Annotated in this window: 56 protein-coding genes (2 of these 56 only partly in view); 20 read left to right on the forward strand and 36 right to left on the reverse strand. The window is 57.0% G+C overall.

Going from position 1 to position 57671, the window contains the following annotated elements:
- Window positions 1-249 carry the 3' end of a transcriptional repressor LexA gene (lexA, locus tag LB462_RS07640; RefSeq protein WP_224506703.1) on the forward strand. The gene continues 471 nt to the left of window position 1, outside the view, so the window shows 249 of its 720 coding nt (coding positions 472-720); its start codon lies off the left edge, out of view; it ends in the stop codon at window positions 247-249.
- On the opposite strand, the gene LB462_RS07645 is transcribed toward lexA, so the two are convergent.
- Window positions 246-2546, reverse strand: coding sequence for a ComEC/Rec2 family competence protein (locus LB462_RS07645; RefSeq protein ID WP_224506704.1), 2301 nt, complete (start codon window positions 2544-2546; stop codon window positions 246-248). The two genes, lexA and LB462_RS07645, sit on opposite strands and share 4 nt — an antisense overlap.
- A gap of 290 nt (window positions 2547-2836) precedes the next feature.
- Between LB462_RS07645 and gltX the strand changes: the two genes are divergently transcribed.
- Together gltX and gltA are read left to right on the forward strand one after the other, a co-directional pair.
- Window positions 2837-4264, forward strand: a complete 1428-nt coding sequence (gltX, locus tag LB462_RS07650) for a glutamate--tRNA ligase (protein ID WP_224506705.1) — start codon at window positions 2837-2839, stop codon at window positions 4262-4264.
- A gap of 145 nt (window positions 4265-4409) precedes the next feature.
- Window positions 4410-5702, forward strand: coding sequence for a citrate synthase (gene gltA, locus LB462_RS07655; protein WP_112529278.1), 1293 nt, complete (start codon window positions 4410-4412; stop codon window positions 5700-5702).
- A gap of 50 nt (window positions 5703-5752) precedes the next feature.
- On the opposite strand, the gene lpxB is transcribed toward gltA, so the two are convergent.
- The 16 genes from lpxB to LB462_RS07735 all read right to left on the reverse strand — a co-directional run bounded on the left by lpxB (window position 5753) and on the right by LB462_RS07735 (window position 20535).
- Window positions 5753-6931 carry a lipid-A-disaccharide synthase gene (lpxB, locus tag LB462_RS07660; protein WP_224506706.1) on the reverse strand — a complete coding sequence of 393 codons (1179 nt, stop codon included), beginning with the start codon at window positions 6929-6931 and terminating at the stop codon, window positions 5753-5755.
- Entirely contained in the window at window positions 6931-7824 is an 894-nt protein-coding gene (locus tag LB462_RS07665; protein WP_224506707.1) for an LpxI family protein, read from the reverse strand. Before LB462_RS07665 ends, lpxB begins: the two co-directional genes overlap by 1 nt.
- The gene (gene lpxA, locus LB462_RS07670; protein WP_224506708.1) at window positions 7808-8635 is read right to left on the reverse strand and encodes an acyl-ACP--UDP-N-acetylglucosamine O-acyltransferase; all 828 of its coding nucleotides are present in this window, start codon (window positions 8633-8635) and stop codon (window positions 7808-7810) included. Before lpxA ends, LB462_RS07665 begins: the two co-directional genes overlap by 17 nt.
- A gap of 8 nt (window positions 8636-8643) precedes the next feature.
- Window positions 8644-9129, reverse strand: a complete 486-nt coding sequence (fabZ, locus tag LB462_RS07675) for a 3-hydroxyacyl-ACP dehydratase FabZ (RefSeq protein WP_112529286.1) — start codon at window positions 9127-9129, stop codon at window positions 8644-8646.
- On the reverse strand, window positions 9122-10177 hold the full coding sequence (lpxD, locus tag LB462_RS07680; protein WP_224506709.1) for a UDP-3-O-(3-hydroxymyristoyl)glucosamine N-acyltransferase: 1056 nt from the start codon (window positions 10175-10177) through the stop codon (window positions 9122-9124). The genes fabZ and lpxD overlap by 8 nt, the downstream gene beginning before the upstream one ends.
- Window positions 10178-10230: 53 nt before the next feature.
- Entirely contained in the window at window positions 10231-12606 is a 2376-nt protein-coding gene (bamA, locus tag LB462_RS07685) for an outer membrane protein assembly factor BamA (protein ID WP_224506710.1), read from the reverse strand.
- A gap of 229 nt (window positions 12607-12835) precedes the next feature.
- The gene (rseP, locus tag LB462_RS07690) at window positions 12836-13975 is read right to left on the reverse strand and encodes an RIP metalloprotease RseP (protein WP_224506711.1); all 1140 of its coding nucleotides are present in this window, start codon (window positions 13973-13975) and stop codon (window positions 12836-12838) included.
- A 43-nt stretch (window positions 13976-14018) separates the two neighbouring features.
- Window positions 14019-14840 carry a phosphatidate cytidylyltransferase gene (locus tag LB462_RS07695; RefSeq protein WP_224506712.1) on the reverse strand — a complete coding sequence of 274 codons (822 nt, stop codon included), beginning with the start codon at window positions 14838-14840 and terminating at the stop codon, window positions 14019-14021.
- A complete protein-coding gene (locus LB462_RS07700; protein WP_224506713.1) occupies window positions 14837-15556 on the reverse strand; it encodes an isoprenyl transferase in 720 nt (239 codons plus the stop codon). The genes LB462_RS07695 and LB462_RS07700 overlap by 4 nt, the downstream gene beginning before the upstream one ends.
- Before the next feature lie 146 nt (window positions 15557-15702).
- Window positions 15703-16263 carry a ribosome recycling factor gene (gene frr / locus LB462_RS07705; RefSeq protein WP_112529298.1) on the reverse strand — a complete coding sequence of 187 codons (561 nt, stop codon included), beginning with the start codon at window positions 16261-16263 and terminating at the stop codon, window positions 15703-15705.
- A 43-nt stretch (window positions 16264-16306) separates the two neighbouring features.
- The gene (gene pyrH / locus LB462_RS07710) at window positions 16307-17029 is read right to left on the reverse strand and encodes a UMP kinase (protein WP_112529300.1); all 723 of its coding nucleotides are present in this window, start codon (window positions 17027-17029) and stop codon (window positions 16307-16309) included.
- A gap of 88 nt (window positions 17030-17117) precedes the next feature.
- The gene (tsf, locus tag LB462_RS07715) at window positions 17118-18041 is read right to left on the reverse strand and encodes a translation elongation factor Ts (protein ID WP_224506714.1); all 924 of its coding nucleotides are present in this window, start codon (window positions 18039-18041) and stop codon (window positions 17118-17120) included.
- A gap of 118 nt (window positions 18042-18159) precedes the next feature.
- The gene (gene rpsB / locus LB462_RS07720; RefSeq protein ID WP_224506715.1) at window positions 18160-18966 is read right to left on the reverse strand and encodes a 30S ribosomal protein S2; all 807 of its coding nucleotides are present in this window, start codon (window positions 18964-18966) and stop codon (window positions 18160-18162) included.
- Between the two features lie 190 nt (window positions 18967-19156).
- Window positions 19157-19423 (reverse strand): type II toxin-antitoxin system RelE family toxin, encoded by a 267-nt coding sequence (locus tag LB462_RS07725; RefSeq protein ID WP_224506716.1) that lies wholly within the window; start codon window positions 19421-19423, stop codon window positions 19157-19159.
- Window positions 19407-19634 (reverse strand): type II toxin-antitoxin system RelB family antitoxin, encoded by a 228-nt coding sequence (relB, locus tag LB462_RS07730; RefSeq protein WP_224506717.1) that lies wholly within the window; start codon window positions 19632-19634, stop codon window positions 19407-19409. Before relB (LB462_RS07730) ends, LB462_RS07725 begins: the two co-directional genes overlap by 17 nt.
- 79 nt (window positions 19635-19713) lie before the next feature.
- Window positions 19714-20535 carry a cell envelope integrity EipB family protein gene (locus LB462_RS07735; protein WP_112529306.1) on the reverse strand — a complete coding sequence of 274 codons (822 nt, stop codon included), beginning with the start codon at window positions 20533-20535 and terminating at the stop codon, window positions 19714-19716.
- A gap of 119 nt (window positions 20536-20654) precedes the next feature.
- Between LB462_RS07735 and LB462_RS07740 the strand changes: the two genes are divergently transcribed.
- Genes LB462_RS07740 through LB462_RS07765 form a run of 6 tightly spaced genes read left to right on the forward strand, consistent with a single transcriptional unit; the run spans window position 20655 to window position 24030 of the window.
- A complete protein-coding gene (locus LB462_RS07740) occupies window positions 20655-21119 on the forward strand; it encodes a RidA family protein (protein ID WP_224506718.1) in 465 nt (154 codons plus the stop codon).
- 2 nt (window positions 21120-21121) lie between these two features.
- Window positions 21122-21841: a glycerophosphodiester phosphodiesterase family protein gene (locus LB462_RS07745; protein ID WP_224506719.1), complete on the forward strand. Its 720-nt coding sequence runs from the start codon at window positions 21122-21124 to the stop codon at window positions 21839-21841.
- Window positions 21842-21894: 53 nt separating this feature from the next.
- A complete protein-coding gene (relB, locus tag LB462_RS07750) occupies window positions 21895-22122 on the forward strand; it encodes a type II toxin-antitoxin system RelB family antitoxin (RefSeq protein ID WP_224506720.1) in 228 nt (75 codons plus the stop codon).
- Window positions 22106-22375, forward strand: coding sequence for a type II toxin-antitoxin system RelE family toxin (locus tag LB462_RS07755; RefSeq protein ID WP_224506721.1), 270 nt, complete (start codon window positions 22106-22108; stop codon window positions 22373-22375). Before relB (LB462_RS07750) ends, LB462_RS07755 begins: the two co-directional genes overlap by 17 nt.
- A 33-nt stretch (window positions 22376-22408) precedes the next feature.
- Window positions 22409-23593, forward strand: coding sequence for a GNAT family N-acetyltransferase (locus tag LB462_RS07760; protein ID WP_224506722.1), 1185 nt, complete (start codon window positions 22409-22411; stop codon window positions 23591-23593).
- An 11-nt stretch (window positions 23594-23604) separates the two neighbouring features.
- Window positions 23605-24030 (forward strand): HIT family protein, encoded by a 426-nt coding sequence (locus LB462_RS07765; RefSeq protein WP_224506723.1) that lies wholly within the window; start codon window positions 23605-23607, stop codon window positions 24028-24030.
- Here LB462_RS07765 and LB462_RS07770 read toward each other — a convergent pair.
- The 5 genes from LB462_RS07770 to LB462_RS07790 all read right to left on the reverse strand — a co-directional run bounded on the left by LB462_RS07770 (window position 24022) and on the right by LB462_RS07790 (window position 28545).
- A complete protein-coding gene (locus LB462_RS07770; protein WP_224506724.1) occupies window positions 24022-24369 on the reverse strand; it encodes an AzlD domain-containing protein in 348 nt (115 codons plus the stop codon). The two genes, LB462_RS07765 and LB462_RS07770, sit on opposite strands and share 9 nt — an antisense overlap.
- Window positions 24366-25121 carry an AzlC family ABC transporter permease gene (locus LB462_RS07775; protein ID WP_224507100.1) on the reverse strand — a complete coding sequence of 252 codons (756 nt, stop codon included), beginning with the start codon at window positions 25119-25121 and terminating at the stop codon, window positions 24366-24368. The genes LB462_RS07770 and LB462_RS07775 overlap by 4 nt, the downstream gene beginning before the upstream one ends.
- A gap of 67 nt (window positions 25122-25188) precedes the next feature.
- Complete coding sequence (clpA, locus tag LB462_RS07780) at window positions 25189-27657, reverse strand: ATP-dependent Clp protease ATP-binding subunit ClpA (RefSeq protein WP_224506725.1); 2469 nt, start codon at window positions 27655-27657, stop codon at window positions 25189-25191.
- Between the two features lie 6 nt (window positions 27658-27663).
- Window positions 27664-28017, reverse strand: coding sequence for an ATP-dependent Clp protease adapter ClpS (gene clpS / locus LB462_RS07785; RefSeq protein ID WP_112529322.1), 354 nt, complete (start codon window positions 28015-28017; stop codon window positions 27664-27666).
- Window positions 28018-28212: 195 nt separating this feature from the next.
- Window positions 28213-28545 carry a phasin family protein gene (locus LB462_RS07790; protein WP_224506726.1) on the reverse strand — a complete coding sequence of 111 codons (333 nt, stop codon included), beginning with the start codon at window positions 28543-28545 and terminating at the stop codon, window positions 28213-28215.
- Between the two features lie 246 nt (window positions 28546-28791).
- Here LB462_RS07790 and LB462_RS07795 point away from each other — a divergent pair, with 246 nt between their 5' ends.
- Complete coding sequence (locus LB462_RS07795; protein ID WP_224506727.1) at window positions 28792-30165, forward strand: SPOR domain-containing protein; 1374 nt, start codon at window positions 28792-28794, stop codon at window positions 30163-30165.
- 50 nt (window positions 30166-30215) lie between these two features.
- A complete protein-coding gene (locus LB462_RS07800) occupies window positions 30216-30485 on the forward strand; it encodes a hypothetical protein (protein ID WP_114430024.1) in 270 nt (89 codons plus the stop codon).
- On the opposite strand, the gene LB462_RS07805 is transcribed toward LB462_RS07800, so the two are convergent.
- Together LB462_RS07805 and LB462_RS07810 are read right to left on the reverse strand one after the other, a co-directional pair.
- Window positions 30482-30919 (reverse strand): DUF1489 family protein, encoded by a 438-nt coding sequence (locus LB462_RS07805; protein ID WP_224506728.1) that lies wholly within the window; start codon window positions 30917-30919, stop codon window positions 30482-30484. The genes LB462_RS07800 and LB462_RS07805 overlap by 4 nt on opposite strands.
- A gap of 73 nt (window positions 30920-30992) precedes the next feature.
- The gene (locus LB462_RS07810) at window positions 30993-32393 is read right to left on the reverse strand and encodes an L-serine ammonia-lyase (protein WP_224506729.1); all 1401 of its coding nucleotides are present in this window, start codon (window positions 32391-32393) and stop codon (window positions 30993-30995) included.
- 258 nt (window positions 32394-32651) lie between these two features.
- On the opposite strand from LB462_RS07810, the gene LB462_RS07815 reads away from it, so the two are divergent.
- Window positions 32652-33371, forward strand: coding sequence for a DUF599 domain-containing protein (locus LB462_RS07815; protein WP_224506730.1), 720 nt, complete (start codon window positions 32652-32654; stop codon window positions 33369-33371).
- On the opposite strand, the gene LB462_RS07820 is transcribed toward LB462_RS07815, so the two are convergent.
- Window positions 33366-34565, reverse strand: a complete 1200-nt coding sequence (locus LB462_RS07820) for an MFS transporter (protein ID WP_224506731.1) — start codon at window positions 34563-34565, stop codon at window positions 33366-33368. The genes LB462_RS07815 and LB462_RS07820 overlap by 6 nt on opposite strands.
- Window positions 34566-34780: 215 nt before the next feature.
- Between LB462_RS07820 and LB462_RS07825 the strand changes: the two genes are divergently transcribed.
- Entirely contained in the window at window positions 34781-35752 is a 972-nt protein-coding gene (locus tag LB462_RS07825) for an acetyltransferase domain-containing protein (protein ID WP_224506732.1), read from the forward strand.
- A gap of 3 nt (window positions 35753-35755) precedes the next feature.
- On the opposite strand, the gene LB462_RS07830 is transcribed toward LB462_RS07825, so the two are convergent.
- The 6 genes from LB462_RS07830 to LB462_RS07855 form a co-directional block, all read right to left on the reverse strand.
- The gene (locus LB462_RS07830; protein ID WP_224506733.1) at window positions 35756-36142 is read right to left on the reverse strand and encodes a MerR family transcriptional regulator; all 387 of its coding nucleotides are present in this window, start codon (window positions 36140-36142) and stop codon (window positions 35756-35758) included.
- A gap of 115 nt (window positions 36143-36257) precedes the next feature.
- Window positions 36258-37667: a magnesium transporter gene (gene mgtE / locus LB462_RS07835; RefSeq protein ID WP_224506734.1), complete on the reverse strand. Its 1410-nt coding sequence runs from the start codon at window positions 37665-37667 to the stop codon at window positions 36258-36260.
- A 191-nt stretch (window positions 37668-37858) separates the two neighbouring features.
- A complete protein-coding gene (locus LB462_RS07840; protein ID WP_224506735.1) occupies window positions 37859-39301 on the reverse strand; it encodes an aldehyde dehydrogenase family protein in 1443 nt (480 codons plus the stop codon).
- A gap of 262 nt (window positions 39302-39563) precedes the next feature.
- Window positions 39564-40154 (reverse strand): anthranilate synthase component II, encoded by a 591-nt coding sequence (locus LB462_RS07845; RefSeq protein WP_224506736.1) that lies wholly within the window; start codon window positions 40152-40154, stop codon window positions 39564-39566.
- Window positions 40151-41554, reverse strand: coding sequence for an aminodeoxychorismate synthase component I (pabB, locus tag LB462_RS07850; protein WP_224506737.1), 1404 nt, complete (start codon window positions 41552-41554; stop codon window positions 40151-40153). The genes LB462_RS07845 and pabB overlap by 4 nt, the downstream gene beginning before the upstream one ends.
- A 167-nt stretch (window positions 41555-41721) precedes the next feature.
- Window positions 41722-42144: an Lrp/AsnC family transcriptional regulator gene (locus tag LB462_RS07855; RefSeq protein ID WP_210003636.1), complete on the reverse strand. Its 423-nt coding sequence runs from the start codon at window positions 42142-42144 to the stop codon at window positions 41722-41724.
- A gap of 167 nt (window positions 42145-42311) precedes the next feature.
- Between LB462_RS07855 and rocF the strand changes: the two genes are divergently transcribed.
- Both rocF and rocD read left to right on the forward strand, forming a co-directional pair.
- Window positions 42312-43301, forward strand: a complete 990-nt coding sequence (gene rocF, locus LB462_RS07860) for an arginase (protein ID WP_224506738.1) — start codon at window positions 42312-42314, stop codon at window positions 43299-43301.
- A gap of 20 nt (window positions 43302-43321) precedes the next feature.
- Window positions 43322-44530: an ornithine--oxo-acid transaminase gene (gene rocD / locus LB462_RS07865; RefSeq protein WP_224507102.1), complete on the forward strand. Its 1209-nt coding sequence runs from the start codon at window positions 43322-43324 to the stop codon at window positions 44528-44530.
- Window positions 44531-44561: 31 nt separating this feature from the next.
- On the opposite strand, the gene LB462_RS07870 is transcribed toward rocD, so the two are convergent.
- Genes LB462_RS07870 through LB462_RS07880 form a run of 3 tightly spaced genes read right to left on the reverse strand, consistent with a single transcriptional unit; the run spans window position 44562 to window position 50711 of the window.
- Window positions 44562-47006 (reverse strand): GcvT family protein, encoded by a 2445-nt coding sequence (locus LB462_RS07870; protein WP_224506739.1) that lies wholly within the window; start codon window positions 47004-47006, stop codon window positions 44562-44564.
- A complete protein-coding gene (locus tag LB462_RS07875; RefSeq protein WP_224506740.1) occupies window positions 47003-49450 on the reverse strand; it encodes a GcvT family protein in 2448 nt (815 codons plus the stop codon). Before LB462_RS07875 ends, LB462_RS07870 begins: the two co-directional genes overlap by 4 nt.
- Window positions 49451-49478: 28 nt before the next feature.
- Window positions 49479-50711: an aromatic ring-hydroxylating oxygenase subunit alpha gene (locus LB462_RS07880; RefSeq protein ID WP_224506741.1), complete on the reverse strand. Its 1233-nt coding sequence runs from the start codon at window positions 50709-50711 to the stop codon at window positions 49479-49481.
- A 150-nt stretch (window positions 50712-50861) separates the two neighbouring features.
- Here LB462_RS07880 and LB462_RS07885 point away from each other — a divergent pair, with 150 nt between their 5' ends.
- Complete coding sequence (locus LB462_RS07885) at window positions 50862-51770, forward strand: LysR substrate-binding domain-containing protein (protein ID WP_224506742.1); 909 nt, start codon at window positions 50862-50864, stop codon at window positions 51768-51770.
- Here LB462_RS07885 and LB462_RS07890 read toward each other — a convergent pair.
- A complete protein-coding gene (locus LB462_RS07890) occupies window positions 51757-52248 on the reverse strand; it encodes a thioesterase family protein (RefSeq protein WP_224506743.1) in 492 nt (163 codons plus the stop codon). The two genes, LB462_RS07885 and LB462_RS07890, sit on opposite strands and share 14 nt — an antisense overlap.
- Window positions 52249-52332: 84 nt before the next feature.
- Window positions 52333-53316: a GlxA family transcriptional regulator gene (locus tag LB462_RS07895; RefSeq protein WP_370637089.1), complete on the reverse strand. Its 984-nt coding sequence runs from the start codon at window positions 53314-53316 to the stop codon at window positions 52333-52335.
- A 76-nt stretch (window positions 53317-53392) separates the two neighbouring features.
- Between LB462_RS07895 and LB462_RS07900 the strand changes: the two genes are divergently transcribed.
- The 4 genes in view from LB462_RS07900 to LB462_RS07915 are tightly spaced (at most 11 nt apart) and all read left to right on the forward strand, a layout consistent with a single transcriptional unit that may run on beyond the window.
- Window positions 53393-54298 carry a beta-keto acid cleavage family enzyme gene (locus tag LB462_RS07900; RefSeq protein ID WP_224506745.1) on the forward strand — a complete coding sequence of 302 codons (906 nt, stop codon included), beginning with the start codon at window positions 53393-53395 and terminating at the stop codon, window positions 54296-54298.
- A 5-nt stretch (window positions 54299-54303) separates the two neighbouring features.
- Entirely contained in the window at window positions 54304-55368 is a 1065-nt protein-coding gene (locus tag LB462_RS07905; protein ID WP_224506746.1) for a carnitine 3-dehydrogenase, read from the forward strand.
- 4 nt (window positions 55369-55372) lie between these two features.
- On the forward strand, window positions 55373-56536 hold the full coding sequence (locus LB462_RS07910; RefSeq protein ID WP_224506747.1) for an acyl-CoA dehydrogenase family protein: 1164 nt from the start codon (window positions 55373-55375) through the stop codon (window positions 56534-56536).
- Window positions 56537-56547: 11 nt separating this feature from the next.
- Window positions 56548-57671, forward strand: partial view of an acetate--CoA ligase family protein gene (locus tag LB462_RS07915; RefSeq protein ID WP_224506748.1) — the 5' portion only. Its footprint extends 955 nt past the window's final position; 1124 of the gene's 2079 nt are visible here — the first part of the coding sequence; its start codon is at window positions 56548-56550; the stop codon falls past the right edge of the window.

Genomic DNA, 57671 nt, shown 5'->3' on the forward strand with positions numbered 1-57671 from the left:
GGCGATTCGATGATCGAGGCCGGGATTTTCGATGGCGATACGGTCGTCATCAAGCGCGGCGATACCGCCAATCCGGGCGAGATCGTTGTCGCGCTGGTCGATGACGAAGAGGCGACGCTCAAGCGCTTCCGCCGTAAAGGAGCGTCGATCGCCCTCGAGGCGGCGAATCCGGCCTATGAGACGCGGATTTTCGGACCGGATCGCGTTCAGGTTCAAGGAAAGCTTGTCGGTCTTATACGACGATACTAGCAGTCCGGCTTTTCGCAGCCTGATGCCTTACCGCTATCAGCATTCACACGTTTACGGGATTTGTAGTCCTCGATGTTACGCGCGGCACGCGAATACATTCGGTAGGCGTTCCATGGCCGGACCGGTGGTCCTACGGCGTAGTTGATGGTGACGGACTGAAGGCGTCGAGCGCGCGAGGTGTTTGTCTCGGCAAGGATGACCTCTGGTGAACCATTTTCGCTGTTTGTGGAGGGTAGCCGAACAGGTTCGTAAGACTTCAAAGTGATTTCTGCGGTACCATGTAGCGCGAGATCGCGCTTGGTGAATACGAGTATGTTCTTGTCCTCGCACGTCGTGGGTCCGGCCGAGTACGCCAGAACCACGATGTCTCCCTCCTGGCAGGCAGATGACCTCTGTGCAGCTTGGTCCGTATAGGCGATTATCAATCCGCCCGGCTCGCGTGCGGTACAAACGTTTTCAACACATTCAAACTGCATTTCTTTAGAAATTGCGCCAGCCTTGGACCGCTTTATCACCTCGTTTATACCATAGCCCTGCTGCCAATTGTTTAGAGTGAACGCACTGCCGGTTGCTCGATTGACCGCCAGATTGCCGTCATCAGTGCGCAATGCGACCAGTTTTCCATCCTCTGAAACAATAATCTGCGGCTCCTGCGCTCGCATCATCAGCAAGGCCGCGCTTAACAATAACGGTATGCCGCACAGCCGAAGACGCGTCGACAGGAACAGCAACATCACAAGACCAATGCTCATGAGGATCAAGGTGCCTTGCGGCATAAGGCCGAGATTGCCGTTGGGAGAGCGCGAAGCGACCATTTTTGCAAGAGCGATGACGACCTCGATGCCCTGTCCCATGACCGTAAACGGTAGCCAATCCAGATCGAATGGCATGGCCAGCAAGCCGAGCACAGCAAAAGGCATGACAGCAACTGAAATGACCGGCAATGCGAGAGCGTTACCGATAAGGCCGAACGGCGCCGTATTATTGAAATGATAAGCCGCAAAAATTGAGCTCGCAGTCCCGGCTACCACGGATGTCATGGCAATCGCGCCGACATGGTTCACGGCCTTTATCGGCAGCGCCAAAAGCAAATGGCTGGACGCACCTTTCCGGAAGGCCTGCCTTCCCTGACGCCGGGACCACCAGCTATAAAATGCAATCAAGGCGGCAGTCGCCGAATACGACATCTGAAAGCTTGGTCCGAGGATTTCGTGCGGTGAGATCGCCGTGGTGATCAATGCCGCAATAGCAAGATTGCGCATCGATATCGCCGCCCGGTCAACAGTCATGGCCAGGAGCATTACAGCGAGCATGACGAAGCTGCGCTGGGCCGCGACATCGGAGCCTGACAGCAGCAAATAAAATGCGGAACCCACCAAGGCTATCACCGCCGAGAATTTCTTCACGGGGAACCGCGCCGAAAATCCGGGGAACAACGCCATGATCGCGCGTAGTGAGCCGATAATCGTTGCCGCTACCAGTGCCATGTGGAAGCCGGAGATTGACAGGATATGCGAAAGTCCGCTCAAGCGAAAAGCACTGTTGGTGTCATCGCTGATGCCATCGCGCTGGCCGGTGATCAACGACGCAGCGATGTCACCCTGTTCGCCTCTGATGTTATGCAAGATGCGCTGGGTGAGTTGCTGTCTGATATTTGCAATCACCAGCAAGATTGTAGCAACTGGTCCTGTGTCCGAAGCCACAGGCACTATTTCGAGCTTCCCCAGCACAAATCCACTGGCACCGACACCTCTGTAGTAATTATAGAAGGCGAAATCATAATTGCCCGGCCGCATCGGGCCTGACTGCGGCCGCAGATGAACGAGGCCTTTGAGACCATCGCCAACCTTCAGGTTGCGAGGAACTGATCTTGCCGAAACAGCAACGCGGTCCGGGCCGTATTTCAGTGCCGGTCGCTCTGTCGAAATCACATCCATGGTGAGACGCCATCCACCCTTGGCATCTCGCGACATGGCTTTGACACGGCCCGTCATTCGCGTCGTGACTTCCGAGCCAAGCATTCGGGTTCCGGCCCGGATCGTTTCGACTTTGCCAAAAAGCATGCCGGCCACCAGGGCGATCGCGAATAGAAGAACAAGCCGCAACATGGGCCGTGCCTGCGCCAAGGCATGGCAACCGACGAGAAAGGTCATCCCTGAAAGAATGGCGCTGAGTCTCGGTTCGACAGCCGCGTTAAAATAGAAAATCGCACCGATACCCGCAAAGACGGGTAAAAACAGAAACAGCGTACCGCGATCGACTTCGCAGTTGAATGCCTTCGGAATCGCGAGGGGCACGGACTGAAGTTGAGTTCGTGCAGAATTGCCAAGTCCACGTAACCTCGCAGGCCAGTTTCCCTTTTCAACGACTAAATCACTGGTCCGTGTTTGAGTCGCGATTTCATAACCGCCGCTGTCGGGACGGAAAAAAAACAGCTGTTCTCTGGTCTTTGTTTTGGTAGCAGGACCTTCCATTTGCTTTCCGGTTCTGCCAGTGCCCTTGCACAGCAGCGGTGCTATGCTACATGAACGCCAGATCAATTCGATTGGACGTTCGGCTAATACGCTGGGCACCTGCTGGAGAACTTATGTCATCTTCCGTTGTCACCCGTTTCGCACCCTCTCCGACCGGTTATTTGCATATCGGCGGCGCCCGCACTGCCCTGTTCAATTGGCTTTATGCCAAGCATACGGGCGGCAAGATGCTGCTGCGCATTGAAGACACCGATCGGGAACGCTCTTCGGAAGCAGCCGTAACTGCAATTCTCGACGGTTTAAAATGGCTGGGTCTTGATTGGGATGGCGATGCCGTGTCGCAATATGAGCGCGCGCCACGCCATCGCGAAGTTGCGGAAGAGCTCGTCACCAGAGGTAAGGCCTATTATTGCTATGCTTCACAAGCCGAGCTTGAAGAAATGCGCGAGAAAGCCCGCTCCGAAGGCCGTCCACCGCGTTACGACGGGCGCTGGCGGGATCGCGATCCCAAGGAAGCACCCGAAGGTATCAAGCCGGTCATCCGCATCAAGGCGCCTCAGACGGGTGAAACACTCGTTCGCGACCAGGTTCAGGGCGATGTCCGGTTCCCCAACAAGGATCTCGACGATTTCATCATCCTGCGCTCCGATGGCAATCCGACCTATATGCACGCTGTCGTAGTCGATGATCATGACATGGGCGTCACCCACATCATCCGTGGCGACGATCATTTGACCAATGCGGCGCGACAGACGGTTATCTACGACGCGATGGGCTGGGATGTGCCGGTCATGGGTCACATTCCCCTCATTCATGGCGCAGATGGCGCAAAATTGTCAAAGCGGCATGGCGCGCTTGGAGTGGAGGCCTATCGCGCCATGGGTTACCTGCCGGCCGCGCTACGCAATTATCTCGTTCGTCTCGGCTGGAGCCATGGTGATGACGAGATCATGTCCGATGAACAGATGATCCAATGGTTCGAAATCTCGGATATCAACCGCGGCGCATCGCGCTTTGATTTCCAGAAGCTCGAGGCGATCAATGGCCATTATATGCGCATCTCGGACGATGCGGACCTGGCCAAAGCCATGATCGATATATTGCCGGAAATCGAGGGTGGCGCGGAGATGCTGTCGCGATTGGATGGCAACACGAAAAAGCAATTGCTCGCCGCGATGCCCGGCCTGAAGGAGCGCGCGAAGACATTGGTGGAACTCGCAGATAGCGCAAAGTATCTTTTCGCGAAGCGACCGCTTGCACTCGATGAAAAAGCGCACGACTTGCTTAACGAGGAGGGCCGGAGCATTCTTTCCGGCGTACTTCCGGACCTTGCTGCGGTTGATGAGTGGAGCGCTGAGCCGTTGGATGCTGCAGTGCGGGCATATGCGGAAAAAACTGGTCTGAAGCTAGGTAAAATCGCGCAACCTCTGCGTGCCGCTTTGACCGGAAGAGCAACGTCTCCGGGTGTTTTCGATGTATTGGCGGTGTTGGGAAGAGAAGAATCCCTTGGCCGCATACAGGATCAGGCAAAAGGGCGATAGCACGCAAATTTGAGCACATTTTTGCATTGCAACATCGTACCTTTCGAGTACGGTGTCGTGCCTGACAAGATAAGATTGTGGCCTCATTCGAGGTAGATGCTTTTGCGCTGGATCAGCGCAAGTCAAAGCAAGAAAGGAACGGCAAATGTCTGAAAACAGCGTCAACATCGACCTGAATGGTCACGAATTCTCCTTACCCATTAAAAAGGGGACTATTGGACCGGATGTCGTAGACATTGGGACATTATACAAGAACACCGGTGCCTTCACGTATGATCCGGGGTTCACATCCACTGCTGCTTGCGAGTCGCAGATCACCTATATCGATGGCGATGAAGGTATCTTGCTGCATCGCGGTTACCCGATCGAACAACTGGCCGAACACGGCGATTTTCTAGAAGCCTGCTATCTATTGCTCTACGGCGAATTGCCGACAAAGAGCCAGAAGGCAGACTTTGACTTCCGCGTAACCCGGCACACCATGGTGCACGAGCAGATGTCGCGTTTTTTCAGTGGTTTCCGCCGCGATGCGCATCCAATGGCTGTCATGGTCGGCTGCGTCGGCGCCTTGTCCGCGTTTTATCACGACTCGACGGACATTTCCGATCCGCATCAGCGCATGGTCGCTTCGATCCGCATGATTGCGAAAATCCCGACCCTCGCCGCGATGGCCTACAAATATCACATCGGTCAGCCTTTCGTTTACCCGAAGAACAATCTCGATTTCGCGACGAACTTCCTCCACATGTGCTTCGCTGTTCCCTGTGAGGATTACGTGCCAAATCCGGTTCTTGCACGCGCAATGGATCGCATTTTCATCCTGCACGCCGATCACGAGCAGAATGCATCGACGTCCACAGTTCGCCTGGCCGGTTCGTCGGGCGCCAATCCCTTCGCTTGTATCGCTGCGGGCATTGCCTGCCTCTGGGGTCCGGCTCATGGCGGCGCCAACGAAGCAGCACTGCAGATGCTCGGTGAGATTGGCACCATGGATCGCATTCCCGAGTTTATCAATCGCGCCAAGGACAAGAACGATCCGTTCCGCCTGATGGGCTTTGGTCATCGCGTCTACAAGAATTACGATCCGCGCGCAAAGATCATGCAGCAGACGACGCGCGAAGTGCTCGCCGAACTCGGCATCAAGGATGACCCACTGCTTGACGTTGCCATGGAACTTGAGCGGATTGCGCTAACCGATGAATATTTCATCGAAAAGAAGCTTTATCCAAACGTCGACTTTTATTCCGGCATCACATTGAAGGCGCTTGGCTTCCCCACCACCATGTTTACCGTGCTGTTCGCTGTTGCGCGCACCGTCGGCTGGATTGCCCAGTGGAAAGAGATGATCGAAGACCCGCATCAAAAGATTGGCCGCCCGCGCCAGCTCTATACAGGTGCGACGCCGCGCGATTATGTGAGTGTTGAAGATCGCAAATAGTCACCATCATATGGTCAAAAAAGGCGCCCATCCGGCGCCTTTTTTATTGGTCATTTGCGTGAAGCAAATTCCAGCACTTTTTCTGCGGCAATCTCCCCGGCGGGACGCTCAGTCTGCATTAGCTTCGCAACCTTGTCGAAACTTTCAAGCTGTGCGGCGCGCCGATGACCCGGAACTAGCAATTGCTCGATTTGACGGGCAATGGGGCCGGATCGGACAAAAATATTGAAATATTCCGGAACAACCGGCTCGTCTGCGATGATATTTGGAAGCGCCGCACTCCATACCTTGATCCTTGGCGCAATAAATGTCCGCGCCAGCCAGTCGGGCTTGTAGGAAAGGACTGTGGGAATACGCGCCAGCGCCAGTTCCAGCGAAACGGTTCCGGAGGCGGCAAGCGCTGCGTCGGCCTCAGCAAATGCTTTCAATCTCTCCGCCTCACCCACAACGATGCGAGGCTTCACCTTCCAGCTTGCGGTCAATTGCCGGACGAGTGGCTCGACCTTCGGCAGCGTCGGCAGAACGACGTTGATGCGATTGCCACGGTTTGCCAAAAGATCGACGGTCTCGCCAAATGGTTCGACGAGACTGATGATTTCAGAGCGGCGAGAGCCCGGCAGTACAACAAGGTTCTTCTCTACCCGATCACCCAGGCTAGCGTCGCGCACGCGATTTTGTTTTGCGGCTTCCAGCAACGGTACATGCGATACCAGCCTGTGCCCGACATAGGTCGCAGGCGGGCCATCCAGATCCTTCAGGGCCTGCACCTCAAACGGCAGGATCGCCAGCACATGATCGATATAGGCGCGCATTGCCTTGGCGCGTTCCGGTCTCCAGGCCCACACCGAAGGGCTGATGTAGTTGACGATCGGGATCGAAGGATCAGCCGCCCTCACCTTGCGCGCGACGCGATGGGTAAAATCCGGACTGTCGATGATCACCAGACAATCTGGCTTCGCTGCGACGATTGCCGTCGAAAGCTGCGAGATCCGGTGCAGAAGTTGCGGCAGCTTTTGAACAATGGCACTCAGGCCAACGAGCGCGATTTCATGCTGATCGAACAGGCTGTCGAGCCCGAGTGCGGCAAGATGCTCGCCGCCGACACCGGTGAGCGTCACCTCGCCTGCATATTGCCGGCGCAGCGCTTGAACCAGATCGGCGCCCAGCAAATCCCCGGACTCTTCCCCCGTGACAATGGCAAGGCGCAAGGGTTTCGGCGCGGCAGTCATCAGGAGGGTTCCTGCTCAAAGGTCTCGATGAATAGTCCGGCTTTGTCGGCGGCGGCAATAGTTTCGCCGTAACCGAGGATCAATGTGCGACGCGCCTCAATGGCAATGCCCTTGAGCCCCGCCCTGACAGCATTCTCCACGGTGCTTACACCGATGGCCGGCAGGTCAGCGCGCACTTCCTGTTGCGGCTTGGCGCATTTGACCAGAACGCCACCCTTGCGATTGATACGCTTGGCATGCCGCAACTCCGCCACACGTTGCAGCATGGCATCGGTACCTTCGACGCCTTCCAGCGCTACGACACGCCGTCCGATGGCGATTGCGGCTTGACCGATATCAAGTGAGCCGATCATGATTGCAGCCTGCCGCGCCGCATTCATATTGGCGACGCTTTCTTGGTCGGCTCGTTTGCGCGTGAGCGTGCCGGGAGCTGGCGCAAGGATGTCCGGAACGATTTCGTGGGCGCCGAGAACGCGAAAACCATAGGATTCGATTGTCGCGATTACGGCGCGCAACAGACCGTCATCACCCAACCGGAACGCCCGCAGGAAACGATAAAGCGCAACCAGATTGCCGTTTCCCGGTCGAAGTGCCGCGCGGAACTCCGGTCTGTGACGAATGCCGCCCGCGAGGACAACATTGGAAATGCCTTCGGCCTTGAGGATTTTGACCAGGCCGCCGAGTTCGACAATCGAAATCTCGGCATGCTCACCCTCATAGAGCTCAGGTTCCGCCTCGCCTTTGATCGCAACAATCAGGGGATTGCCGCCAAGCTTCCGCAGACTTTCGGCGACCGCGACAGGAAGTTGGCCATTGCCGGCGACAATGGCGGTCCGTCCCGCTATGGGCGGCTGCACAGCAGTCGATGGCGGTGTTTTAGCTGTTGTCGTCACTGTCACTGATCTCGATTGCGGAATCGAGTGGCGGCGTACAATAGGCACGCTTGGTATCAGTGGTGATGAAATCGACCAGATCGGCTACGGCGGGCGAATCCGGGAATGCCACGCGCACATCATCTGCACGGCTCTTGATCGATTTCGTGCGGTCGAACAGCATGCGAACCGCATGCCGCAGATTGTGGATTTCCGGACGCGCCATCCCCGATCGTTTCATCCCGATGATATTCAACCCGCCGAGATAGGCGTGGTTGCCAATAGCCATACCATACGGAACGAGATCGCTTGCCAAGGCAGCAAGACCGCCAATGAAGGCATGATGCCCGACACGTACGAACTGATGAATACCCGCACCGCCGCCAATGATGACATTATTGCCGATGGTGACGTGCCCGCCGATCATCACATTGTTGGAGAAGGTGACATTGTCGCCAATCACGCAATCATGCGCCACATGCGCATAAGCCAGGAACATGCAATTGTCGCCGATCGTGGTAATGCCGCGGCTGCCATCCGTACCGCGATGCATGGTCACGCCTTCGCGGATCACGCAGTTCTTGCCGATGACGAGTGTCGTATAGCCGCCCTTGTGCTTGGTATTTTGCGGGTCGCCGCCAAGAACAGCATTGGGATAGACCTTGGAACCGCTTCCAAGCGTCGTCGGCCCCATGATGGTGACGTGGCTGATGAGTTCGACGTCATCGCCAATAACGGCTTCAGATCCGATGTGGCAAAATGGTCCGACAGATACCCTGTCTCCGATTTTTGCGCCCTGCTCGATAATAGACGACTGATGAATGCGAGACATAAAAGGGTTCAGACTCCAGACTCGTCTTCATCGGGAAAGCCGACCATGGCAGCAACTTCCGCTTCGGCAACCTTCACGCCGTCAACTTCGGCTATACAAGCATATTTGTGGATGCTGCCGCGCTGCTTCAGCTTCGTCACCCGCAGCTTCAGTTGGTCGCCAGGAACGACTGGCTTGCGGAACTTGGCATTATCGATGGTCATGAAGAAGACCTTGCCCGGCTTGCCGCTGCCATTGTGAAAGAGCACGATCGCGCCGGCAGTCTGAGCCATGGCCTCGATGATCAAAACACCCGGCATGATCGGCAGCTCGGGAAAATGACCGGCAAAATGCGGCTCGTTGATGCTGACATTCTTGATGCCGGTAGCCGATACGTCACGGTCGATATCGACGATGCGATCGATCAGCAGAAATGGATAACGATGTGGCAGATTCGCCAGAAGTTTCTGGATGTCCGCAACTCCGAGGCTCTCCACTTTCACATTATCACTCATCTGAACCGCTCTCCTTCTTGGTTCGCGTCATCGCACGCACGCTCGCGATTTCACGGAACCACTGCTTGAACGGCTGAGCAGGCGCGCCAGCCCACCTCTCGCCGTCCGGTATATCGTTCATCACGCCGCTCGCCGCAGCGATCTCGACGCGTGAACCAATGTTGACATGATCCTTGATCCCGACGCTTCCACCGAGCATCGTCATGTCACCAAGGACCACACTGCCCGAAATGCCACACTGCGCAGCAATAACGCAATGCCGCCCTATACGCACATTATGGGCGATTTGCACGAGATTATCGATTTTCGTGCCTTCACCGATAGTCGTGTCAGCCAGAGCACCACGATCGACCGTTGTATTGGCGCCGATCTCGACATTGTCCTGAATAATGACGCGGCCGAGTTGCGGCATCTTGTCGAGCCCAGCTCTGCCAGGCACATACCCAAAGCCATCCTGGCCAATTCTTACACCCGGATGCAACAAGACGCGATTACCCAAAAATGCGTACTGAACCGAGCAACTCGGAGCGATATAGCAATCGCGACCAATCTTGCAGCCATTGCCGATGACGACATTGGCGGCAATAACAGTGCCGGAACCGATGGAAACATTGCTGCCTATAATGGCGCCCGGTTCAATCGTAACGTCAGTTTCGATCTCTGCGGACGGATGGACAATCGCGTGGGTCGATATACCGGTCTGTCCGCTCCACAAATGCGCATTGACGGCATTGGGATAGAGCGCGCGGCCAATGGCAGCAAAATCCTGCTGCGGATGACGGGTTACGATGATGGCGACGTTCTTGGGAACGCTTGCCTTTATTTCGTCGGTACACAATACGCCGGCAGCCTTCAAGTTGCCGAGATCCAGGGCGTGTTTCTTGCTTTCGATAAATACGACTGCATCGGGACCAGAATCCGAAAGCGAAGCCAGCCGCTTGACCGGCCGATTTGCCAATGAACTGTCCACGAGAACGCCATTGGTCAGACCTGCGATCTGACCAATTGTCACGTTCAACAGTGGCTCATAAAAGATAGGATCGGCCATCGGCTACTTTCTCCCCCGGGGAAACTTGCTCCCCCCGGGAGGTCAGCAATCTATCAGAACTTGCTCGACATGCCGAAGTTGAAATTCTGAACCTGATCGCCTTCAACCTTTTTGACCGGCACAGCATAATCGAAGCGCAGCGGACCGAATGGAGACGCCCACATGATACTGGCACCGACCGATGCACGCCATTCCATTTCGGTTGAACCTTGAGCCTCCGGAAGATCATTCCCGTAGAGCGTCGCGGCGTCAGCAAATACAGCACCACGAATACCGATGCTCTCCGGAACAACAGGCATCGGGAACTGCGTCTCCAGCGATCCGCTGAAGTAAGTATTACCACCAAGGAAGCTGCCGTCGGCGTCAAGGCCTGGGGTCAAATCACGAGGACCTATACCAGCATATTTGAAACCGCGGATCATCTCACTGTTGTTCTTGAACAGGTCGAACACCCGCAGATCTTCGTCGCCGAAACCAGCGATATAACCCGCGCCAACACCGACCAGGCCAACAATGTCCATCTCATCGGACAGCGTCTTGTAATACTGACCTTTGAACGTGGTCTTCAGGAAGTTGGCGTCACCGCCGATACCAGCATATTCCTGATTGAACCTCGCGTAGATACCGTCATGTGGGTTCTTTGTATCGTCGATCGTATTATACGTCAGCGACCAGCTTACCGATGACTTGATCCAAGGGCTTTCGTCAGCCGCATCCGCAAACGCTTGCGATATCTCGCTAAGGTCCGGAGTGCCATCAGGATTCAGCGCATCGCCGTCAATCTCATACTTTTCCTCTGTGAGATTGTAGGCAACACCGGCCGTCAAATCATCGGTGATCGGCAGGCCGAAGCGGATGGTACCACCGGTCAGGTCCGTCTCGTACTTGTTGTTCACGCCAGACTGACGCTTGAAGATATCGAAGCCGGCTGCAATGCGCTGACCGAGGAAGTATGGCTCGGTAAACGACAGCGAATAGGAGCGGTTGTTATCAAGACCGCCGCCAGCGGCAATACGGACGTACTGGCCACGACCGAGGAAGTTGCGCTCGGTGATCGAGGCTTCCACCGTTGGCCCCGGGTTTTCACCACCGGTCGTATAACCGCCACCGATGGAGAATTCACCGGTCGATTTCTCGATGACGTCAACGACAAGCACAACCTGATCGGGCTGCGAACCGGGCGCCGTCGAGATGTTGACTGTCTGGAAGAATTGCAAAGCCTCTAGACGGCGCTTGGCACGCTGGATCAAAACCTGGTTGAAGGCATCGCCTTCACTGACATCGAATTCACGGCGGATGACGAAGTCGCGGGTCTTTTCATTGCCGCGGATTTCAATGCGCTCGACATAGGCGCGCGGGCCTTGATCGATGGCATAGGTCACGGAGATCGTGTGATTCTCGAAGTTGCGATCACCGCGTGGTTCAACCTTGGCGAAGGCGTATCCCTGACCGGCAACCTTCTCGGAAACCTTGATGATCGAGTCTTCGACTTCCTTGGCGTTGTAGGTATCGCCTTCCCGCGTCTTGACAAGGCCGTTCAACTGCGAGGTATCAACACCCTCGACCGAGCTTTCGATCTGAACGCCGCCGAACTTGTACTTCTCACCTTCTTCGACTGTGATGGTGATCGTGTAGTCGTTGGTGGCTGGATCGAGGTCAGCCGTGGAGGAGATCACACGGAAATCCGCGTAACCGCGATTGTAATAGAACCGGCGAAGCGCTTCCTCGTCTGCGCGAAGGCGATCTTCGCTGTAAACGTCGTTGCGTGTCAGCCAGGAAAGCGGAGTGGACCTTTTGGTCGAGATAACGTCGCTCAGGCGGCGATTGCCAAAGGCCTGATTGCCGACGAAATTGATCTTGGCAATCTTGGTGCGATCGCCTTCATTGATCTCGAACACAACATTGACGCGTCCTTCGCCCAGATCCATCGTCCGGCCGGAGACCGTGGCATCGCTGCGGCCAACATTGCGGTAGGCGGCACGTACAGCCTCGACATCGGCATCAAGCGTCGCCTGGTCGAAAGCGGCGCGCGGCTTCAACTGCACAGCATTTTGCAGCGCAGGATCCTTGATCTTCTTGTTGCCCTGGAAAATGACCTGGTTGACGACCTGATGCTCATTGACCTGAACGATCAATGTTCCACCCGACTGGCTGATACGCACATCGCTGAACAGGCCGGTGCCGAACAGACGCTTGGTTGCCGCATCGATGTCTGCATTGGAAAAAGGCTTGCCGGGCGTAATCCCCAGATTGTCGCGAACCGTCTGGGCATCCACACGTGTGTTACCGCGCACTTCAATGCGGCTTACTGTTGCCGCCTGTGCTACTGTTACGCCTGCCACCGTGGTTACGATTGCACCCGAACTCACAAGAGCCGCTGATATGGCGAGCGCTGACGCTGCACCAACAAATTTTGAACTTGCCGCCATAGGCCTTATGAACCTTCGTTTCTCGTTGTCCCCGGGCGAGACCCCGGAATAAGCACTTACTCGCACACCGTCATAGCCGGTTTTTACATACACGCAAGGCTTACGGTTAAAATCTGTTTACTTCACAAGAAAGCGTGGCATCCATGCCACGCCAATCGAAGCTTATAGTAAACAGATCATGTCGCTTGACCAGCCAGCGCCTCAAATTTTCATCAATGTTTAACGTTTGCTACCGGCAAGCAAAAAGATCGTTAAACACGACAAACCCCATGAATCCTAAGACTAAAAAGAATCCGGCGCGAAAGAAAATCTCTTGGACAACCGGCCTGACAGGCCTGCCAATGACGGCTTCAGCTGCATAGAAGACCAGATGCCCGCCATCAAGAGGCGGCAAGGGAAACAAATTGAGCAGGCCGATACCGATGGACAGCATCGCCGTTAGCTGGATAAGCCAATCAACGCCCTGGCTCGCCGCTTGCCCTGCCATTGTGGCGATCTTGACAGGCCCTCCCAATTGGCACTTGTCTTCACGACCTGCGAAAAACCTGCTGAAAAACTGACCGGTGCGAGCGATGATAAACCCGCTTTCACGCACAGCCTGAACAACTGATTCGACAGGGCCGTATTCGATCCGCCGGAAGTTCCCCAACTCCTGATTGTTGACCACGCCGATCACTGCAATCTTGACGGTGTTCCCCAGCGGGTCCTTTTGCTCTAGCAGCTCGGGTGTCGCGGTCAGCTGGACTTCCTGGCCCTTGCGTTCCACCACGAAATTCAGGGCATCTCCGGCTCGCGAGGACACATGGCGCTGAACGTCCGAAAAGGTTTCGACTTTGTCGCCGTCTACGCTGATGAAACGGTCGCCGGGCTGGAATCCGGCAATTGCTGCAGGGCCACCGGGGCGGACTTCCGCTACCATAGGGTCCGCGACCATCTTGCCATAAAGAGAGAAGAACACCGAAAAAATGGCAACGGTAAGCAATATGTTGAACGCTGGTCCGGCAAAGACGGTAGCGGCGCGCTTCCAGACCGGCTGGGTATGAAAGGCAACAGCCCGCTCTTCCGGGGTCATCGCAGCAGCCGGCGTTCCTACGGAGCTGGATACGCCCTCGTCGCCGGCAAATTTGACGTACCCGCCGAGCGGAATTGCCGAAAGCTTCCAGCGCGTGCCCTTGCGATCGGTAAACCCGATCAACTCTGGCCCGAAGCCGACGGAGAATGCCTGGACACCAATTCCGCACCACCGACCGACAAGGTAGTGACCCATTTCGTGGACGAAAACCACGACAGTCAGAACAATCAGGAACGGCAGAATCGTCCCGATCAAAACGCTCTGGGTACCAAAGAGAGTATGCAGTGTTTCTATCAATATATCCTCCGGGCCAATCAGATGACCCTGTGGGTTCGCTCGTCTAGAAAAGAATGTCGTACGGCGTTTCCGGTGTCACCAGAATTGCCCCGATGACGTATAGCAATGCTGCGGCAGCTACAAGCCCGTCGACCCGGTCCATCACACCACCGTGACCGGGGATGAGCTGGCCGGAGTCCTTGATGCCAAATCGACGTTTCACCCATGATTCGCCAAGATCGCCGATCTGGGCGATGATCGACAATAAAAGCGCGATCAGCGGAACGGAAACGCTGCCCGCCGGCGTGATAAAGGCAGCAAAACCGACGCCGGCCGCTACCCCTGCGGCTGCACCGCCAATTGCACCTGACCAGGTCTTGTTGGGCGAGAAGCGCGGCGCTAGTTTTGGCCCGCCAAGCGCCCGTCCGTTGAAAAACGCAAAGATATCGGTCGCCCAGACGACGGCAAACAGGAACAGGATTGCCGCAAACCCATCGCCAGTGTCACCGCGCAACAATGTCAGCGCGATGGCTGGAAAGCCGGCGTAGATGAGACCGAATGCCGGCCAATAACCACTGGCCCGCCCGCCTATTGCTGCAACAAGCGCTGCGCCTGCGAACAGCACGCTGATCATCGTCAAGACATCTTGGGTGAAGAGAAGGACCACCATCACACAGATAAGGCACACCCAGGCCAGACCGCGGGTGACGGATGTTGACCGCCGGAATGTGATGAGTTGCCATTCGTAAAACACGCTCAAACCTATCGCGCAGGCCAGAATACCGAAGGCGAATCCGCCGAGCGAGGTAAGAACAACCGCAATGACGATAAGGACAATCGCGCTCAGAATGCGTTTTTGCAGATTGGAAAGACCATTAAAGGTCACAGGGCGATTTCCTGCGCCGCCACACCGCCGAAGCGTCGTTCGCGCATCTGGAACGTTTCTATGGCCTCGGCCAGATGGGAAGGCCGGAAGTCGGGCCAATAGCAGGGCAGGAACATGAATTCGGAATAGGCCGCCTGCCAGAGAAGGAAATTCGACAGGCGCATTTCGCCGCTGGTCCGGATAATCAGATCGGGATCAGGGATATCGGCCGTATCCAGCCGCACTGATATGGCCTCGGGCGTAATGTCTTCGTGGGCGATAACACCCGATGCAACGTCCGCAACCAGGCGCTGAACGGCACGGGTTATTTCATTGCGTGAACCATAGTTAAAGGCAATAACCAGCGTGAGCCCGGTATTTCTGACCGTCAGCGTTTCCGCTTCGTCGAGAAGGCCACGAATATCCTTGGCCAGATCCTGCCGTTCTCCAATGATCCGCACCCGGACATTCTCTCTGTGCAGATCAGCGAGATCGCGTCTGATGAAGAGTTTCAGAAGTCCCATGAGATCGGTGACTTCCGAGCGCGGCCGCGACCAGTTTTCGGACGAGAACGCAAACAGCGTCAGGAAAGGTATATCAATCTTGCCCGCGGCGCGGATAACCTCACGCAGCGAATCGACGCCGGCCTTATGGCCCGCCGTCCGCGGCAGTCCCCTCGCCTTTGCCCAACGGCCATTTCCATCCATGATGATGGCAATGTGGCGCGGATTGGACATTGGCTTCGACCTCCAGTGGACTGATTACGCTATTGTCGGTTCAAACACTTTTGAGAATTTACCCTCATGAGGCGTGTGGGTTGGTATTCGAGAACCGGAGCACTGGAAACGCAACACATATCCATCAAGTGGTGATCAAAAGTTTCTCAAACCTGCATGATTTCCGCTTCTTTGACTGCAACGACTTTATCCATTTCTGTAATGGTGTCATCTGTCAGTTTCTGGACTTTTTCGGACAGGACACGATTGTCGTCCTGACTGATATCACCGTCCTTTTCCAATCTCTTCAATTCGTCCATACCGTCGCGGCGAACATGACGCGCTGCGACCTTGGCATGCTCGACATATTGATGGGCGATCTTGACCAGTTCCTTACGGCGCTGCTCGTTGAGTTCAGGCAACGGAATACGCAAATTGTTGCCGTCGGTAATCGGATTGAGGCCAAGGCCGGACTCCCGGATCGCGCGCTCAACCTTGCCCACCATCGACTTGTCCCAGACGGACACTGCAAGCATTCGCGACTCTGGCACGGTGATGTTGGCAACCTGATTGAGAGGCATCTGCGAACCATAGGCCTCGACAGTAATGGGCTCCAGCAGGCTTGCCGAAGCGCGACCGGTGCGCAGCCCGCCGAGATCGTGTTTCAGCGCCTGTATGGCACCGTCCATCCGGCGCTTCAGGTCGTTCAGATCGAGTGCATCACTCATGCTCAATGCTCCTTATTCTTGGCGGAACTGCCCGGCAGAACAATCAATGGTCCGATACGACCGTTGCTCGTCCTCTACCCTGTAGCACTTCTGCAAAACCACCCTTTTCGTGGATCGAATAGACGATTATTGGGATATTATTTTCACGTGCAAGAGCAACAGCTGTTGTATCCATCACCGCGAGCCCGCGATCCAGCACGTCCTTGTGGGTCAAATGATCAAACCGCACAGCATTTGGGTCTTTTTTAGGATCCGCCGAATAAATTCCGTCGACTTGGGTGCCCTTGAACAGGGCATCGGCCCCAATCTCTGCTGCACGCAGCGCAGCGGCGGAGTCTGTCGTAAAGAACGGATTGCCCGTGCCTCCGGCAAAGATCACAACCTTGCCCATGTCCATATATTCGGTCGCCAGCCGTTGCGAAAATGTCTCGCAGAATTCAGGCATGGTGACCGCTGAAAGGACAACAGTGTCGATGCCGATCTTGACCAGTGAAGTGCGCAGCGCCAGGGAGTTGATCACCGTTGCGAGCATGCCCATGTGGTCGCCGGTCACGCGGTCTCCGCCTTTGGAGGCAACTGCTACGCCGCGAAAGATATTGCCGCCGCCGATGACAACGCCAACCTGCACACCTAGCGCACGAGCTTCCGCAATATCGCTGGCAATTCGATCGGCGACGGCGACATCAATACCGAAGCCCTGATCGCCCATGAGAGCTTCCCCTGAGGCTTTGAGCACAACGCGTTTATAAACTGCCGTACCAGCCATGGAACCTTCCTCAACGTCGTTTCGAATTCCGGATACACGAAGGGCATCGCGTTGTCACGCGATGCCCTTTGATTTCAGTTGTCTAAGATTACTTCTTCACAGCTGCGGCAACTTCCGCTGCAAAATCGGTCTCTTCCTTCTCGATGCCTTCGCCAAGGGCGAAACGGACGAATGCCGTGATCTTGGCCGGTGCACCGATCGTCTTTTCCGCTTCTTTAAGAGCGGCCTCGACGGTCAGATCGGGATTGATGACGAAAGCCTGCGAGAGAAGCACAACTTCCTCGTAGAATTTGCGCAGCCGGCCTTCGACCATCTTCTCGATGATGTTTTCAGGCTTGCCCGACTGGCGGGCCGACTCTGTGAAGACCGCCTTTTCACGCTCGACAGCAGCTGGATCGACCTCAGCGGCAGTCAAGGCGAGCGGGTTGGTCGCCGCGACGTGCATTGCAACCTGGCGGCCGAAAGCCTGTGCGACGTCTGCGTTGCCGGCAGTTTCGATCGCTACCAGAACGCCGAGCTTGCCGAGACCGTCGGAAACTGCATTGTGAATATAGGTTGCAACAACGCCTTCGTTGACTGTCAGCGCTGCCGAACGGCGGAACGACAGGTTCTCACCGATCGTGCCAACGGCGTCCTTGATCGTGTCGACAACCGACTTGCCTGATGAGGGATAGGTCGCAGCGGCAACGGCAGCGGTCGAACCGTCAGTCGTCAATGCCACATTGGCAACGTTGCGGACAATGTCCTGGAACGCGTCGTTGCGGGCTACGAAATCGGTCTCGGAGTTGACCTCGACAACGACAGCCTTCTTGCCATTCGATGCGACGCCGACGAGACCTTCGGCAGCCGTACGCCCTGCCTTCTTGTCCGCCTTTGAAATACCTTTGGCACGCAGCCAATCGACAGCGGCCTCCATATCGCCATTAGTTTCAGTCAGGGCCGTTTTGCAGTCCATCATGCCGGCGCCGCTAATCTCGCGAAGTTCTTTTACTTGTGCAGCAGTAATGCTCATTCTAGTCGCCTCTTCTCAAAGCGAAGGCATACTGGGGAAACCAGCATGCCAACTTTGCGGCGCGCTATGCGCCAATCGAATCATTGTTAATCACCCGATACGACGGGTGTATGAAACCTCAAGCGGAGGCTTCACCTTCCTGAGCCGGAGCTTCTGCCGAAGCTTCGACCGGGGCTTCGAGCGCTGGCTCGACAGGAGCTTCTTCCTGTGCACCGATATCCATGCCCAGCGAACCCTGCTGACGCAGAATGCCATCAAGAGCAGCCTTGGCGACCAGGTCGCAATAAAGCGAAATCGCGCGCGATGCGTCATCATTGCCGGGGATCGGGAAATCGATCTGATCCGGATCGCAATTGCTGTCGATCACGGCGACAACCGGGATACCAAGACGCTTGGCTTCCTGGATGGCAATGGCTTCCTTATTGGTATCGATGATGAAAATGAGGTCCGGAACGGAACCCATGTTCTTGATACCGCCAAGTGCGCGGTTCAGCTTCTCGCGCTCACGGTCGAGGTTCAGGCGCTCCTTCTTGGTGAAGCCCTGCGCTTCGCCGGAAAGAAGTTCGTCAAGCTTGCGCAGACGCTGAATGGAATTCGAAATCGTCTTCCAGTTGGTCATCATGCCGCCGAGCCAGCGAGCATTGACGTAATACTGGGCCGAACGGGTTGCGGCATCGGCAATGATGTCCGAAGCCTGACGCTTGGTGCCAACGAACAGAACGCGGCCGCCACGGGCTACGGTGTCCGAAACCTTCTTCAGCGCTGTATTGAGCAGCGGATAGGTCTGGGCCAGGTCGAGAATGTGAATGTTGTTACGGGAACCATAAATGTATGGTGCCATTTTCGGGTTCCAGCGATGTGTCTGGTGGCCGAAGTGAACGCCAGCTTCTAGGAGCTGACGCATGCTGAAATCAGGCAATGCCATCTCTTGTATTTCCTTTTCCGGTTGAACCTCCACGGGAAGAGGCGGGAAACCCGCCACCGGAGGCCATATCGGATTTCTCCCGATATCAACCCAAATCCCGTGTGTGGAATGAAGCGGCTGTTAATGGAAAATTGCGCAATAAGCAAGTGCGAGGGCGATAAAAGCTGGTTCCGGTCATTTCTGATCACTTTTACCGATAGATATCACTACGATGACCCACCTCAAGGACCAACACTACAAACCGCCGCCCCTGCAAATCGCAGACAATGCGATAATTTCCCACTCTGTAACGCCACAGCCCACCGAGCGGACCGATGAGCACTTTGCCAAGCAGCCGCGGATCGTCGGCAACAGCAACGCGTTCCCGCAAATATGTCGAAATGCGTTTCGCTTCAAAGCGGTCGAGTTTGGAGAGTTGTTTGGTCGCTGTTGCAGATAATTCAATCCGCCAGACCAAGATCGCGTTCCACTTCGTCTAGAGAGTAAACGCGTTCCTCGCCCTTGCGGACTCGCTCTAGGACATCGGCGGCGAGGTAATAATCCTCCATATCATCCAGTCCATGCTCAATGATTTCACGGAGATAGAATGCTTTGCTGCGCCCCGTCTTGGACGCCAAAAGATCCAGTCGCTGTTCAATTTCAGGCGTTAAACGGATGGACGTAGGCATAAATCACCATGGCTGTATTCGATGTATTCAATGTATTCACATTGCCTGCAATAATCAAGTTAGCCCGTGTGCAACCGAACTACTTCGTGCACTTCGGGGCGTCGAATAGCTGCAGATTGACGAGCTTCCCTGTCATCGAGAAGTCGCCATAGTCCATCTTGAGATCGCGCGTCACGCCATTGCGATACATCTTGAAATTGATGCGGTAGCTCGGCAGCCCCTCCGTCTTCTCATTGTCGTCGAAATAAGCGATCGAAACCGGCCACGTCGTTTCTTTTGCCAGTGGGCCCATATTCTTTGTCTCGTCATCATCGGAAACCGCAGACTTGCCGATAACCACCGTCGTCGCCATCACCTTGTCGGCATCTTCCGATCCGTCGAACAGCTTTGTCTGATAGAAAACTTCCCCGGCCAACGCCTTGGAGATCAAATCCTGCATGTGGCGTGTAGGAAACTGTGACAGCTCCAGATCTTCTTTGCTTGCCTCCGGCTTTGTCAGCGAAATTTCCGTCTTGTCTTTGAGCAGGGCAGCGTCGCCGCGCACTTCCTTGGTCAAGCTCTGGTCAACAAATGTCTTGTTGACGAAGCGGAATTTGTCGCCGTTGCCCGACTCGAATGTTGTCGTCTGCTGGTCAGTCACCCGTTGAGGCTGTTCTTCCATGTCGACGCGGGTGACAAAGCGGAAATTCGTCGTATAGCCCTCGCAGTCCGAGCCGTTGAATTCATAAACCATGCGGCCCGTCAAACCCGTGATCCCGCTACTGTCCTGCGCACTATCCAGTTTGAGATCGTAAATGGCACGATGCGGAACAAGGGTCGCGGTTCCAGCCGCAAAAGCCATGGAGGAGCCGGTTAGGCCCAAGGCACCGAGACTGAAAACAACAACAGGTAGAACGCGCATCGACAAGATTCTCCAATATTTGAACGTGCATATTAAAATAACTCTTGGCGGAAGCGAGGCAAAAATCGCAACTTCTTGCACAATCCCTCGCGATTCCGAAAACATAAGGAAATTATCCCATGATCAGCACCATCGAAAAACGCCTGCAGGAGCTTGGCATCACGCTGCCTGTCGCAGCGGCACCGGCTGCGAATTACGTTCCATTCGCCCAGACCGGCTCACTTCTTCTGACGTCAGGGCAATTGCCGCTGGCAGGCGGAAAGCTCATTCACACCGGACTTTTGGGTGCCGAGCTGAACGTCGCACAGGGTCAGGAAGCGGCCAAAGCCTGCGCGATCAATATTCTGGCGCAGGCGAAAGCAGCGCTGGGCGATCTCGAACGGATTATGCGGATCGTGAAAATTACGGTGTTCGTCGCATCGACACCGGATTTCGTCGAACAGCACCTCGTCGCCAACGGCGCCTCGGATCTGCTCGTCGCCGTGTTGGGTGATGCAGGCCGTCACGCACGCTCGGCTGTGGGCACGGCCGCCCTGCCCCTGAACGCACCGGTCGAAATTGAAGCCATTATCGAGGTTCGTTGAACATGCCTTCTTTTGACTGGTTGAAAACCGTGCCGATCGCGCATCGTGGTTTGCACGATCTGAACAACAAGCGCTGGGAGAATACTTTGTCGGCGTTTGACGCCGCTGCAGGCGCCGGCTTTGCCATCGAATGCGATGTCCATCTCTCCGTCGACGGCAAGGCCATTGTTTTCCACGACGGCACGCTCGACCGGGTGACGGGCAGCAAAGGCAATATCGACGAGCTGACAGCCGAGCAAGCCGGCAAACTTCGTGTCGGCGGCACACAGGATCACGTGCCGACGCTAGCCCAAGCCCTGAGGTTGATAGACGGCCGCGTGCCCATTGTCATCGAACTCAAGGGAATTCCCGGGCGAGACGATGGTCTGGTAAGCGCGGTTGCCGATGATCTCGCCGAATATGACGGCCAGGCAGCGATCATGTCCTTCGATCATCACCTGATCCGCCGTTTCGGCAAAGACGCGCCGGGTATTCCCGCCGGACTGACTGCCGAGGGACTTCGCGATGAGGATATCGAAGCGCATTTTTCCATGCTGGCCTACGATATCGATTTCGTCTCCTACAACGTCCACCATCTGGAAAACCGTTTTGTCGAATTCGTCCGGGGAACGATGGACATGCCCGTCATCTCCTGGACGGTGAGAAGCTTCGCAGAAAAAACCGCCAGCGACGCCCTTGTCGATCAAATCACTTTTGAGGGATTTGATCCGCGGGCAGCTTGAGACAGGAGCGAGTTTCCTCTATATGGTATACACGTAAACCACTAGGATTTCCTATGAGCAAGCAAACAGCCATCAGACTTCCAGACGAGACCTACGAACGTCTTCAGTCGCTGGCTGCAAAGACCGGACGCACCGCCACATTCTACATGCGTCAAGCTATCGAAGAATATTTGGACGATCTCGAAGACTTGTATCTGGCAGAACAGGCCACGCTACGCTTGAATCGCGGTGAGGATCAGGTTCTAACCGCAGAGGAATTCTGGCGTGGCCTGGACGATTGAGTACACTCGGTCGGTTCAAAAATCACTCAAAAATCTCGATACACAAACGCGAGGACGAATTCGAAAGTTTCTGGATCAAAGAATTGCCAATCTGGACGATCCCCGCCAAACTGGAAAAGCACTTCAAGGTTCGGACCTTGGAAATTACTGGCGGTATCGCATTGGCGACTATCGCATCCTATGTGACCTGCAGGATCATCGGCTAATAGTGTTGGTTGTGGAAATCGGCCACCGGCGCGAGGTCTATCGCTAAACACTGTCCGGAGTCAGGAAGCTTATTTCAAAAATGCCAAATCTTGATCGAGGCGATTTCACCTTGCGCGTCTGCGATGGCATTGGCGCGTTCACGCAAACGGAGTGGTCAGAGCTTGCGGGGACATCGCGCGATGCGCCCGGTTACAATCCTTTCCTGTCGCATGCCTTCTTGTCTGCACTCGAAGATTCCGGTTGCGTCGCGCGCAAAGCGGGCTGGCTGCCGCAGTTTTTGCGTCTGGAAGATGATTGTGGCACTCTGATCGGTGCCGTCCCCTGCTATCTGAAGAGCCACAGCCAGGGCGAGTATGTCTTCGATCATGGTTGGGCCGATGCGTTCGAGCGGGCCGGCGGGCGCTACTATCCAAAACTACAGGCAAGCATTCCCTTCACCCCGGCGACGGGCCCACGTTTGCTGGTGCGGCGCGATCGGGATGGCGATGCGGTTCGGGCGGCTCTCGCCAATGGTCTGCGCCAGCTCACCATTCAACTCGGCGTTTCGTCAGCCCATTCCACCTTCGTCACTGAAACCGATCTGCCTGCCTTCACCGACGCGGATTTCCTGCATCGCATCGACCAGCAGTTCCATTTCTTCAACGAAGGTTATTCCACCTATGATGATTTTCTGGAAACGCTTGCCTCGCGGAAACGCAAGGCACTGAAAAAGGAACGCCGCGAGGCGCTCGCCGACGACATCAGCATCGACCGGCTAACCGGCGGCCAACTCACCCAGGAAATCTTTGATACTTTTTTTGCGTTCTACATGGATACCGGCAGCCGCAAATGGGGACGCCCCTATCTCAATCGCAAGTTTTACACGCTGATCGGCGAGCGCATGCCCGATGATATTGTGCTGGTGATGGCGCGGCGCGACGGGCGATACATTGCTGGAGCGATCAACTTCATCGGATCAGACCGGCTCTTCGGCAGGCATTGGGGCTGTATCGAAGATCACCGTTTTCTGCATTTCGAGGTCTGTTATCATCAGGCGATCGATTTCGCCATCGAACGGAAACTTCATGTGGTCGAGGCGGGTGCCCAGGGTGAGCACAAGCTTGCACGCGGATATCTGCCGGTAACGACGCACTCGGTGCACTATCTTGCCCACGCAGGATTGCGGCGCGCTATCGATGATTTTCTGCAGCGTGAACGCGAGGATGTTGCCTTGATGAGCCATGTTCTCAACGAGCACACGCCCTTCAAGAAATCTGACCAGTAAAGAGGTACGCCATGACCGCACCCTATGACGCAAACAACATATTCGCGAAGATCCTGCGTGGGGAAATTCCGTCGCACAAGCTCTACGAAGACGACGAAACCTATGCCTTCATGGACGTCATGCCCCAAGGCAAAGGTCATTGCCTTGCGATAACCAAGGCGCCGTTCCGCAATATTCTGGATGTTGACCAAGCCAGTCTGTCAGCCGTCATCACCACCACGCAGAAGCTCGCACGCGCGGTCAAAGCGGCCTTCGATGCCGATGGCGTCACTGTCATCCAGTTCAACGAACCGGCCGCCGGGCAGACGGTTTTCCACCTGCATTTCCATGTCATTCCGCGTTTTGACGGCGTCGCGCTGCGGCCGCATACCGGGGAGATGGAGGATCAGAACGTCCTCGCCGCAAACGCAGAGAAAATCAGGCAGGCTCTAGGCTAACAACAATCCGCAGAGCAGAACCGCTTCGCCGGCGATCACGCTGATGATCACACGTCTGCCGAGAGCGAGATATGCAACGAAGCCTGCTGCGGCTGCACCTGTCCGAAGAAACACCGAGGTCTCCGCTAGCGCCCCACTCGGGTAGAGGATCAATTGGGCGATGACCCCGGCGACAAGCGCCGTGGCGACGGCTCGCACTGCGATCAAAGCTTCGGACTCTTCACTGACCCGGCCACCGATAAACACGCCGATGAAGCGCCAGACATCGGTGGGCAACCATCCTGCAAGCAGGATAAACAGATAGGGCCACCACCAATCAGTCAGGCTCTGCCAGGTCATCCTGTGGCGCTCCTCTTGGCCAGATGCACGTAAGCCATGGTCACAATCCCTCCGACAACGCCGGTCAGTAACAGATCATAGGCAGGCGCGATCGAATGGATCACCGGAAAGAGCAGTAGGCCTGAAACCATGGCAACATGGACCGATCGATCGCGCGCCGAACCCCACAGCGACGTCAAAAAATACATTGGCGTCAAGAAGAACAACGCAGCGAAAACCATGGGCGGGAAATCGGTCGAGAGAACATAGACTACAGCCACCACGAGTGTGTTGGTCAACGTCAACGTAATACCCAGACCGGCAAAATAACTCGTTCGCATATCGCGTGGAACATGCTTGAGCCGGTCCATGCCCATTACCCAGGCGGTGACGGCAATGAAATGCGACAGAAACAGCAAGGTAATCTTCCGCGTCTTGGGCCCGCGCATTTCCGGCACGAAGGCCGCCACCATTGGCATCAGGCGGATCGACGACAGGCCGACAGCAATTGCCGCGCCGAATAGTGAATAACCGCCCGCAATTGCACCGATCAAGACGATATTGGCGGGAAGAGCCCAGATAATGGCGACCATGAACGTCGCCTGTAGCAGGGTAACGCCATTTTCACTGGCAAACCCGGCAAACCCCACATGCGCTGTCATCAGGATCAACGCAGGAATGCTTGTGATCAGAGATGCACCTGACAGAAACCACGAAAAACGGGTTCTCACGTTCTCATCCGCATGGTGGGAGGGCAATCCGGAATCAGCCATGCTTTCAGCGATAAACGGAAGAACGGATGCCATCAAGAAAAAGGCCACCCGAAGGTGGCCTTTTTGATTATTTCTTCCGAGGCACTTTTGGCACGGATGCCTTGGGTGGCAGCGAAGCGACGTTCCTGGTGGCCGACACATCGGCCCCGGCTTTTTCAAGCGGCTTCTTCGGTGCCGGCTTCTTCTTCGCCAATGGCTTCTTTTCGACCGGTATTTCCTTCTTCGGCTTCACCACGACTTCGTCGGCGATGTAGTCGAGAACCAGACCTTTCGAACCATCAGGCTTCTCGGCAACCGAAACGCGAACTGTTCCGCCCTTCTTCAGCCTGCCAAACAGCACCTCATCCGCCAGCGGCTTCTTGATGTGCTCCTGAATGACGCGGCCAAGCGGCCGCGCACCCATACGATCGTCGTAGCCCTTCTCGGCAAGCCAGGCGATGGCCTCCAGCTGAAGATCGAACGTCACGCCGCGGTCGGCAAGCTGTGCCTCGAGCTGAATGACGAACTTCTGCACCACCTGATGGATAACCGGAACCGGCAACGCACCGAACGGAATGATCGCATCGAGACGGTTGCGGAACTCCGGCGTGAACAGCCGGTTGATCGCTTCCATGTCATCGCCTTCACGACGCGACGAGCCGAAGCCGATTGCCGCTCTCGCCGCATCGGATGCGCCCGCATTGGTCGTCATGATCAGAATCACATTGCGGAAATCGATCTGCTTGCCGTTGTGATCAGTCAGCTTGCCATGATCCATGACCTGCAACAGGATATTGAACAGGTCCGGATGCGCCTTTTCGATTTCATCGAGCAGCAGCACGCAATGCGGGTGCTGATCGACGCCGTCGGTCAGAAGGCCGCCCTGATCGAAGCCGACATAACCGGGAGGTGCACCGAGCAAGCGCGATACCGTGTGGCGCTCCATGTATTCCGACATGTCGAAACGCAGGAGTTCCACACCGAGCGAGGCTGCCAATTGCTTGGCGACTTCGGTCTTGCCGACGCCGGTCGGACCGGAGAACAGGTAGGACCCGATCGGCTTTTCCGGCTCGCGCAGGCCGGCACGTGCCAGCTTGATCGAGGACGACAGTGCTTCGATGGCAAGATCCTGACCGTAGACAACGCGCTTCAGTTCCGCCTCGAGATTGGAGAGCACGGCTTCGTCATCTTTCGAAACAGTCTTCGGCGGGATGCGAGCCATCGTGGCGATGGTTGCCTCGATTTCCTTGACGCCGATCGACTTCTTGCGTTTCGCCTCCGGCAACAGCATCTGGCTGGCACCGGTCTCGTCGATGACATCGATCGCCTTGTCCGGCAATTTGCGGTCATTGATGTAGCGCGCTGAAAGTTCGACCGCCGACTTGATCGCCTCCACAGTGTACTTGACCTTGTGGAAGTCTTCGAAATATGGCCGCAGACCCTTCATGATCTCGATAGCATCGGGGATCGACGGTTCATTGACATCGATCTTCTGGAAACGCCGTACAAGCGCCCTGTCCTTCTCGAAGAACTGGCGAAACTCCTTGTAAGTCGTTGAACCGATGCAACGAATGGCACCCGTCGAAAGCGCTGGCTTCAAGAGATTGGAAGCGTCCATCGCACCACCGGACGTGGCCCCGGCACCGATAATCGTGTGGATTTCGTCGATGAACAGGATCGCGCCAGGAAACTCTTCGAGCTCCTTGATGACCTGCTTCAGACGTTCTTCGAAATCACCGCGATAGCGCGTCCCTGCAAGCAATGTGCCCATATCCAGCGAGAATACGGTCGCATCGCTGAGGACGCTTGGAACCTTGCCTTCGACAATGCGCTTGGCGAGACCTTCCGCGATGGCAGTCTTGCCAACGCCGGGATCGCCGACGTAAAGCGGATTGTTCTTCGAACGGCGGCAAAGGATCTGGATCGTCCGGTTGATCTCCTGATCACGGCCGATAAGCGGATCGATCTTGCCGGCCTTGGCGCGATCATTCAGGTTGATGCAGTAGGCCGACAGGGCGTCCTGCTTCTTCTTGGTCGCGCCTTCTTCCGACTCAGCGGCATGGCTGTCTTCGTTGGGGCTCTCGGCTCCGAGCGGGGTGCGCGGCTCCGAGGCGCCAGGGCGCTTGGAAATTCCATGGGAAATGTAGTTGACCGCATCGTAGCGGGTCATCTGCTGTTCCTGCAGGAAGAAAGCCGCATGGCTTTCGCGTTCGGCAAAAATAGCGACAAGAACGTTGGCTCCGGTCACTTCTTCGCGGTTGGAGGATTGGACGTGGATGACCGCACGCTGGATAACGCGCTGGAAAGCCGCAGTCGGCTTGGAATCCTCATCGTAACCGGTGACAAGGTTATCCAGTTCGTTGTCGACGTAGTCGGTCACAGTTCGCGTCAGTTGAGCCAAGTCGACATTGCACGCACGCATGACACTGCTTGCATCCTGATCATCGATCAGCGCGAGAAGCAGATGCTCCAGCGTCGCATATTCGTGATGATGCTCGTTGGCAATTGTCAGCGCCTGATGCAGGGCGCGCTCCAGACTAGGTGAGAAAGATGGCATGAAACCTCACTTTTTCTCCATCACGCATTGCAGCGGATGTTGGTTTTGCCGCGCATAGTCCATGACTTGGGTCATCTTGGACTCCGCGACCTCATAGGTAAAGACACCACATTCTCCGACCCCATGATTATGCACATGGAGCATGATGCGTGTAGCATCTTCTCTGTTCTTCTGGAAAAACCGCTCCAGGACGTGAATGACGAATTCCATGGGCGTGTAATCGTCATTCAGAAGCAACACGCGATAAAGACTGGGCTTTTTCAGTTTGGGTTTGGTCCGGGTTATGACAGCCGTTCCCCTACCGGGGCCGTTGCCGCTTCCCTTGTCCTCATCCTGCATCATGGGTGAAAACCGCTTCATCTTTTCCGATACCCGCATTCTTATAGTGTGTCGCTCTATGCATTCTATGTAGGTCGCTCCGGCTTGATTTTAAGCCCTCTCCTGAAGCTTGCAATATCAAGTTGCGGTTGCAAAGGCCGAATTGCCCCGCAGAAATAAAAAAAGCCCGATTGCGCGTGGCAGCCGGGCTTTTTGTAGTGGCAAAGTAGATGATATTTACTTCGTCACCTTCGCTACGGCTGCCTCATAGGGCTTGTAGGCTTCCTTGGCGAGATCGGCATAGAGCTCACCGAATTTCGTCGCCTGAGCAACAAAGGCTTCATATGCCTTTTTCGAAAAGACGCTGTGTGTTTCAAATATCTGTTCAGGCGACTTGATGGTAGCCAGCTTTTCGATGAGTGCACTGCTCTCTTCGAATGACTTTTTGGAATAGTCGGCCGCCTCGTTGGCGATCGTGTGCAACCCATGGGTGAGAGCCGAAACGCTCTTCATCGCGGTATTGGCAAATTCCTTGCCCGATTCATTCAGAGTTTCGAACGGAGTGGCCATTTGTAGATCCTTTCAAAGTTGAAATTTCCTACCCACCCAGAGGTAGGGTGCAGTGCACAAAAAGTCAAATTTATACCGCGGTGCAATATTAATCTAAAATTTAACCCAAATATTGCGGAAAAGGTGAACGGCCCGGTTACCATAAACAGTTTGGTAACGCTGGTGCGACTAAAGTCCACAAATTCGTTCTGATGTATCAGGGTCATCAGGAAAGTTTCTACGCGCATATTCGAGCAGGTGTTGATTGTGCATCATAAGGCCCACCAAGGTTCCAACTACGTACAAAAATTGGGTTATGCATTTCTGGCTCTGCTGTTAGGCGCCGGGATAAACATCGCTGAATCGCCTTTGGCAGCCGCAGCTTCGAAAGAAGCGGCTATCGTCGTCGATGCCAATACGGGCAAGACGCTGTATTCATCCAACGCGGATGCCCAGCGCTACCCGGCATCCCTGACGAAGATGATGACGATCTATATGCTGTTCGACGCGATGGCATCCGGCAAGGTTTCCAAATCGACGCCAATCCCCGTCTCCGCCTATGCGGCAGCGCAGCCGCCAACAAAAGTTGGCTTCCAGCCCGGACAGACGATCAGCGCGGAAGCTGCGATTCTCTCGCTCATCACCAAATCGGCAAACGACTCGGCCACAGCCATCGCAGAGTTCCTCGGCGGCTCTGAACCGCGCTTTGCAGTGATGATGACCAACAAGGCCCGCCAACTCGGCATGCGCAATACGCAGTTCCGCAATGCAAACGGTCTGCCTGACCCCAACCAGCATTCGTCCGCACGCGATCTCGCATTGCTGGGCGTCGCTCTTCGTGAGCATTTCCCACAATATTACAGCTACTTCTCCACCCGAAGCTTCAGCTATCGTGGCCGCCGTATCGTTGGCCACAACCGCCTTCTCGGCAAGATCCAGGGTGTTGATGGTATAAAGACCGGCTATACCCGCGCTTCCGGTTTCAACCTGGTTTCGTCTGTCAGCACTGACGGGAAGAAGCTCGTCGCCGTCGTCATGGGCGGGTCCAGCACACCGGCACGCGATGCCCAAATGGCGGGTCTCATTGCCAAATATCTCCCCGCGGCATCGCGCCGTGATGGCGGCAATCTGATTGCTTCGCGCAAGAACAGCAAGGTCGAGGTCGCGGCTGTTGAACTCCCCGCGAGCGACGAGGCGCCAATCCCCGTTCAACGTGAGCAGGCAATGGTCGAACAGCCCGCAGAGGTCGTGACGGCCTACGCAGAACCGGCACCAACTCCATCGCCAGCCGAACGTATTTTGCATGTCCCTGCCCCATCGCCGAAGGTTGAAATCGGCGAAGGCGATGTGGACGAGGTCGATCCGGTAACAACCGCATCGGCGCCTTCGGGCGGCTGGATGGTACAGATCGCTTCGGTCGGCAGCCCTGAAGAAGCCAAGGCAATGCTGTCCAAGGCAGCCGCACAGGTTGGCGGTCCGATCGCAGCACTCTCGCCCTATACGGAAAAGTTCCAGAAGGGCTCGACAACCTATCACCGGGCTCGCTTTGCCGGCATCCCCTCCGCCAAGGAAGCCAACACTGCTTGTGCCGCACTGAAACGCCAGAAATTCAACTGCTTTGCCATTGCTCCGCAATCGTAAGGCACGCGATCCGAAAGACCCCGATTTGTATAGCGTAAAGGGTTTTGCGAATGTCCAGTACCAAAGAAATACATAGCCCGGCTGATCTGACAGCCAGAGAAACCAAGCCATTTTTCGGCGGCATGCAGGCCCTGCAACAGGCTGCAATGAAGATTGCTGACCTGCGCAGGGGTAACTCTGCCTTCAAGACCATGGATCTGGTGAATGTGCTGCTTTGTCAGGCTGCGCGCACACGCCGCGCCGCCATGCCGCCTGTGCGACTGCGTTTGCACGCTGACAGCCGCAACGGTGTGTCGGCAGTAAGACTTCGGGTTTCCTAGAGCAAGCCTAGAGCCGCAAGCTCGTTGCGAAGTTCTGGCGGCAGTTTCGCCCGCCCGATCTTGCCGTGCCCCTCATCGAAGGGCGCGTCTTCGCTGGTCAAATAACGCCAGCCCTGAAACGCCCGGCGCGGCTGCCATTCCGTTGGAATGATGCGCGGGTCGAGCACGAGGTGGCAGCGTGAGATACCTTCATCGTCGGTAAAGGTCCGGATATCCGTCAGTCGCTGGCGGCATTGGACATTGCCTTTGATCACCCAATAAAGGGACCCGCCGTCGAGCAGTTCCTCGACGCGCTTTGGCACCATGCGGGTTGTGTGGAATTGTTCAGCCGGCAACCCTGCCCGCCTGCGTTCATCGAGCTTGAAATCGATCCACGCCGCGAGTTCTTCGATTGCACTGCACCCGACACAGAGTTTAACGAGATTGAGGGCCATGCTGTAGCATCTACGCTTTCAGGTTGTGGCGTCAACCATAATGGCAGCTTCTCCACAACCCCAAGGCCTTTCCTCAACACTCGACGACGTTAACGGCCAACCCGCCAAGGCTGGTTTCCTTGTAGCGTTCGTTCATATCGACGCCGGTCTGCCGCATCGTTTCAATACAGGCATCCAGCGGCACGAAATGCGTGCCATCGCCCTTCACCGCCAGCGAAGCTGCTGTAACCGCCTTCACCGCACCAAGCGCATTGCGCTCGATGCAGGGCACCTGCACCAGACCGGCAACCGGGTCGCAGGTCATGCCAAGATGATGCTCCAGCGCGATTTCGGCGGCATTTTCGATCTGCTCCGGCGAACCGCCAAGCACTGCGGCAAGCCCGGCTGCAGCCATGGCGGATGCGGAACCCACTTCGCCCTGGCATCCGACTTCTGCGCCGGAAATCGACGCATTGGTCTTGATCACCCCGCCGATGGCCGCCGAGGTCAGCAGAAAGTCGCGAATACCGTTTTCGTCGGCATCGTCATGAAAATGCAGATAGTAGCGCAGCACCGCAGGAACGACGCCGGCAGCACCATTGGTTGGCGCCGTCACAACCCGCCCGCCAGCTGCGTTCTCCTCATTGACTGCCATCGCATAGACAGAGAGCCAGTCATTGGCCAGCAGCGGATTGATGCGGTTTTGCCGCCACTCTTCCTGCAAGCGATCATGCAGATAGCGTGCCCGCCGCTTGACCTTGAGGCCGCCCGGCATGATGCCCTCCTGCTCCAGGCCGCGATCGATACATGAGCGCATCGCAGCCCAGATCCGGTCGAGACCCGCGTTCAGCTCATCGCGGCTCATGAAGACTTCTTCGTTGCTGCGTTTCATTTCAGCAATGGAAAGACCGCTTTCCTTCGCCATGCTCATCATCTGAGCGGCATTCTTGAACGGGAAAGGCACCGGATGTTCCGGCTTCGGCGCGGTGCGGGTTTTCGCAGCCTCCAGCTCTTCCTCGGTCACGACGAAACCGCCGCCGACCGAATAGAAAATACGGCGTAACAACAGACGGTCGTCGACATCATAGGCTTCGAACGCCATGCCATTGGCGTGACCAGGAAGCGGTGTACGCCGATCCATGATGAGATCGGTTGCCGGATCGAAGCGATAGGGGGGATGGCCTTCGGGCGAAATGCGCTTCGTCTGCTTCACGGTCTCGAGCAGCGCGTCCATCTCGTTTGGATCGACGGTGGCCGGCAACAGGCCGCACAACCCGAGAATGACAGCCCGATCGGTTGCATGGCCGATGCCGGTAAAAGCCAGCGAACCATGCAGATGCACGCGCAAACGATCGACCTTGACGCCGGTCGGCCGTGGCCATTGCCCGCTCTTGAGTTCCTCAAGAAACAGGCTGCCAGCAGTCATCGGGCCCATCGTATGGGAGCTCGAAGGACCAATGCCGATTTTATACAGATCGAAAACCGACAGAAACATTTAGCGCCTTTGAGTTTAGAGTCCGTCCGGAAAGTCGAGTTTGCGAACAGGCTCTTGGTGAAATCACTTGCGTCGCATAATGGCCTGCTGGCGACATTTGCCGCAGCCCGCAACCGACTTCACCTTGCGTTTATACGACATAAGTCAGCCGGCGCAAAAGTCAAAGAAAAAGCCTGTAGTCCCTTTCTTCGCGAGATTTGCGAACCCATCAAATTCACGTACATTCGAATCGTCAGTTGTTGCTCAAAGAGAGATCCAATGGAAGCTGCCCCGAACACATCCTATTGGCTCGACATATTTGCCCTGGTCTATTTCTTCATCGTCTGGGCGCTCTATTCCCATACCACCGCGAATGGGTTTTTAGGCAAAAAATCCCTGACCTACGAGATGAACCAGGCGCGGCGGCAATGGATGGCGACCATGGCGACACGCGAATTGCGCATGATTGACACGAGCATCATGATCGGTTTGCAGCAGGGCACCGGCTTTTTTGCGTCAACTTCCATTCTGGCGATCGGCGGATGTTTCGGCCTTTTAAATTCGTCCGGCCGCGTTCTGACGCTGTTTCACGACCTGCCGTTCCTGGGCAATACCACCCAGCAATTGTTTGAAACAAAAATCCTCGGGCTTCTCGTTCTCTTCGCCTATGCATTCTTCAAATTCGCCTGGTCATATCGTCTTTTCAACTATTGTTCGATCCTGATCGGCAGCGTTCCGATGGCGCGCGACAAGGGCCCCGACGATCCGGTTGTGCTTGCGGGAATCAATCGCGCCGCCGGGATCAACATTCAGGCCGGCCAGCATTTTAACAGCGGCTTGCGCGGCATCTTCTTTTCCATCGGATATCTCGGATGGTTTCTGCATCCCGTGCTGTTCATGATCACGACGACGCTGGTCGCCATCGTGCTGCTCAGACGCCAGTTCTTTTCCAGGGCGCGAGACGTGCTGATGCAAAACAGCGTCAGCGCCGACCTATAGGCCGCGCGGCAGATAGCGCCAGACGAACACGGCCGTGAAGATCATGAGCACCGCAAGTGCGATGAAGATCGAGCCGAGATGGAAAAACGTCAGGATGATCGAGTAGAAAAACGCCGGCAATATCTCGGAAAAATCGAGATAGGTCCGGTAAACCGCCGTCATCTGTGCCCGCTCATGCGGGTGGACTGCACGAATGAATGTAGTTGAGCCAAGCGTGTCGATAGCCACGCAGAAAAAGGCTCCAAAAAGCAGCATGATCGCAGCCACCATCGGAAATCTTTCGCCGGCAATGCCCGCTCCTATAAGCGCCACGGCCAGCAATATGAACACACCGGAAATCGTCCGCATCAGTCCCTTGGCCATGCCAACCTTGCCCCACAGGATGGAGCCGAGCAGAAACAGATTGCCAAGCGAAACCAAAAGACCGCCGGCAAGATTACCCTGCCCCGTCGCGACCATGAGGATCGGTCCGTAAACGAAAAACGTGCTCCAGTAGCACGAGCGCGAAAAGGCGATCAGCCAAGCCAGCCGCAATCTCGGTTGCACGACGAAGCGGCGCACATTGGCGATAGGATTGGCCGGACGGCTCGGGCCCTTCTGCAGCGCCGGATTGTCGCTGAGGCGGAAATACCAGAACAGCGTCAGCAGCAGCAGCGAGAAACCTATCGACAACAGGAACGGCGCGATCATACCGACTTGTGTATAGAGGAAAACGCCGAGAAATGGTCCGGCAGTCCAGGCAAACGTCGCCGTCGCCATTCGCACGGACTCGGCGCGGACCAGTTCACCCCTCTTGATGTGATCCATGATGTAGAGGCTGAGCGTGATCGACAAGGTTCCCGAGCCGAACGTGCGCAGGAATAGCCCTGCCGCCTGCCCCGGCAGCGTATCGAGCGCGAAGGCAAAGCATCCGAGAATGAGGGACACGGTTCCGGCCGTGTAGACCCAGCGTCGCGGAATCCGGACAATGAGCAGCGGGATCGAAAGCGTCGAGATCAGCCCGAGCAATGACATGCAGGTGTAGAGAATGCTGACCCCGCGCTCGCTCTGCATGAGATCGTAGGTCTGGATCGGCACGACACTGGTGATGATCGCCCGCGCCATCGATTCGATGCCAAAGAGGATCGCGAAGACCCGCGCGGTTGGGCGCTTGGCCGTGGTAATCCAGATAGGATGGCGAACCTGATTGATCACTGGGATGACTTTGGGGCATTGATTCGAGCGTAGGCTGGAGTTTCGACCGCGCGACTAGCGATAGCAGTCAATCAAGCGACATAATATGTCCGTTTCACAGAAACCTTTGAATATGTAAGAAAAAACTTACCTCGCCAGCGCGTCAAAGACGATGGATTTTGCAGCGCAACTCACTTAGCTTGCGCCAATTGCTGCAATGATCGAGTTCCCTGCACATGAATAGAGCCGAGACTGTGAATGCACCCCCAAAGACGCGTCTCGGCAAGCTGGACGTGTTGCGCGGCATCGCCCTTATCGCCATGGCGACCTACCACACGGGCTGGGATTTCGAGTTTTTCGGCTATCTCGAACCCGGAACAACCGGCCATGGCGCGTGGAAACTGTACGCCCGCGTCATCGCCTCGACTTTCCTCGCGCTTGTCGGCTTCAGCCTTGTGCTGGCGCATGGGCGCGGCATTCGCTGGCGCTCGTTCGGCATTCGCCTCGCCCAGATCATCGCTGCCGCGTTGGCGATCACGCTCGTCACGATGTACGTCACGCCGGAGACCTTCGTGTTTTTCGGAATCCTGCACGAAATAGCGGCGGCAAGCGTTCTTGGGCTGTTGTTTTTGCGATTGCCTGCGCTGGTGATTGCAGTCGCAGCAGCGGCGGTCATTGCCCTTCCGCATTATTTCGTCTCGCCGGCATTCGACGCGCCGGTATTCTGGCCGCTCGGCCTCTCGGAAATCATCATAAGATCAAACGATTACGTCCCGATCTTTCCATGGTTCGGCGCTGTTCTTGCAGGCATGGTGCTCGCCAAGACGATGCAACATTTCAATGCGCTCAAATTGTTTTCCGGAAACATCGCGCCATCCTGGCTCGATCGCGGCCTGCGCTTCATCGGCAGGCACAGCCTCGCCTTCTACCTGATCCATCAGCCAGTGATTATCGCCTGTGTTTTTCTTGTTTCACAACTGTTCCCACCCGCGGTCCCGGCACCACGCGAGGTCTTCGGCAAGGCCTGTGTGCAGAGCTGCCAGAACGACAACGACAAGGCTTTTTGCGAGAAGTTCTGCGATTGCGTCATCGGGCAGACCGAAGCGCAGGGCATCTTCGATGAGATGTTTGCGGGAAAGCGCGATCAAAACGATCCGCAGATGCAACAGATCGCTGGCATCTGCACACAGGAAAACATCCCGCAGTAAGGCTTAAGTGTTGACGCCCAACTCAGCCAGCCGCTCGATACAACCTTCCTCGACCTGATCGAGTTCGGCCAGTGTTTCCTCGATGTCGCGGCGCTTCTGGCGCAGCTCTGCACGCTTTTCCTCGACGCGCTTCATCATCAGATGCAGCTGCCCCATTTCTCCGGGCGGCTCTCTGTACATCTGGATTATCTCTTGGATCTCGGCAATGGAGAACCCGAGCCGTTTGCCGCGAAGAATCTGCTTGAGCAAGTGCCGGTCGGACGGCCGGAACAACCTGGTCCGTCCGCGTCTGACCGGATGAATCAGATCCTCATCCTCGTAGAACCGCAATGTGCGCGTCGACACGCCAAACTCCCGTGTCAGTTCAGTAATGGTGTAATATTCGCGCATTGCAGACACAGCCCCAGTTGTATCGGTTGAATCTTTTGCTCACGCAATTACGTAAAAGTCAATTGCACGATTGTATTCGGTTGTAAACTTTAGTCCACAATTTGCTAAACGGATGCTATTTGAAGCCAAACCACCAGGTTGCCAGGCCGAGAAAAGATGAAAAACCAACGACATCGGTAACCGTGGTGACGAACACCGCCGAAGCTATAGCCGGGTCAGCACCGAAACGATGCAGCAACAACGGAATCAGAATACCACCAAGTGCGGCTGCAAGCATGTTGATGACCATCGCCGCAGCAATGATACCGCCAATATTAACATTTGCGAACCAGAGACCGGCGATAACACCGATCATGATCGCGAAAATAACACCATTGATAAGCCCCACCGACGCCTCGCGGCGGATGATGCGGCCAGCATTGTAGATATCCATGTCGCGTGTCGCCAGCGCGCGGACCGTCACGGTCATTGTCTGCGTGCCTGCATTGCCCCCCATGGATGCCACGATCGGCATGAGCACCGCCAGAGCCACCATCTGCTGGATGGTGCCATCGAACAAGCCGATCACGGATGCCGAGAGGAAAGCAGTGAACAGGTTGATCACCAGCCAGGGCGTGCGTGAGCGCGACGTGGACAGCACCGAATCGGACAATTCTTCGTCGCCAACGCCGCCGAGACGCAAGATATCTTCCTCGGCCTCTTCCTGAATAACGTCCACGATGTTCTCGATGGTCAGAACACCGACAAGCCGGTCATTCTCGTCCACCACCGCCGCCGATAACAGGTCGTATTGCTCGAAGATTTGCGCGGCTTCTTCCTGGTCCATGGTCGCCGGGATCGCATGCCGCGTCTCGTGTGTGATCTCGTCGATTTTTACGTCCCGCCGGGTACGCAGGATGCGATCGAGGTCGATAGCGCCCAATAGCCGGAACATCGGGTCGATAACGAATATCTGCGAGAACGACTCTGGCAAGTCGTCATTGTCGCGCATGTAGTCGATGGTCTGGCCGACAGTCCAGAATGGCGGCACCGCGACAAACTCTGTCTGCATGCGGCGACCGGCGGTTTCCTCCGGATAGCCAAGAGAGCGGCGCAGTCGAACCCGTTCGGTAAACGGCAGCTGCGCCAGGATCTCGTCGCGGTCTTCCTGCTCGAGATCTTCGAGAATGTAGACAGCATCGTCGGAATCGAGTTCCTGAACGCCTTCGGCGATCTGCCGGTTCGGCATCGCATCGACGATTTCAAGGCGAACTGCTTCGTCGACCTCAGTGAGTGCGGCAAAATCGAATTCGTCGCCCAGAAGTTCAACGAGCGCTCTGCGCTGATCCGGCTGCAGCGCCTCAAGGACGTGGCCAAGCTCCGACTGGTGCAGCTTGCCGACATGCGACCTTAGAAACAGAACATCCCGGTCCGCGATGGCGGCGCCGACACGTGCTAGATAGGAGGTGCGGACAGCACCGTCCTCACCATAGATGTTGACATCGTCGTCTTCAGGTGCGGATTCCGGGAGAGTTTCTGTTTCCATCTATCCGCACCTGCCTTCCTGACAAATATGGCGTCTCGTCAGTTAAAACTCAGTGTCCGTCTTGAAAGTCTGCGGCTAGTCAGATGGCGTGGTTTTCGAGAACCGGAGCGCAGCGTACATTAAGTACGTGAGCACCGGAAGCACAGAAAATCGCGTCAGATGACCGCCGCAGTAGAGTTTCAAACCGACATTCAGGCAGCGTCGTCCCAGCCGCTTATCGCCTTCACTTCAAGAAAATCCTCGATCCCGAAGTGACCGCCTTCTCGCCCGATGCCCGACTGCTTGTAGCCGCCGAACGGAGCGTCCGCCGCATGGTCGGCACCATTAATACGCACCATGCCAGCGCGCAACTGCTTCGACACGCGCTTGATGCGCTCGCGATCGCCCGACTGGATGTAGGCGGCAAGACCGTATGGCGTATCATTGGCGATCTCTACCGCTTCTTCCTCCGTATCGAAGGGGATCATCGCCAACACCGGTCCGAAGATCTCTTCGCGGGCGATCACCATGTCATTGTTGACGTCGGCGAAAACCGTCGGGCGGACGTAGTAACCGCGATTGAAGCCTTCAGGGCGTCCGGTACCGCCGGCAATCAGCCGCGCGCCTTCCTTGATGCCCTGCTCGATCAGTCCCTGTACCTTGTTGAACTGCATCTCAGATACAAGCGGGCCCATGTGATCGCCGTCCTGCGATGGATCGCCGACCTTGGTGGCCTTGGCGGTCTCTGCAGCGATTTCGGTCGCCTTGCCATAGACCGAGCGCTCCACCAGCATGCGCGTCGGTGCATTGCAGGACTGGCCGGTATTATTGAACACATGCTCGACGCCGCGCTTGACCGCAGCCTCCACATCCGAATCGGCAAATACAATGTTCGGCGACTTGCCGCCGAGTTCCAGCGATACACGCTTGACCGTATCGGCCGCAGCTTTCGTTACGGCAACGCCGGCGCGGGTGGAACCCGTGAACGACATCATGTCGATGCCGGGATGAGCTGACATGGCTGCGCCGACCGATGGGCCATCACCATTGACCAAATTGAACACACCGGCTGGCAAACCCGAGGCATCGACCATCTCTGCGAAAATCACCGACGAGATCGGGGCAATTTCAGAGGGTTTAAGGATGACGGTGCATCCTGCGGCGATCGCGGGCACAACCTTCAGGACCACCTGATTCATCGGCCAGTTCCACGGCGTGATCAGGCCACAGACACCGATCGGCTCATAGGCAAGCCGAACCGTGTCGTGACCGTTTAGCGGCCGCTCGAACTCGAACTCTTTGAGTGACCGAATGAAAGCCTTGATATGGCCGGTCCCGGATGCCGCCTGTTCATCCAGCGCCATGGTGATCGGCGCGCCCATTTCGGACGAGATCGCCTTGGCCATATCGGCGATGCGCGATTTATAAACGACAAGCAGTCTCTCAAGCCATGCGAGGCGTTCTTCGCGGCTGGTGACGCTCCATGTGGTGAAAGCCTTGCGCGCGGCGGATACGGCTTTGTCGACATCTGCTGCAGAACCCAGCGAGATCACGGCAAATGCCTGCTCGTCGGCCGGATTGATCACCTCAAGCTCTTTCGCCACTACCGGCGCTATCCACTTTCCATCGATATAGAAATCGGTCTTGCGAAGCATGGTCTGTCTCCTGCCTGTGGCTCTATGGATTATTTTGACACTGCGCCGGATAAGTGACGGCGTGGTTCAGTTGAGTGTGTAGCGGATGATTGACGTTACGACCAACAGGAATATCGAACAAAGAGGCAAAAATAGCGGCGCCTTGCAGTTTATTGAGATTTGCGTCAGGACGAGTCGAAAATGGTGATTTTCGAGAACCGGAGCGCAGTGAACTTTCGGATTCATGAGCACCGGATCGCAATAAAGCGCCATGTGCAGGTCGTCACGGCGCAAATCTCTTGAACTGGCGCGAAAGCCGCAGGAAATTGCCCAGCATGGCATGGCCATATTCCGTCAGCACTGATTCAGGGTGGAACTGCACGCCATAGGTCGGGTGACTGATATGGGTAAGCCCCATGATCTCGCCGGCATCGGATCGCGCGGTAACCGACAGATCGCTGCCATCCTTGACAGACTCCACGATCAGCGAGTGATAGCGGCCGGCGCGGAACGGACTCGGCAGCCCCTTGAAAATGTCTGACCCGCCATGATTGATCGCCGAGGCCCGCCCATGCATCGGTTCCTGCGCCCGCACAACCTTACCGCCAAAGACTTCGCCGATGCATTGATGGCCCAGGCAGATGCCGAGAATCGGCACCTGTCCGCTCAACGTCTGGATAATCTCCATCGATTGCCCGGCTTCACGCGGCCCGCACGGCCCCGGTGAAACGACAATCGCTTCGGGTGTCAATTTCTCCACTTCCGCCGCCGTAATTGCGTCATTGCGGACGACCTGCGCTTCAACGCCAAGCTCAGCAAAGTAGCGCGCCACGGTGAAGACGAAGGAGTCGTAATTGTCGATGATCAGGATCATGGCGCATCACCCTGATCGAAGACGGCAAAGATGCGCGCCGCCTTGTCCAGCGTTTCCTGATATTCGGCAGCAGGATCGGATAGCGCTGTAATACCGCCGCCCGCTTGAAACACGGCCTTGCCGCCCTGAAACAGCACGGTGCGAATCCCGATATTACCGTCGAAATTGCCGTTGAAGCCGATGAAACCAATCGAACCGCAATAGACGCCCCGCGCCTCGCGTTCGATCTCGGTGATGATCTCCATCGCCCGCAGCTTTGGCGCGCCTGTGATCGACCCGCCGGGGAAAGCTGCCCTGATCAGATCCATCAAGGATCTGCCCTCCATCAGCCGCCCTGTGACGGCGGATACCAGATGATGAACGCTCGCATAGGTCTCAAGCCCGCAAAGGACGGGTGTCAGCACGGAATGCGGACGGCAAACGCGGGAAAGATCGTTGCGCATCAGATCGACGATCATCAGGTTCTCGGCGCGATCCTTCTCCGATTTGAGAAGTATGTCTGCCAACTTCTTGTCTTCGTCGGGATCTAACGACCGCGGCATCGTGCCCTTGATCGGGCGCGTCTCGACCTGATCGCCTTTGACTGCAACAAATCGCTCCGGAGAGCTTGACGCGATCACGATTTCGCCGTGATCCAGATAGGCGGCAAAAGTCGCGGCATTACGCCGGCGCAGTGCTTTATAGAACTGCCACTTTGCAAAGCCTTCCGGCAGATCGGCGATAAAGCGCTGCGCGATATTAGCCTGGAAGATATCGCCGTCGAGGATATATTCCACCACCCTGGCAACGGACTGCAGATAGGCCTCACGCTCGAAATTCGATCGCCAGGACGCCCGCGCTATCCTCTGCTGCCCGACATTCGAAGCTTCCTGTTTCGGCTCCTCTCGCAGAAGCCGAAGGAACGATTCGGAACGCTCGATACTTTTCCTTTGCCGGGCAACCTCGTCCGCTTCCGGCAATCCCGATGACAAAAGCCAGGCTTTTCCGGCCTGATGATCGAACGCCAGCACCACATCGTAGAAATACCAGACGGCATCCGGCATCGAGCCTTGCGCCGGCGCATCCGGCTGCGGCAAGCGCTCCAGCAATCGCCCGAATTCATAGGAAAAATAGCCGATTGCGCCGCCCTGAAATGGCGGAAGACCGGGCTGATCATCGAGCCGGTAAAGGTCGAGATAGTGCGAAATCGCCTCGAGCGGATGCCGGTCAACGGTGGCGCCATTCCAGCTCGCTACGCTCTTTTCCACGACGAGCTTGCCGAACGGATCGGCCGCGACATAGGAGTAGCGTCCAAGGGTGTCGTGACGCATGGCACTGTCGAGAAAGCTCAGCCCCCCGAGCGGCTGCAATCGCTCAGCGGCTTCGACAGGTTCCAGCCATGGAATCTCACGAATGTGCAAACCACTCCTCCTTAACCGTTAGGCACGGATATATTGAGATTCGCGTCAGGACGAGCCGAAAATGGTGATTTTCGAGAACCGGAGCGCAGTGAACTTTTCGGTTCATGAGCACCGGAGCGCAGAAAAGTGCCATTTGCAGGCCGTCTTGGCGTGAATATCAGGATACCCTAGCTCTTGCGCGTCGACAGCAGAATACTTGTCTCCGTCGAGGTGATTCCGTCAATATGGCGAATGTCGCGCAACGTCCGGTCGAAAGCCTCGAGGGTCTCGACTTCGATTTCGGCAACGATATCCCAGCGTCCGTTCGTGGTATGCAGCGCGCGGATTTCCGGGAAGCCTTGCAATCGCCGCACAACCTTTTCTGCGGCCTGCCCCGCCACCTCGATCATGGCAACGGCCCGAACGCCATAAATGCCCGCACCCGCCTTCAAGTTGACGGTGAAGCTCTGGATCGTGCCGTTTGTGGTCAACTTGTCGATGCGCGTGCGCACCGTTGCGCGCGAAATACCGAGAATCGTTGCCATGGATGAAACCGGCATGCGGCAATCATCCCGTAGCAAAGACAGCAGTTTGCGGTCCACATCATCCATCGTCTACCAATCTGACCAATTTGATTGAGCAAAATGCGCTTTAATATGTGCATTTCTATCAGGATGCTGTCTTTTTGTCACCGCGTCGAAGTGCCAATATCACCGCCGAAACGTGATAATCTTGGTTGGATCCCGGACCCCTTCAAACGCGAGAGTGACAGCTGCTCATGAATATGCAGAACAATTTCGAGGACACGCACAAGCAGAAGCTGACCGTCATCGGCGCGCCGATCGAAGAAGGCGCCGGCAGGCTTGGCGCATTGATGGGCCCCGCCGCACTGCGCACCGCAGGGCTGATACATATGCTCGAAGACCTCGGCCACCCGGTGGAAGATCGCGGTGATTTGCGCCTGCCGAAGACACTGCCTGTTGTTCCACCTGTCCAAGGACTTGCGCATTACATCGAGAAAATCGCTGCCTGGTCCCGTATGCTGGCCGTCGAAACCTATGACGCGATGACAAACGGCACGTTCCCGGTCATTCTTGGCGGCGATCACAGCCTGTCCATGGGATCGATTGGCGGCATCGCGCGCTATTGTGAAGAGCACAACCGCGAATTGTTCGTGCTTTGGCTCGACGCGCATTCCGATTTCAATACGCCCGCCACCTCCCCATCCGGCAACATGCACGGCATGTCGGCAGCGCTCCTTTGCCGCGAACCCGGCCTTGAAGGCGTCTTTGGCGATGAGCCGCATGGTTTCGTCAAACCGGAAAACCTGCATCTCTTCGGCATTCGCTCCATCGACAAGACCGAACGCGTGCTTCTGCGTGAGCGCGGCATCGATGTCATCGACATGCGGCAAATCGATGAGTTCGGCGTTGTCAAACTGCTGCGCCGCATTATCGAGCGCGTACAGAAGGCCAACGGCATCCTGCATGTCAGTTTCGATGTGGATTTCGTCGATCCGTCCTTTGCACCGGGCGTCGGAACCACCGTTCCCGGCGGCGCGACCTACCGCGAAGCGCATCTCGTCATGGAGATGCTGCACGATTCCGGCGTCGTCGGTTCGCTCGACGTAGTCGAACTCAACCCGTTTCTGGATGAGCGCGGCAAGAGTGCCCTGCTTCTCGTCGATCTCGTTGCCAGCCTGTTCGGCCGGCAGATTTTCGACAAACCGACATTATCCGAACAGAGCGCTGCCGCTCTGAACGTATGACACAATAGGAGGATACTTTGCTGCACACAGCCGCTGATCTGATCTCGACGGAATCCCGCCTCGGGGCGCACAACTACAAGCCGCTCGATGTGGTGCTGGAGCGCGGCGAAGGCGTGTATGTGTGGGATATTGACGGCAATCGCTATCTTGACTGCCTCTCAGCCTATTCGGCCGTCAACCAGGGCCATTGCCATCCCAAGATCCTGAAAGCCATGACCGAACAGGCAGGCAAGCTCACGCTCACCTCCCGCGCCTTCCGCAATGACCAGTTGGCCCTGTTCTATGAAGAACTCGCCGCCCTCACCGGCTCGCACAAGATCCTGCCGATGAACAGCGGCGCAGAAGCCGTCGAAACCGCCATCAAGGCCGTGCGCAAATGGGGCTACGAGGTCAAGGGCGTTCCGGAAAACGCCGCGGAGATCATCGTCTGTTCCGATAATTTCCATGGTCGCACCATGGGTATCGTCGGCTTCAGCACCGATCCTTCGGCCCGCGACAATTTCGGCCCGTTCGCGCCGGGCTTCAAGGTCGTCCCCTTCGGCGATATCGACGCGTTTGCGGCGGCACTGACCCCTAACACCGTCGGTTTTCTTGTCGAGCCGATCCAGGGCGAGGCCGGCGTGATCATTCCGCCGAAAGGCTATTTCACCAAGGTGCGCGAACTCTGCACCGAGAATAACGTCACGCTCATCCTCGATGAAATCCAGACTGGCCTTGGCCGCACCGGCGCCTTGCTTGCCGAAGCGCACGAAGGCATCGAAGCGGACGTAACGCTGATCGGCAAGGCGCTCTCCGGCGGTTTTTACCCAGTCTCGGCGGTGCTTTCCAACAGCGATGTTCTCGGCGTGCTCAAGCCCGGACAGCACGGCAGCACCTTTGGTGGAAACCCGCTCGCCTGCGCCATTGCCCGCGCGGCGCTGCGGGTGCTCACCGAAGAAGACATGATCGAGAATTCCCGCATCGAAGGCGACTATTTCCTGCAAGAGCTCAAAGGCATTCGCAGCAATATCGTACGCGAAGTACGCGGGCGCGGGCTGATGCTGGCGGTCGAACTGCATCCGGAAGCCGGCGGCGCCAACCGTTTCTGCTACGAGCTTAAGGAACGCGGCATTCTCGCCAAGGATACGCATGGCGATACGATCCGCATCGCCCCACCACTCGTCATCAAGCGCGATCAGGTCGATTGGGCGCTGGAGCAGTTCAGTGCGGTGCTCACCAGCATGAATTGAGTTGGAAAGCTGGCCGGTAACCCGGCCAGTTCTACATCCTCACCCGCTCGGCCTTTGGATCGTACATCGGCCGCAGTGAGGCCTCGGCCTTCACGCGCACACCGGCGATCTCGATCTCATAGTCGGAAGCCAACACCTGTTCGGCGCTCTCACCCTTGCTCGGCACATAGCCCAGCCCGATGGCGCCGCCGAGATGATGTCCGTAATTGCCAGACGTGATCGTCCCGACGATCTTGCCGTCGCGGACAATCGCCTCGTTGTGAAACAGCAGCGGTTCGGTATCGCTCAAGCGGAATTGCACGAGACGGCGATCAAGCCCGGCGTCCTTCTTCCTCAGCACAGCGTCGCGGCCGATGAAATCGCCCTTGTCCGCTTTCACCGCAAAGCCCAGCCCGGCTTCGAGCACATGGTCCTCGTCGGTAATATCATGGCCAAAATGCCGGAACGCTTTTTCGATGCGGCAGGAATCGAGCGTGTGCAGGCCGCACAGTTTCAAGCCAAGGTCCTTGCCGGCTTCTTCGATTGCCTCGAACACATGTGCTGTCTGATCCGTCGAGACATAAAGCTCCCAGCCGAGCTCGCCGACATAGGTCACGCGGTGTGCTCGTGCCAGGCCCATGCCGATTTCGATCTCGCGTGCCGTCCCAAACGGATTGCCTTCGTTCGAGAAATCATTCGGGCTGATCTTCTGGATCAGTTCGCGTGATTTCGGCCCCATCACGCAAAGCACGGACTCCGCGGCAGTTACATCAGTAATGACCACGAACTCGTCCTTGAGGTGCTTGCGCATCCAGGCAAGGTCGCGCTGCAGCGTCGCGCCGGGTACCACCGCGAAAAACGCCGTATCCGACAGCCGCGTGATCGTCAGGTCGCTCTCGATCCCGCCGCGATTGTTAAGCATCTGCGTATAGACGATGCGGCCCGGCTCGACATCGAGCTGATTGGCACAAAGCCGCTGCAGGAAAGCCAGTGCATCACGGCCCTCGATGCGGATTTTTCCGAATGAGGTCATATCGAACAGACCGACATTGGTGCGCACGGCAAGGTGTTCGTCGCGCTGGTTTTCGAACCAGTTCTGCCGCTTCCACGAATAGCGGTATTCACGCTCCTGCCCTTCCTTGGCAAACCAGTTGGCGCGCTCCCATCCCGCAACTTCGCCAAAGACCGCGCCCCGGGCCTTCAAATGCTCGTGGATGGGCGAGCGCCGCACATTGCGCGACGTTGCCATTTGCCGGTACGGGAAATGATCAGCGTAGAGCAGCCCAAGTGTCTCCGACACCCGCTCCTTCAGGTAGCGCCGGTTCTTTTGGAACGGCTGCGCCCGGCGGATATCCACCTCCCATAGGTCGAACGGCGCTTCGCCATCGTTTATCCATTGCGCTAGCGCCATCCCGGCGCCGCCGGAGGAAACAATGCCGATGGAGTTGTAACCTGCTGCAACCCAGTAGCCGCCAAGTTCCGGCACTTCGCCGAGATAATAGCGGTCATCGGGGGTGAAGCTTTCAGGACCGTTGAAAAAAGTGTGAATCCCGGCAGTACCGAGCATCGGCATGCGGTTGACGCCCATTTCAAGGATCGGCTCGAAGTGCTCGAAGTCTTCCTGCAACTGGTCGAAACAGAAATCCTCGGAAATACCGTTCATGCCCCAGGGCTTGGCTACAGGTTCGAAAGCGCCGAGCATCATCTTGCCGGCATCTTCCTTGTAGTAGGCGCATTCATCGGGAACGCGCAGCACGGGCAGACGCCCGAGCCCCTCGATGGCCTCCGTCACGAGGTAGAAGTGCTCGCAAGCATGCAGCGGCACGGTCACGCCCGACGTTCCCGCCAGATCGCGCGCCCACATCCCGGCGCAATTGATCACGACATCGGTCTCTATCGTGCCGTGCTCTTCACCTTGCGCCCAGGTAACTCCCGTCACACGGCCGTTTTTCTTGAGAACTTCGGTGACCTTGACGTTCTCGATGATCTTGGCGCCGCGCTGGCGTGCACCCTTGGCAAGAGCCATGGCGATATTGGCCGGGTCGCACTGTCCGTCGAGTGGCAAATGCACCGCGCCAACCACATCCTCGATGTTAAGATGCGGATACATCTCCTTGACTTCACGCGGAGAAATCTCGCGCACATCGACATCGAATGCCCTTGCCAACGACGCCTGCCGGTAGATCTCGTGCTTGCGTTCCTCAGTCAGCGCGACGGTGATCGACCCAACCTGGCGCATGCCGGTCGCGACCTCGGTCTCTGCCTCCAACTTGACGTAAAGGTCCGCGGAATATTTGGCGAGCCGCGTCATATTCTGCGAGGCGCGCAACTGGCCGATCAACCCCGCAGCATGCCACGTCGTGCCAGATGTGAGCTGTTTGCGCTCAAGCAAAACGATGTCGGTCCAGCCGAGCTTGGCAAGATGATAGGCGACGGAACAGCCGGAGATGCCGCCACCAATGATGACGGCCCGGGCCTTTGCCGGTAGGAAGCTCATGCGCGAATTCTCTCGTTTTTGGGGTCCCACAGCGGTTGGTCGGGATGAACCGTTGCCTTGAAGCGCTCGCCAAAGATTTCCACCTCGACTTCGGTGCCGGGTTCAGTGAGTTCTGTCTTCAGCATGCCCAGCGCAATGGACTTATCGATGCGGTGGCCCCAGCCGCCCGACGTCGTCTCGCCGACAATATTGCCATCGTGCCAAAGCGTCGACATGTAAGGCGCATCGCAATCCCCTGCATCAACAGTCAGCGTCACGAAGCGCTTCTTCACGCCGTGCTGCTTTTCGCTTTCGAGCGCCGCCTTGCCAAGGAATTCGGGCTTTTCCCATTTGATGAAGCGTTCGAGCCCGCTTTGCAGCGGTGTGTAATCTGTTGAGAGGTCGCCCTTCCACGCGCGGTAACCCTTTTCCAGACGCAGCGAATCCAGCGCGAACATGCCGAACGGCTTGATCCCGTATTTCTGCCCCGCCTCCCACACCGCGTCGAAAATCGCTGCCGTGTCGGCCACCCTGGTGTGGACTTCCCAGCCAAGTTCGCCGGCAAACGATACCCGCACCAATTGGCAACAACGCCCGGCAATCTGTGTCGTCTGGTGCGAGAGCCAGGATTTTTCGAGATCGGCATTGCAGATATCGCGGAACAGATCGCGCGCTTTCGGCCCGGTCACGATCTGGCAGGAGAAATCTTCTGTCACATTGCTGATGCTGATTGAACTGCCGTTCGGCAAATGATTCAGTAGCCAGTCCCTGTCATGCCATTCGGCAACACCAGCCGTGATCAGGAAGAAGACATTCTCGTCGATCGCCATTATCGACATCTCAGTGACCACGCGGCCCTTGTCATCGGAAAAGTAGCCAAGTCCGATACGTCCTGGTTTGGGAACGATGCCGGTAATCAACGTCGCCAGCCATGCGCGCGCGCCCTCGCCGCTCACCTTGAAGCGTGAGAAGCCCGGCAGATCGAGAATCCCGACCGCGTCGCGCACCGCATGGCATTCTTCGCGAATACGCTGCTGCCAGGGTCCGTCGCGCAGGAATGTCTGCGTGGATTCTTCAGACGTGTCGTCGCCGGGCTGCGCGTACCAGTTGGCCCGCTCCCAGCCATTATAGGCACCAAACTGTGCACCGAGCTTGGCGATGCGGTCATGGATCGGCGAAAGCTTCTTGTTGCGCCCCGTTGGCCATGTGTGGCGCGGGAAATGGATGGCGTATTCATGCCCGTAGACTTCAACACCCTTGGCGACACAATAGTCAGGATCGGTGAAGGCGGTAAACCGGCGGGGATCGCACGACCACATATCCCACTCGGTCGCGCCCTCGGTCACCCATTCGGCAAGGACCTTGCCCGCCCCGCCGGCCTGCGCGATGCCGAAGGTGAATACACAGGCCTCGAACGCGTTGGGAACGCCAGGCATCGGGCCAATCAGCGGATTGCCATCCGGCGCGTAAGGGATCGGACCGTTGATGATCTTCGACAGACCCGCCGTGCCAAGGATCGGAACGCGTGCGATGGCATCGTTCAGATACCATTCGAGCCGCTCCAGATCGTCAGGGAAAAGCTGGAAGGAGAAGTCGTCCGGCATCGGATCGTCGGAAGTCGCCCAATGCGCCCGGCAATTGCGCTCATAGGGGCCTAGATTCATGCCGTTCTTTTCCTGCCGGAGATAATATGAGGAGTCGACGTCGCGCAGCAGGGGCAGCTTTTGGCCATGTTCGCGCGACCAGGCGGCGATCTCCGGGATTTCGTCGAACAGCAGATACTGATGGCTCATCACCATCATCGGCACGTTGCGACCGAACATCCTGCCGATTTCCTGCGCGCGATAGCCTGCGGCATTGACCACGTATTCGCAGCGAATGTCGCCCTGCGGCGTCGAGATGACCCACTCGTCATTGTCACGCCTGGCACCCGTTACAGGGCAAAAGCGGATGATCTTGGCGCCGAGATCGCGAGCGCCCTTGGCAAGAGCTTGCGTCAACTGCGCTGGATCGATATCGCCGTCGTTGGGATCGTAGAGCGCGCCTTCGAGCTCATGCGTCGAAATAAACGGATAGCGCCCGTTGATCTCATCGACCCCCAGCACGTCGATATCCATGCCCTGATAGCGGCCCATGCTCTTCACCCGCTGGAATTCGCGCATCCGCTCCTTGGTATGCGCCAGCCGCAGCGATCCGGTGACATGGTAGTTCATGGGATAATCGACTTCGGCGGCTAGCCCGCGATAGAGCTCTGCTGAATAGCGCTGCATGTTCATCACTGACCAGGAGGCGGAAAACGTCGGCACATTGCCCGCCGCATGCCATGTCGATCCTGATGTCAGCTCGTTCTTTTCAAGCAGCACGCAATCGGTCCAACCCGCCTTGGCGAGGTGATAAAGCGACGAAACGCCGACCGCCCCGCCACCGATGATGACGACGCGCGCCGACGTTGGAAAATCAGACATATGCAGTCCCCTGTGGTCTCATGCTTTTCTATGGCCGTGCGATTTCATCGAGGTACCACTGGATGTACCGCAGTTCATTGTACTCCATCGGTGCAATAGGTCCCGGCACGAAATAGTGCGAACGAACGCCACGCGCCGTATGTTCGATGATCGTCTTGTCCTCGGCAGTCGTGACCTTCCACAGCCAGGTCAGTTTTTCGAGGTCGTAATCCTTGCCTTCTTCGGCATCGCCGCGCACCAGCCAGACCAGTTCCATCTCGCACGTATCGACGCTTTTCGGAATGAACCGATAGATCATGCCATGGTCGGGATAGCACACGAGGAAGCTTGTGCCCCCAAGATGGATCGAGGTAACGCCGCCATCGAATTCGGAGAAGCGCCCCATCAGTGGCCCGACTGGCGAACCATCTTCGCTGCCACTGGAAACGCCATCGTAGAGCGCATAGCGGAAGGTATGAATTGTTTCCTGGCCATGCGCCGAATTCTGCCAGTGATCGCCAGTCGCAATGTCGATGCCAAGCGCACAGGTGCGCTGTTCCATCCGTGCGTTCAGCTCAACGATCTTCTCGGCAGGCTGTTCAAGTGCATGCGTCTGCGAATATTCTGGATGGGCCGGTCCGCAATGGTAGCATTCCACATAGTTTTCGACCGCAAGCTTCCAGTTGGCATCGACGGGATAGGTCTCGCGGTGCGCGACCTTGGCGTCCGCCCAGCCATACTGACCGCAAGTCGTACGCAGCGACTGTTCGATAATGGAAAAATCCAGTGGTTCGTCGGCAAAGCAGATGAAGATCAGTCCCTCGGCCACCCGCACATGCAGCTTCTTCAAGCCATGGGCGCTGCGATCGAAGTCCTTCGGCATCAGCCGCGCCGCGCGCAGACTGCCATCATTGGTGTATGTCCAGGCATGATAGGGACAGACGAAGAAGCGCGCATTCCCCTTCTGCTTGGTGCAGACCTCGGCACCGCGATGGCGGCAAACGTTCAAAAAAGCATGGATCGACCCGTCTTCGGTGCGTGAAACAATCACCGCCTCACTGTCGATCTTGAAAAGCTCGAAATCTCCGGCGTTGGGGACGATGCTGGCGTGACCAATGCAATGCCAATGGCGCCGGAACACCCGCTCCATGTCACGTGCATAGATGTCTGGATCCATATAGAACGCACGAACCAGGCCGTGACCGGCTTTGTGCCCGGCGATCAGTTGATCGATCTTGTCCAGAGACGGCGCAATTTCCGCAAAGGCCTGGTCTGCACCCATTTCATTCTCCGAAAGGATTGTTCCCGGACGCCCTGTTATTTATGACCGCGCCGCAGTTTAGAATGATTCCGCATTGCGCCGCATTCAAGCGATCGTTACTCATAAAGACATGAATTATTCTCAAGCATCCAATTACAGGGTTTCCGGGCCATGATGTCGAAGCCCCGCATTCCGCCGCTTGGCTCGTTGCGCGCGTTTGAGGCGTCGGCGCGACTTTTGAGTTTCCGGCTTGCTGGAGAAGAGCTTGGCGTAACGCAATCCGCCATCAGCCACCGCATCGCCGAACTTGAAGCCATTCTCGGCGTCAAGCTGTTCGAACGCCTGCCACGCGGCGTGTCGCTAACCGACGCCGGCACGCTCTACTATCCTTACATGCGAGATGCGTTCGAAAAGATCGCGCGCGGTACGGCGCTGATCAACCGAATCGGCACGACCGACGACCTCGCACTCGAAACCTATGCGACCTTCGCCATCCGCTGGCTGATCCCACGGCTGACGGACTTTCGCAAGGTCAATCCCAATCTCGCCATCCGTATCGGCACCAGCCAGCTCGACTGGGAGCTCAACATCGATAGCTCCGACATCGGGATCATTCATACCACCCGGCCGGAGCGCATGAACCTGCACTACCGCTTGCTGGTCAAGGCTGAGATGTGCCCGGTATGCAGCCCGCAGGTGGCCGCGCGGATCGAAGGCGACGCGGGAGCCCAAGCTCTGGGCAAGGTGCCGCGCCTGGCGCTTTATACCTCACCTGAGGATTGGGGCACGTGGCTGGAGGCGGCGGGCATCGCCGATACCGCGCAAGCCGTAACATTGAAGTTCGACACCTATCTTGCCGCCCTTCAATCGGCTCTGGATGGTCAGGGCCTCGCCGTCGCACCGGACTTTCTCGTGGCTGACGACATCAAGGCCGGGCGGCTCGTCGCCCCGTTCCCGCTGAAAGTTCCGCAGCCCGGCGCCTGGTACATGATCTGCCGCAAGGAGCGCGTCGGCGAAACCCGCATCCGCCAATTCGAGCGCTGGCTGGTTGAACAGTTTGGCGGAACTACTTCCGCTTGATCCCGATCGAGCGGCCAACCCGCGCAGGTATTGGCAGCTTGGAATGGGCCTCCTTGTAGCGCTCTAGCGTCGGCAAAATGTCATCGGGAAACGGCACGACCTTCGGGCCGTTCATATCCACATGCAGCGACATCACCTCCGCGGTCGCCGCCACCCAGCCATCCTGGTGCACGATCTCATTGTAAGTGTGCAAACGCTTGGCATCGAAATCGATTAACTGGCTGGTAACCGTCACGATATGGTCGAGATGAATTTCCTGCACGTAGCAAATGTGCACTTCGGCGGTGTAGATCGTCAGTTTGCGTTCGGCGGCATATTTTGGGCCGAAACCCAATTCGGCAAGAAACTCATCGCCGCCCCGGTCGAAAACCACGTTGTAGTACGCCATGTTCAGGTGGCCATTATAGTCGATCCACTCCTTCTCCATGGCAATCGGCGCGGACCGGTACAGTTGACCTTGCAAATTTTCGGCTGACATTCTGGGCTCCTGACTGGATGGCGCAACTATTCGATCGCGGGTTGAAACATGAAGTCCGTAGCGCTGCTTTGTCAAAAGCGACGCTCAGTGAACAGGCCGGAAAGCGCTTGGCGGCTTGCCTTCAAAATTGCGAAAGGTTCTGGTGAAGGCCGATGCCGATGAAAAACCCGTGCGCGCGGCGATATCCGCCAGCGGCGATTTCGTATCGGTAATCAGCCGCCGCGCAACTTTCAGCCGCAGCCGTAGGTAATACCGGCCTGGCCCCTCGCCGACAGCCTTGGCAAAAATTTTCTCTAGACTGCGGGCGCTCAGGCCAGTGCGCTTGGCAATAGCGCCGATGGTCAACGGCTGTTCGATATGGCGCTCCATCAGGCGAATAGCACCCGCGAGCTTCGGATGCACATCGTCGAGCCGTCCCAGCGAAACCAGCGGCTGCGCATCGTTCGAGGCATGTGCCCCATCATAGATGAACACGCTCGCCACATCGAGCGCGACGGACATGCCGTAGCGCGATCGGATCAGATGCAGCATGAGATCGAAGGTTGGCGAGGCGCCGCCGCTCGTGAAAACCGGCCCATCGATGACGTAGCGGTCTGGCCGAATATCCGCATCGGGAAATTCGGCCGTAAACTCCTCCATGTCCTCCCAGTGCGTCGTCGCCTTGCGCCCTGAAAGCAGGCCCGCGCGCCCGAGCAACCAGGAACCGGCTTCGATGCCGCCGATCATCCGATAATTGTGAACTGCACGGCGCAGATTGGCCGTGAAGGTGGTGCGGGCGATATCGGATGTACCAAAACCACCTATAACCAAAAGCATATCGCCCTTTGCTGAAGTATCGAACGAACTGGAAACTGCGATGGGAAGGCCACATGTGGTCATTGTCGGCTGTCCATCCAGCGAGACAATCCGCCAGTTGAACAGATTTGCGCCTGACACGCGATTGGCGGCGCGCATCGGATCTATGGTAGAAGCAACGCACATCAGCGACGCTCCGCTGAAGACGAGAACGGTCACGTCCAGCGTCTTGGTGTTTGGTGAAAAGAGTGGCGATGTTTCGCTATTCATCAATTCCTATTCGTATATTGCAAAGCATCGCTTGGCAATCGGGGCATGATCAGGTCAACAAGAACATGGGAGCTTTACAATGGGACTCACCCCCAATCGCGAAGTATTCATCACCTGCGCCGTGACCGGTGCAGGCGATACCACAGGTCGTTCCGACAAGGTTCCGGTCACCCCGCGCCAGATCGCCGATGAATGCATTGCTGCGGCCAATGCTGGCGCAGCCATCGCGCATATTCACGTGCGTGATCCAAAAACGAGCAAGGGTTCGCGCGATGTCGCGCTCTATGCGGAGGTGGTCGAGCACATCAAGGCGTCAGGCGTTGACATGGTCCTGAACCTCACCGCAGGCATGGGCGGTGATCTTACGCTCGGCAGCGTCGAGCAGCCGATGCCGCCTTCCGCCAACGGCACCGATATGGCCGGCGCGACGGAACGCCTTGAACATGTGGCAAAGCTGCGCCCGGAAATCTGCACGCTCGATTGCGGCACGATGAATTTTGGCGAAGGCGATTATGTCATGACAAACACGCCGGCCATGCTCAAGGCCATGGCGGCGCAGATCAAGGCTCTCGGTGTGCGGCCGGAAGTTGAAATCTTCGATACGGGCCACCTGCTTCTGGCCAAGTGGCTCTACGACCAGAAATTGCTGGAAGATCCGGTCATGGTGCAGCTCTGCATGGGCATTCCGTGGGGTGCGCCGGATGATATCAACACGCTGCTCGCGCTGACGAACAACCTTCCGTCGAACTGGACCTTCTCGGCCTTCTCCATCGGCCGCAACCAGATGCCCTATGCGGCGATGGCGATGCTCGCAGGCGGCAATATCCGCGTCGGCCTTGAAGACAATATCTGGCTCGACAAGGGCGTTCTTGCCACCAATGGCCCGTTGGTCGAACGCGCCGTAAAAGTTGCTGAAGGCATGGGCGCTCGCATTCTCGGACCGAACGAAGTCCGCGAGCGCATGAAATTGACGAAGGGCTGGTAAGAATCATGGCAGGTATTCGCAAGGCCGCGGCAATCGGCGGCGGTGTTATCGGTGCGGGCTGGGTAGCGCGTCTCCTTCTTAATGGCATTGACGTATCGATCTTCGATCCGGATCCGGAGGCGGAACGCAAGGTCAGCGAAGTGATGAAGAATTCACGCCGCGCCTATAAGACAATGGTGCCAGGTGGTTTGCCGAAGGAAGGCAAGCTGACATTCGCCAAGTCGATCGAACAGGCCGTCGCCGGTGCCGATTTCATTCAGGAAAGCGTGCCGGAGCGGCTTGACCTGAAGCACAAGGTGCTGGCCGAGATCGACAAACACGCGGCGGTCGATGCCATTGTCGGTTCGTCCACTTCGGGCATTCTGCCGTCGGACATGCAGACCGCGATGAAGCACCCGGAACGGCTGGTCGTCGGTCATCCTTACAATCCCGTCTATCTCCTCCCGCTGGTCGAGATCGTTGGCGGCAAGCAGACCTCGCCGGAAGCTGTCGAAAAGGCACGCGAACTCTACACTTCCATCGGCATGAAGCCGGTGGTCATCCGCAAGGAAATCGAAGCCTTCGTCGGCGATCGCCTGCTCGAAGCCGTCTGGCGCGAATCCCTGTGGCTGATCAAGGACGACATTACAACCGTCGAGGAGCTCGACGACATCATCCGTTATTCGTTCGGCATTCGCTGGGCGCAGATGGGGATGTTCCAGGTCTACCGCGTTGCTGGCGGTGAAGCCGGCATGCGCCACTTCATCGCGCAGTTCGGTCCATGCCTCTCATGGCCGTGGACCAAGCTGATGGACGTGCCGGAACTTGACGAGGAACTGGTCGACAAGATCGCCAATCAGTCCGATGAACAGGCGCATGGCCTGTCGATCCGCGAGCTGGAGCGCATCCGCGACGACAATCTCGTGGCGATCATGGAAGCACTTTCCAAGCAGAACAAGGGCAAGGGATGGGGTGCAGGCGCGCTTCACAACGACTACACCAAGCGCCTATCGAAGCTGGCACAAAAGCCCGCCACGTCCAAAGCAGCCGAAAAGGCAAAGGCCCACAAACCTAAGAAAAAGAAAGGCTAAAGCGATGGATTTCGGTCTTTCGGAGGAGCAAAGGCTGATCGTCGATACGACACGCGCCTTTGTCGAAAACGAACTTTATCCGCACGAGGCGGAAGTCGAGCGCACCGGCGTCCTGCGCAAGGAACTGGCCGACGAACTGAAGCAAAAGGCAATCGAAGCCGGGCTTTATGCCGCCAACATGCCTGAAGAGGTTGGCGGTGCCGGTCTCGATACCGTGACGTGGCTGCTTTACGAAAAGGAGCTTGGCCGCGCCAATTATGCGCTGCATTGGACCTGCGTCGGACGCCCTTCCAATATCCTGCTTGCCGGCACCGACGCGCAAAAGGAAAAGTACCTGTTCCCCTGTATCCGTGGTGAAAAGTCCGATTGCCTGGCTATGACCGAGCCGGGTGCCGGTTCCGATCTGCGCGGCATGAAGGCGACCGCCGTCGAAAAAGGTGGCGACTGGGTCGTCAACGGCACCAAGCACTTCATCAGCCATGCTGTCGAAGCTGATTTCATCATCCTCTTCGTTGCCTCGGGCGAAGAAGACACGCCGCGCGGCAAGAAAAAGAAGATCACGGCCTTCTTCGTCGACAAGGGTCATCCCGGCATGACCATCCGCGAGGGCTATCGCAACGTTTCGCATCGCGGCTATACCAATGCGATCATCGAATTCGACGACTGCCGACTGCCGCAGGAACAGATCCTCGGCGACGTTCACAAGGGCTTCGAAGTCGCCAACACCTGGCTCGGCGCAACCCGTCTTCAAGTGGCAGCAACCTGTCTCGGCCGCGCCGAACGGGCACTTGGCCACGCCATCGAATATGCGGCACAACGCCAGCAATTCGGCCAGCAGATCGGCAAGTTCCAGGGCGTATCGTTCAAGCTGGCCGATATGGCCACGGAATTGAAAGCTGCGGACCTGCTCACCTTCGAAGCCGGCTGGAAGTTCGATCAGGGCACAGTCACGGATCAGGACATGGCGATGGCCAAGCTCAAGGCCACCGAGATGCTTGCTTTTGTCGCTGACGAGGCGATCCAGATTCACGGCGGCATGGGCCTGATGGACGACCTGCCGCTCGAGCGTATCTGGCGTGATGCGCGTGTCGAGCGTATCTGGGAAGGCACATCCGAAATCCAACGGCACATCATCTCGCGTGCCCTGCTCCGCCCGCATGGCGCGTGACGGAGCATTTGATGGCATCGCATAAGCTCGATCGTCTGCTACGACCGAAAACCATCGCTGTCTTCGGCGGTCTGCAAGCCGCCGAAGTCATAAAGCAATCACAGAAAATGGGCTTTTCCGGCGAGATCTGGCCGGTGCATCCCAAACATGACGAAATATGCGGCCTCAAGGTCTACCGTTCCGTCGCAGATCTGCCGGGTAGCCCGGACGCTGCCTTTGTCGGCGTCAATCGCTTTCTCACGCTGGATATCGTGCGCGACCTGCGTGAAGCCGGCGCGGGCGTCGCTGTCTGCTATGCCTCGGGCTTTCTCGAAGCAGGCGCGGACGATGCCGATGGCGCAAGGTTGCAGGAAGAGCTCGTCAAAGCGGCTGGCGATATGCCGATCATTGGGCCCAACTGCTACGGGCTGATCAACTACTGCGATGGCGCCCTGCTCTGGCCCGACCAGCATGGTGGGCGGCGGCTCGGCCCGGACGAACACGGCGTCGCCATTATCACGCAATCGTCGAACATCGCCATCAACATGACGATGCAGACTCGCGGCCTGCCCATCGCCCATGTCATGACGGCGGGCAACCAGGCGCAAACTGGCCTGCCCGACATGGCGATAGCCCTGCTCGAAGATGAACGCGTTACAGCGCTTGGCCTCCATATCGAGGCATTCCAGTCGGCGCCAAAATTCGAACTCCTTGCCAAACGTGCTCGCGAGCTGGGCAAACCCATAGTCGCGATGAAAGTCGGGCGTTCGGCGCAGGCGCGCGCTGCAACCGTCTCGCACACCGCCTCGCTGGCTGGATCCGACGCAGCATCGGACGCTTTCCTCAAGCGCCTCGGCATAGCTCGCGTCAATTCCATTGCATCCTTCCTTGAAACATTGAAGCTTCTGCATGTGCACGGCCCGCTCGACGGCAACACGCTCTGTTCCATGAGCTGTTCCGGCGGCGAGGCTTCGGTCATGGCCGATAGCGCCGAGGGGCGTGCGGTCAACTTTCCAGAACTGACGTCCGAGCACCGGGCGCGCGTCAAATCCACGCTCGGGGCATTTGTCGCCGTCGCCAACCCGCTCGATTATCACACCTTCATCTGGAACAACGAACCGGCACTGACAGAGACATTCACCGCCATGGTATCCGG

Origin of the sequence: Phyllobacterium chamaecytisi (assembly GCF_020164455.1) — a bacterium.
GTDB classification, from domain to species: domain Bacteria; phylum Pseudomonadota; class Alphaproteobacteria; order Rhizobiales; family Rhizobiaceae; genus Phyllobacterium; species Phyllobacterium chamaecytisi.

Excerpts from the sequence above, each read along its gene's own strand:
- gltX (WP_224506705.1), top strand. The coding sequence starts at position 2,837 with ATGTCATCTTCCGTTGTCACCCGTTTCGCACCCTCTCCGACCGGTTAT.
- gltA (WP_112529278.1), top strand. The coding sequence starts at position 4,410 with ATGTCTGAAAACAGCGTCAACATCGACCTGAATGGTCACGAATTCTCC.
- lpxB (WP_224506706.1), bottom strand. The coding sequence starts at position 6,931 with ATGACTGCCGCGCCGAAACCCTTGCGCCTTGCCATTGTCACGGGGGAA.
- lpxA (WP_224506708.1), bottom strand. The coding sequence starts at position 8,635 with ATGTCTCGCATTCATCAGTCGTCTATTATCGAGCAGGGCGCAAAAATC.
- fabZ (WP_112529286.1), bottom strand. The coding sequence starts at position 9,129 with ATGAGTGATAATGTGAAAGTGGAGAGCCTCGGAGTTGCGGACATCCAG.
- lpxD (WP_224506709.1), bottom strand. The coding sequence starts at position 10,177 with ATGGCCGATCCTATCTTTTATGAGCCACTGTTGAACGTGACAATTGGT.
- bamA (WP_224506710.1), bottom strand. The coding sequence starts at position 12,606 with ATGGCGGCAAGTTCAAAATTTGTTGGTGCAGCGTCAGCGCTCGCCATA.
- LB462_RS07700 (WP_224506713.1), bottom strand. The coding sequence starts at position 15,556 with ATGTCCAATCCGCGCCACATTGCCATCATCATGGATGGAAATGGCCGT.
- frr (WP_112529298.1), bottom strand. The coding sequence starts at position 16,263 with ATGAGTGATGCACTCGATCTGAACGACCTGAAGCGCCGGATGGACGGT.
- pyrH (WP_112529300.1), bottom strand. The coding sequence starts at position 17,029 with ATGGCTGGTACGGCAGTTTATAAACGCGTTGTGCTCAAAGCCTCAGGG.
- tsf (WP_224506714.1), bottom strand. The coding sequence starts at position 18,041 with ATGAGCATTACTGCTGCACAAGTAAAAGAACTTCGCGAGATTAGCGGC.
- rpsB (WP_224506715.1), bottom strand. The coding sequence starts at position 18,966 with ATGGCATTGCCTGATTTCAGCATGCGTCAGCTCCTAGAAGCTGGCGTT.
- relB (WP_224506717.1), bottom strand. The coding sequence starts at position 19,634 with ATGCCTACGTCCATCCGTTTAACGCCTGAAATTGAACAGCGACTGGAT.
- LB462_RS07735 (WP_112529306.1), bottom strand. The coding sequence starts at position 20,535 with ATGCGCGTTCTACCTGTTGTTGTTTTCAGTCTCGGTGCCTTGGGCCTA.
- LB462_RS07740 (WP_224506718.1), top strand. The coding sequence starts at position 20,655 with ATGATCAGCACCATCGAAAAACGCCTGCAGGAGCTTGGCATCACGCTG.
- LB462_RS07745 (WP_224506719.1), top strand. The coding sequence starts at position 21,122 with ATGCCTTCTTTTGACTGGTTGAAAACCGTGCCGATCGCGCATCGTGGT.
- relB (WP_224506720.1), top strand. The coding sequence starts at position 21,895 with ATGAGCAAGCAAACAGCCATCAGACTTCCAGACGAGACCTACGAACGT.
- LB462_RS07760 (WP_224506722.1), top strand. The coding sequence starts at position 22,409 with ATGCCAAATCTTGATCGAGGCGATTTCACCTTGCGCGTCTGCGATGGC.
- LB462_RS07765 (WP_224506723.1), top strand. The coding sequence starts at position 23,605 with ATGACCGCACCCTATGACGCAAACAACATATTCGCGAAGATCCTGCGT.
- LB462_RS07770 (WP_224506724.1), bottom strand. The coding sequence starts at position 24,369 with ATGACCTGGCAGAGCCTGACTGATTGGTGGTGGCCCTATCTGTTTATC.
- LB462_RS07775 (WP_224507100.1), bottom strand. The coding sequence starts at position 25,121 with ATGGCTGATTCCGGATTGCCCTCCCACCATGCGGATGAGAACGTGAGA.
- clpA (WP_224506725.1), bottom strand. The coding sequence starts at position 27,657 with ATGCCATCTTTCTCACCTAGTCTGGAGCGCGCCCTGCATCAGGCGCTG.
- clpS (WP_112529322.1), bottom strand. The coding sequence starts at position 28,017 with ATGAAGCGGTTTTCACCCATGATGCAGGATGAGGACAAGGGAAGCGGC.
- LB462_RS07790 (WP_224506726.1), bottom strand. The coding sequence starts at position 28,545 with ATGGCCACTCCGTTCGAAACTCTGAATGAATCGGGCAAGGAATTTGCC.
- LB462_RS07800 (WP_114430024.1), top strand. The coding sequence starts at position 30,216 with ATGTCCAGTACCAAAGAAATACATAGCCCGGCTGATCTGACAGCCAGA.
- LB462_RS07805 (WP_224506728.1), bottom strand. The coding sequence starts at position 30,919 with ATGGCCCTCAATCTCGTTAAACTCTGTGTCGGGTGCAGTGCAATCGAA.
- LB462_RS07810 (WP_224506729.1), bottom strand. The coding sequence starts at position 32,393 with ATGTTTCTGTCGGTTTTCGATCTGTATAAAATCGGCATTGGTCCTTCG.
- LB462_RS07815 (WP_224506730.1), top strand. The coding sequence starts at position 32,652 with ATGGAAGCTGCCCCGAACACATCCTATTGGCTCGACATATTTGCCCTG.
- LB462_RS07825 (WP_224506732.1), top strand. The coding sequence starts at position 34,781 with ATGAATAGAGCCGAGACTGTGAATGCACCCCCAAAGACGCGTCTCGGC.
- LB462_RS07830 (WP_224506733.1), bottom strand. The coding sequence starts at position 36,142 with ATGCGCGAATATTACACCATTACTGAACTGACACGGGAGTTTGGCGTG.
- mgtE (WP_224506734.1), bottom strand. The coding sequence starts at position 37,667 with ATGGAAACAGAAACTCTCCCGGAATCCGCACCTGAAGACGACGATGTC.
- LB462_RS07840 (WP_224506735.1), bottom strand. The coding sequence starts at position 39,301 with ATGCTTCGCAAGACCGATTTCTATATCGATGGAAAGTGGATAGCGCCG.
- LB462_RS07845 (WP_224506736.1), bottom strand. The coding sequence starts at position 40,154 with ATGATCCTGATCATCGACAATTACGACTCCTTCGTCTTCACCGTGGCG.
- LB462_RS07855 (WP_210003636.1), bottom strand. The coding sequence starts at position 42,144 with ATGGATGATGTGGACCGCAAACTGCTGTCTTTGCTACGGGATGATTGC.
- rocF (WP_224506738.1), top strand. The coding sequence starts at position 42,312 with ATGAATATGCAGAACAATTTCGAGGACACGCACAAGCAGAAGCTGACC.
- LB462_RS07870 (WP_224506739.1), bottom strand. The coding sequence starts at position 47,006 with ATGAGCTTCCTACCGGCAAAGGCCCGGGCCGTCATCATTGGTGGCGGC.
- LB462_RS07875 (WP_224506740.1), bottom strand. The coding sequence starts at position 49,450 with ATGTCTGATTTTCCAACGTCGGCGCGCGTCGTCATCATCGGTGGCGGG.
- LB462_RS07880 (WP_224506741.1), bottom strand. The coding sequence starts at position 50,711 with ATGGGTGCAGACCAGGCCTTTGCGGAAATTGCGCCGTCTCTGGACAAG.
- LB462_RS07885 (WP_224506742.1), top strand. The coding sequence starts at position 50,862 with ATGATGTCGAAGCCCCGCATTCCGCCGCTTGGCTCGTTGCGCGCGTTT.
- LB462_RS07890 (WP_224506743.1), bottom strand. The coding sequence starts at position 52,248 with ATGTCAGCCGAAAATTTGCAAGGTCAACTGTACCGGTCCGCGCCGATT.
- LB462_RS07900 (WP_224506745.1), top strand. The coding sequence starts at position 53,393 with ATGGGACTCACCCCCAATCGCGAAGTATTCATCACCTGCGCCGTGACC.
- LB462_RS07905 (WP_224506746.1), top strand. The coding sequence starts at position 54,304 with ATGGCAGGTATTCGCAAGGCCGCGGCAATCGGCGGCGGTGTTATCGGT.
- LB462_RS07910 (WP_224506747.1), top strand. The coding sequence starts at position 55,373 with ATGGATTTCGGTCTTTCGGAGGAGCAAAGGCTGATCGTCGATACGACA.